The sequence below is a fragment of the Vibrio sp. L5-1 genome (assembly GCF_021728315.1).
In the GTDB taxonomy this organism is placed as follows: Bacteria; Pseudomonadota; Gammaproteobacteria; order Enterobacterales; family Vibrionaceae; genus Vibrio; species Vibrio splendidus_K.
Genome location: NZ_JAKKCQ010000007.1, coordinates 57672 through 115342, shown reverse-complemented (window position 1 = coordinate 115342; position 57671 = coordinate 57672). Strand labels below are relative to the sequence as shown.

The 57671-nt window shown below is 45.1% G+C and carries 52 protein-coding genes, 1 tRNA gene and 1 other RNA gene (2 of these 54 cut by a window edge); 33 read left to right on the top strand and 21 right to left on the bottom strand.

All coding sequences use genetic code 11. The features are described from left to right. Positions 1-950, bottom strand: the 5' portion of a protein-coding gene (pykF, locus tag L3V35_RS20650; protein ID WP_054547842.1) for a pyruvate kinase PykF. 463 nt of this gene lie to the left of the window's left edge; only the first 950 of its 1413 coding nucleotides appear in the window; the start codon lies at positions 948-950; its stop codon lies off the left edge, out of view. Positions 951-1379: 429 nt separating this feature from the next. Here pykF and L3V35_RS20645 point away from each other — a divergent pair, with 429 nt between their 5' ends. Both L3V35_RS20645 and glmS read left to right on the top strand, forming a co-directional pair. Next, the gene (locus tag L3V35_RS20645; protein ID WP_017080207.1) at positions 1380-2150 is read left to right on the top strand and encodes a DeoR family transcriptional regulator; all 771 of its coding nucleotides are present in this window, start codon (positions 1380-1382) and stop codon (positions 2148-2150) included. 107 nt (positions 2151-2257) lie between these two features. Next, positions 2258-4090, top strand: coding sequence for a glutamine--fructose-6-phosphate transaminase (isomerizing) (gene glmS, locus L3V35_RS20640; protein WP_017098929.1), 1833 nt, complete (start codon positions 2258-2260; stop codon positions 4088-4090). 118 nt (positions 4091-4208) lie between these two features. Here glmS and L3V35_RS20635 read toward each other — a convergent pair whose 3' ends face one another. The 6 genes from L3V35_RS20635 to rpsU all read right to left on the bottom strand — a co-directional run bounded on the left by L3V35_RS20635 (position 4209) and on the right by rpsU (position 10398). Continuing rightward, a complete protein-coding gene (locus L3V35_RS20635) occupies positions 4209-5477 on the bottom strand; it encodes an aminotransferase class V-fold PLP-dependent enzyme (protein WP_017080208.1) in 1269 nt (422 codons plus the stop codon). 182 nt (positions 5478-5659) lie between these two features. Further along, positions 5660-5735: transfer RNA gene (locus tag L3V35_RS20630), tRNA-Ile, on the bottom strand. 163 nt (positions 5736-5898) lie between these two features. Then, positions 5899-7743: an RNA polymerase sigma factor RpoD gene (gene rpoD / locus L3V35_RS20625; RefSeq protein ID WP_009847799.1), complete on the bottom strand. Its 1845-nt coding sequence runs from the start codon at positions 7741-7743 to the stop codon at positions 5899-5901. A gap of 99 nt (positions 7744-7842) precedes the next feature. Next, complete coding sequence (gene dnaG / locus L3V35_RS20620) at positions 7843-9594, bottom strand: DNA primase (protein ID WP_017080230.1); 1752 nt, start codon at positions 9592-9594, stop codon at positions 7843-7845. A gap of 119 nt (positions 9595-9713) precedes the next feature. After that, complete coding sequence (locus L3V35_RS20615) at positions 9714-10157, bottom strand: GatB/YqeY domain-containing protein (protein ID WP_009847797.1); 444 nt, start codon at positions 10155-10157, stop codon at positions 9714-9716. A 25-nt stretch (positions 10158-10182) separates the two neighbouring features. After that, positions 10183-10398 (bottom strand): 30S ribosomal protein S21, encoded by a 216-nt coding sequence (rpsU, locus tag L3V35_RS20610; protein ID WP_004396009.1) that lies wholly within the window; start codon positions 10396-10398, stop codon positions 10183-10185. Positions 10399-10656: 258 nt separating this feature from the next. Between rpsU and tsaD the strand changes: the two genes are divergently transcribed. Both tsaD and L3V35_RS20600 read left to right on the top strand, forming a co-directional pair. Beyond that, complete coding sequence (gene tsaD, locus L3V35_RS20605) at positions 10657-11673, top strand: tRNA (adenosine(37)-N6)-threonylcarbamoyltransferase complex transferase subunit TsaD (protein WP_054547841.1); 1017 nt, start codon at positions 10657-10659, stop codon at positions 11671-11673. 179 nt (positions 11674-11852) lie between these two features. Continuing rightward, positions 11853-12668 (top strand): alpha/beta hydrolase, encoded by an 816-nt coding sequence (locus L3V35_RS20600; RefSeq protein WP_237300557.1) that lies wholly within the window; start codon positions 11853-11855, stop codon positions 12666-12668. Positions 12669-12760: 92 nt separating this feature from the next. On the opposite strand, the gene plsY is transcribed toward L3V35_RS20600, so the two are convergent. Then, on the bottom strand, positions 12761-13357 hold the full coding sequence (plsY, locus tag L3V35_RS20595; protein ID WP_016767764.1) for a glycerol-3-phosphate 1-O-acyltransferase PlsY: 597 nt from the start codon (positions 13355-13357) through the stop codon (positions 12761-12763). Between the two features lie 139 nt (positions 13358-13496). On the opposite strand from plsY, the gene folB reads away from it, so the two are divergent. From folB to L3V35_RS20580, 3 genes are read left to right on the top strand one after another with little or no spacing between them, the layout of a single operon-like run. Next, on the top strand, positions 13497-13856 hold the full coding sequence (folB, locus tag L3V35_RS20590; RefSeq protein ID WP_004735969.1) for a dihydroneopterin aldolase: 360 nt from the start codon (positions 13497-13499) through the stop codon (positions 13854-13856). Then, on the top strand, positions 13853-14335 hold the full coding sequence (gene folK / locus L3V35_RS20585; protein ID WP_237300556.1) for a 2-amino-4-hydroxy-6-hydroxymethyldihydropteridine diphosphokinase: 483 nt from the start codon (positions 13853-13855) through the stop codon (positions 14333-14335). Before folB ends, folK begins: the two co-directional genes overlap by 4 nt. Positions 14336-14350: 15 nt before the next feature. Continuing rightward, positions 14351-15154, top strand: coding sequence for an undecaprenyl-diphosphate phosphatase (locus L3V35_RS20580; RefSeq protein ID WP_237300555.1), 804 nt, complete (start codon positions 14351-14353; stop codon positions 15152-15154). 100 nt (positions 15155-15254) lie between these two features. On the opposite strand, the gene L3V35_RS20575 is transcribed toward L3V35_RS20580, so the two are convergent. Next, positions 15255-16571, bottom strand: a complete 1317-nt coding sequence (locus L3V35_RS20575) for a multifunctional CCA addition/repair protein (protein WP_054547838.1) — start codon at positions 16569-16571, stop codon at positions 15255-15257. A 36-nt stretch (positions 16572-16607) separates the two neighbouring features. Between L3V35_RS20575 and L3V35_RS20570 the strand changes: the two genes are divergently transcribed. Together L3V35_RS20570 and L3V35_RS20565 are read left to right on the top strand one after the other, a co-directional pair. After that, the gene (locus L3V35_RS20570) at positions 16608-18278 is read left to right on the top strand and encodes an ExeA family protein (protein WP_200909010.1); all 1671 of its coding nucleotides are present in this window, start codon (positions 16608-16610) and stop codon (positions 18276-18278) included. After that, on the top strand, positions 18278-19261 hold the full coding sequence (locus L3V35_RS20565; protein WP_054547836.1) for a general secretion pathway protein GspB: 984 nt from the start codon (positions 18278-18280) through the stop codon (positions 19259-19261). Before L3V35_RS20570 ends, L3V35_RS20565 begins: the two co-directional genes overlap by 1 nt. Before the next feature lie 129 nt (positions 19262-19390). Here L3V35_RS20565 and L3V35_RS20560 read toward each other — a convergent pair whose 3' ends face one another. The 3 genes from L3V35_RS20560 to L3V35_RS20550 form a co-directional block, all read right to left on the bottom strand. Continuing rightward, complete coding sequence (locus tag L3V35_RS20560) at positions 19391-20002, bottom strand: TIGR04211 family SH3 domain-containing protein (RefSeq protein WP_054547835.1); 612 nt, start codon at positions 20000-20002, stop codon at positions 19391-19393. A 205-nt stretch (positions 20003-20207) separates the two neighbouring features. Beyond that, a complete protein-coding gene (locus L3V35_RS20555; protein ID WP_054547834.1) occupies positions 20208-21470 on the bottom strand; it encodes an inorganic phosphate transporter in 1263 nt (420 codons plus the stop codon). A gap of 128 nt (positions 21471-21598) precedes the next feature. Beyond that, complete coding sequence (locus L3V35_RS20550; protein ID WP_004735960.1) at positions 21599-22279, bottom strand: TIGR00153 family protein; 681 nt, start codon at positions 22277-22279, stop codon at positions 21599-21601. Positions 22280-22486: 207 nt separating this feature from the next. Here L3V35_RS20550 and L3V35_RS20545 point away from each other — a divergent pair, with 207 nt between their 5' ends. Beyond that, positions 22487-24004 carry an inorganic triphosphatase gene (locus L3V35_RS20545; RefSeq protein ID WP_237300554.1) on the top strand — a complete coding sequence of 506 codons (1518 nt, stop codon included), beginning with the start codon at positions 22487-22489 and terminating at the stop codon, positions 24002-24004. Positions 24005-24055: 51 nt separating this feature from the next. On the opposite strand, the gene L3V35_RS20540 is transcribed toward L3V35_RS20545, so the two are convergent. Beyond that, positions 24056-24805 carry a potassium channel family protein gene (locus L3V35_RS20540; RefSeq protein WP_237291157.1) on the bottom strand — a complete coding sequence of 250 codons (750 nt, stop codon included), beginning with the start codon at positions 24803-24805 and terminating at the stop codon, positions 24056-24058. Positions 24806-24902: 97 nt separating this feature from the next. On the opposite strand from L3V35_RS20540, the gene L3V35_RS20535 reads away from it, so the two are divergent. The 3 genes from L3V35_RS20535 to hldE all read left to right on the top strand — a co-directional run bounded on the left by L3V35_RS20535 (position 24903) and on the right by hldE (position 30815). Then, a complete protein-coding gene (locus L3V35_RS20535) occupies positions 24903-26159 on the top strand; it encodes a methyl-accepting chemotaxis protein (protein WP_017084751.1) in 1257 nt (418 codons plus the stop codon). A 253-nt stretch (positions 26160-26412) separates the two neighbouring features. Further along, entirely contained in the window at positions 26413-29262 is a 2850-nt protein-coding gene (glnE, locus tag L3V35_RS20530) for a bifunctional [glutamate--ammonia ligase]-adenylyl-L-tyrosine phosphorylase/[glutamate--ammonia-ligase] adenylyltransferase (RefSeq protein ID WP_237300553.1), read from the top strand. 122 nt (positions 29263-29384) lie between these two features. Then, positions 29385-30815, top strand: coding sequence for a bifunctional D-glycero-beta-D-manno-heptose-7-phosphate kinase/D-glycero-beta-D-manno-heptose 1-phosphate adenylyltransferase HldE (gene hldE / locus L3V35_RS20525; protein ID WP_054547829.1), 1431 nt, complete (start codon positions 29385-29387; stop codon positions 30813-30815). A gap of 129 nt (positions 30816-30944) precedes the next feature. Here the strand turns inward: hldE and tolC are convergent, their stop codons facing one another. Next, positions 30945-32255, bottom strand: a complete 1311-nt coding sequence (tolC, locus tag L3V35_RS20520; RefSeq protein ID WP_065207219.1) for an outer membrane channel protein TolC — start codon at positions 32253-32255, stop codon at positions 30945-30947. Positions 32256-32482: 227 nt separating this feature from the next. Between tolC and nudF the strand changes: the two genes are divergently transcribed. The 6 genes from nudF (at position 32483) to parC (ending at position 39431) form a co-directional block, all read left to right on the top strand. Next, entirely contained in the window at positions 32483-33112 is a 630-nt protein-coding gene (gene nudF, locus L3V35_RS20515) for an ADP-ribose diphosphatase (protein ID WP_065207220.1), read from the top strand. A gap of 4 nt (positions 33113-33116) precedes the next feature. Beyond that, positions 33117-33557, top strand: coding sequence for a DUF1249 family protein (locus tag L3V35_RS20510; RefSeq protein WP_237300552.1), 441 nt, complete (start codon positions 33117-33119; stop codon positions 33555-33557). 60 nt (positions 33558-33617) lie between these two features. After that, positions 33618-34442, top strand: coding sequence for a 3',5'-cyclic-AMP phosphodiesterase (gene cpdA, locus L3V35_RS20505; protein WP_065207221.1), 825 nt, complete (start codon positions 33618-33620; stop codon positions 34440-34442). Position 34443: 1 nt separating this feature from the next. Then, positions 34444-35049, top strand: coding sequence for an esterase YqiA (gene yqiA / locus L3V35_RS20500; RefSeq protein WP_171314917.1), 606 nt, complete (start codon positions 34444-34446; stop codon positions 35047-35049). 239 nt (positions 35050-35288) lie between these two features. After that, positions 35289-37169: a DNA topoisomerase IV subunit B gene (parE, locus tag L3V35_RS20495; RefSeq protein ID WP_017077669.1), complete on the top strand. Its 1881-nt coding sequence runs from the start codon at positions 35289-35291 to the stop codon at positions 37167-37169. Between the two features lie 3 nt (positions 37170-37172). Continuing rightward, positions 37173-39431, top strand: coding sequence for a DNA topoisomerase IV subunit A (gene parC, locus L3V35_RS20490; RefSeq protein ID WP_114632969.1), 2259 nt, complete (start codon positions 37173-37175; stop codon positions 39429-39431). Between the two features lie 126 nt (positions 39432-39557). Here the strand turns inward: parC and degS are convergent, their stop codons facing one another. The 3 genes from degS to zapG all read right to left on the bottom strand — a co-directional run bounded on the left by degS (position 39558) and on the right by zapG (position 42718). Continuing rightward, the gene (degS, locus tag L3V35_RS20485; protein WP_029224735.1) at positions 39558-40622 is read right to left on the bottom strand and encodes an outer membrane-stress sensor serine endopeptidase DegS; all 1065 of its coding nucleotides are present in this window, start codon (positions 40620-40622) and stop codon (positions 39558-39560) included. A 158-nt stretch (positions 40623-40780) separates the two neighbouring features. After that, positions 40781-42136 carry a Do family serine endopeptidase gene (locus L3V35_RS20480; protein WP_065207222.1) on the bottom strand — a complete coding sequence of 452 codons (1356 nt, stop codon included), beginning with the start codon at positions 42134-42136 and terminating at the stop codon, positions 40781-40783. 126 nt (positions 42137-42262) lie between these two features. After that, positions 42263-42718, bottom strand: coding sequence for a Z-ring associated protein ZapG (gene zapG / locus L3V35_RS20475; RefSeq protein WP_102539550.1), 456 nt, complete (start codon positions 42716-42718; stop codon positions 42263-42265). Between the two features lie 219 nt (positions 42719-42937). Here zapG and zapE point away from each other — a divergent pair, with 219 nt between their 5' ends. The 8 genes from zapE to sspB all read left to right on the top strand — a co-directional run bounded on the left by zapE (position 42938) and on the right by sspB (position 49279). Further along, positions 42938-44041 (top strand): cell division protein ZapE, encoded by a 1104-nt coding sequence (zapE, locus tag L3V35_RS20470; RefSeq protein ID WP_017077674.1) that lies wholly within the window; start codon positions 42938-42940, stop codon positions 44039-44041. A 246-nt stretch (positions 44042-44287) separates the two neighbouring features. Next, the gene (rplM, locus tag L3V35_RS20465) at positions 44288-44716 is read left to right on the top strand and encodes a 50S ribosomal protein L13 (RefSeq protein WP_010434689.1); all 429 of its coding nucleotides are present in this window, start codon (positions 44288-44290) and stop codon (positions 44714-44716) included. A gap of 15 nt (positions 44717-44731) precedes the next feature. Beyond that, positions 44732-45124 carry a 30S ribosomal protein S9 gene (gene rpsI, locus L3V35_RS20460; protein WP_004740758.1) on the top strand — a complete coding sequence of 131 codons (393 nt, stop codon included), beginning with the start codon at positions 44732-44734 and terminating at the stop codon, positions 45122-45124. A 331-nt stretch (positions 45125-45455) separates the two neighbouring features. Beyond that, positions 45456-46046 carry a ubiquinol-cytochrome c reductase iron-sulfur subunit gene (gene petA / locus L3V35_RS20455; RefSeq protein ID WP_017072804.1) on the top strand — a complete coding sequence of 197 codons (591 nt, stop codon included), beginning with the start codon at positions 45456-45458 and terminating at the stop codon, positions 46044-46046. Beyond that, complete coding sequence (locus tag L3V35_RS20450; protein ID WP_004729830.1) at positions 46046-47311, top strand: cytochrome bc complex cytochrome b subunit; 1266 nt, start codon at positions 46046-46048, stop codon at positions 47309-47311. The genes petA and L3V35_RS20450 overlap by 1 nt, the downstream gene beginning before the upstream one ends. Beyond that, positions 47308-48045 (top strand): cytochrome c1, encoded by a 738-nt coding sequence (locus L3V35_RS20445; RefSeq protein WP_054547824.1) that lies wholly within the window; start codon positions 47308-47310, stop codon positions 48043-48045. The genes L3V35_RS20450 and L3V35_RS20445 overlap by 4 nt, the downstream gene beginning before the upstream one ends. A gap of 97 nt (positions 48046-48142) precedes the next feature. Beyond that, on the top strand, positions 48143-48778 hold the full coding sequence (sspA, locus tag L3V35_RS20440) for a stringent starvation protein SspA (protein WP_010434700.1): 636 nt from the start codon (positions 48143-48145) through the stop codon (positions 48776-48778). Positions 48779-48784: 6 nt separating this feature from the next. After that, positions 48785-49279 carry a ClpXP protease specificity-enhancing factor gene (sspB, locus tag L3V35_RS20435; RefSeq protein ID WP_017087501.1) on the top strand — a complete coding sequence of 165 codons (495 nt, stop codon included), beginning with the start codon at positions 48785-48787 and terminating at the stop codon, positions 49277-49279. 91 nt (positions 49280-49370) lie between these two features. On the opposite strand, the gene L3V35_RS20430 is transcribed toward sspB, so the two are convergent. Genes L3V35_RS20430 through L3V35_RS20415 form a run of 4 tightly spaced genes read right to left on the bottom strand, consistent with a single transcriptional unit; the run spans position 49371 to position 52788 of the window. Beyond that, positions 49371-49976, bottom strand: a complete 606-nt coding sequence (locus L3V35_RS20430) for a BON domain-containing protein (protein ID WP_004729818.1) — start codon at positions 49974-49976, stop codon at positions 49371-49373. Between the two features lie 16 nt (positions 49977-49992). Beyond that, entirely contained in the window at positions 49993-50583 is a 591-nt protein-coding gene (locus tag L3V35_RS20425) for a phosphoheptose isomerase (protein ID WP_004729817.1), read from the bottom strand. 2 nt (positions 50584-50585) lie between these two features. Continuing rightward, the gene (locus tag L3V35_RS20420; protein ID WP_065207225.1) at positions 50586-50984 is read right to left on the bottom strand and encodes a YraN family protein; all 399 of its coding nucleotides are present in this window, start codon (positions 50982-50984) and stop codon (positions 50586-50588) included. Continuing rightward, a complete protein-coding gene (locus L3V35_RS20415) occupies positions 50971-52788 on the bottom strand; it encodes a penicillin-binding protein activator (RefSeq protein WP_065207226.1) in 1818 nt (605 codons plus the stop codon). The genes L3V35_RS20420 and L3V35_RS20415 overlap by 14 nt, the downstream gene beginning before the upstream one ends. Before the next feature lie 61 nt (positions 52789-52849). On the opposite strand from L3V35_RS20415, the gene rsmI reads away from it, so the two are divergent. The 6 genes from rsmI to murE form a co-directional block, all read left to right on the top strand. Beyond that, a complete protein-coding gene (gene rsmI / locus L3V35_RS20410; protein WP_004735998.1) occupies positions 52850-53716 on the top strand; it encodes a 16S rRNA (cytidine(1402)-2'-O)-methyltransferase in 867 nt (288 codons plus the stop codon). A 196-nt stretch (positions 53717-53912) separates the two neighbouring features. Further along, an RNA gene (gene rnpB, locus L3V35_RS20405) (RNase P RNA component class A) lies at positions 53913-54352 on the top strand. A 228-nt stretch (positions 54353-54580) separates the two neighbouring features. Further along, on the top strand, positions 54581-55531 hold the full coding sequence (gene rsmH / locus L3V35_RS20400) for a 16S rRNA (cytosine(1402)-N(4))-methyltransferase RsmH (protein WP_065207227.1): 951 nt from the start codon (positions 54581-54583) through the stop codon (positions 55529-55531). 3 nt (positions 55532-55534) lie between these two features. Continuing rightward, entirely contained in the window at positions 55535-55852 is a 318-nt protein-coding gene (ftsL, locus tag L3V35_RS20395; protein WP_004735995.1) for a cell division protein FtsL, read from the top strand. Continuing rightward, a complete protein-coding gene (locus L3V35_RS20390; RefSeq protein ID WP_017077679.1) occupies positions 55849-57606 on the top strand; it encodes a peptidoglycan glycosyltransferase FtsI in 1758 nt (585 codons plus the stop codon). The genes ftsL and L3V35_RS20390 overlap by 4 nt, the downstream gene beginning before the upstream one ends. Before the next feature lie 18 nt (positions 57607-57624). Next, positions 57625-57671, top strand: partial view of a UDP-N-acetylmuramoyl-L-alanyl-D-glutamate--2,6-diaminopimelate ligase gene (gene murE / locus L3V35_RS20385; protein WP_237300551.1) — the 5' portion only. Its footprint extends 1438 nt past the window's final position; 47 of the gene's 1485 nt are visible here — the first part of the coding sequence; it begins with the start codon at positions 57625-57627; its stop codon lies beyond the right edge, outside the window.

Here is a 57671-nt window from a genome sequence, read left to right as displayed (position 1 = left end):
TTAGCAGTTTCACCAGAAAGCATTACTGCATCAGTACCATCCATGATTGCGTTCGCAACGTCACCCGCTTCAGCACGAGTTGGACGTGGGTTGCTGATCATAGAGTCAAGCATTTGAGTTGCAGTGATAACCATCTTACGTGCGCGGTTACACTTCTCGATCATCATCTTCTGAGCGAAGATTACTTCTTCAGCTGGGATTTCAACACCTAGGTCACCACGAGCAACCATGATGCCGTCAGAAGCTTCAAGGATTGAATCGAAGTTATCTACACCTTCTTGGTTTTCAATCTTAGAAATGATGTGGATGTTCTCGCCGCCGTTAGCGTTTAGAAGCTCACGGATTTCTTTAACGTCGTCTTCTTTACGGATGAAAGAAGCAGCTACGAAATCAACGCCTTGCTCACAACCAAACTTAAGGTCAGCTTTGTCTTTCTCAGAAAGAGCTGGAAGTTGAACAGAAACGCCAGGAAGGTTAACACCTTTGTTTTCGCCTAGAGCACCGTTGTTAAGAACTTTACACTTAACTTCAGTTTCTGTTGTTGCGATAACTTCCATTTCGATTAGGCCGTCATCAACAAGGATAGTGTTACCAGCAGTTAGGTCTTTAGCGAAACCTAGGTAAGTTACTGCTACTACGTCTTTGTTACCAACAACTGTTGCGTCAGTTGTGAAAGTGAACTCTTGACCAGCTACTAGATCTACGTCGTTACCATCTTCAAGTTTGATAGTACGGATTTCTGGACCTTTAGTATCTAGAAGGATAGCAAGTTGCTCACCTTTTTTTTCCATTACTGTACGGAAGTTCGCGATACGAGTGCCGTGTTCTGCGAAGTCACCGTGAGAGAAGTTAAGACGCATAACGTTCATGCCAGCATCTACTAGTTCAGTTAGCTTCTCTACAGATTCAGTTTTAGGGCCAATCGTACATACGATTTTGGTCTTTTTCATGGAAGGTACTCTCCGGTAAGTATTGTTACAATTTGAAATTTATTTAAGGTCTGAAGATTGGTCCGCTACATCAACATTTTGTGCCTGTTGTGTAAAAGCGCGGGACTTCCAATATGTCCTTCAGAGTTGTAAGTCTTTCATCAATTTTAGTCATTTTATGACCAAAAGATTTTGATTCAATATCGGTTTTATGTGACTTACCCCACTATATAAGAGGTAAGTTGCAAAAAAATAACAGTCAGTTTTGTAATTTTTTTTCTTTTCGGGTGCGGATTCTACCACCTAATCAGTTCAATATCACTGCTTAACAATTGTCTTAGGACAAGGTTTTATCGCTATTTATTAATTTTTTGGATCAAAATAAATGGACTAAATAGTTTCGTTGTAACTATAATATGTTTCAAATCGAAACTTACTGGCCTTTTTTAAATGTCGAAACGAAACACCCAGCTCAGAAGACATGCTATTTCTAACCTCGTTAATGAAAAGGGGGAGGTTAGTGTTGATGAACTATCCGCTAAATTCGAAACCTCAGAGGTCACGATTAGAAAGGACTTAGCGTCTTTAGAGAAAAACGGTCAGCTTTTGCGCCGTTATGGTGGTGCGATTTCATTACCGAAAGAGGTTGTGAACGAAGAACTGGGTCCACAAGTTTCGACTCGAAAGATTTCATTAGCGAAAGCCGCTGCAGATCTAATTCGCGACCATAATCGCATTGTGATCGATAGCGGTAGCACGACAGGAGCGCTAATTCAGCAGCTCAATAGCAAACGTGGTTTGGTTGTAATGACCAACTCGTTGCATGTTGCTAATGCACTTAATGAGTTGGAAAGCGAACCAACACTGCTAATGACCGGCGGCACTTGGGATACCCATTCGGATTCTTTTCAAGGCAAAGTCGCAGAATCAGTACTTCGAGCTTACGATTTTGATCAACTATTTATCGGGGCTGATGGTATCGACCTTGATAGAGGCACAACTACGTTCAATGAATTGGTTGGCCTAAGTAAAGTAATGGCTGAAGTGTCACGAGAAGTGATCGTGATGGTTGAGTCGGAAAAGGTGGGACGAAAGATCCCGAACTTAGAGCTGGCATGGGAACACATTGACATCTTAATTACCGATACAGATTTAGGCGAAGAATCCAAAGTAAGTATCGAATCACATGATGTTCGAGTGATCCTGACCGATCCAGCGTAAAAACAAATTTAAGTATTATGCATTTACCTTCCTATAATTGATCTTAATAAAGATCTGGCCTTTGCTTGCTGCCAATAGGAATAAAACGAAATTGATGGAGTGAAACTATGTGTGGAATTGTTGGTGCAGTAGCACAGCGTGATGTAGCCGAAATTTTAGTAGAAGGCCTTCGCCGCCTAGAATATCGTGGCTACGATTCAGCGGGTGTCGCTGTAGTTGATAGCGAATCTAACCTAACTCGTGTACGCCGCCTTGGTAAAGTACAAGAGCTAGCAGACGCAGTCGATCAACAACATGTTATTGGCGGTACTGGTATCGCTCATACACGTTGGGCGACACACGGTGAGCCTTCTGAAGCAAACGCACACCCACACATGTCGGGCGATATTGCCGTTGTACACAATGGCATTATCGAAAACCACGAAGCACTGCGCGCTCTGCTGCAAGAGCGTGGCTACGTGTTTACTTCACAAACAGATACCGAAGTTATCGCTCATCTTGTTGAGTGGGAACTTCGTACGTCAGCTTCTTTGGTTGAAGCTCTGCAAAAAACAGCAAAGCAATTAGACGGTGCATACGGCACTGTGGCGGTTGATCGTAAAGATCCTAGCCGTATCGTTGTTGCTCGTTCTGGTAGCCCAATCGTTATCGGTTTTGGTGTCGGTGAGAATTTCCTAGCCTCTGACCAACTTGCACTGTTAAGCGTAACTCGTCGCTTCATGTACTTAGAAGAAGGTGATGTTGCTGAGGTGACTCGTCGTGATGTAACAGTATTTGATGTGGCGGGCGAGCGTGTTGAGCGTGAAATCGTTGAATCAAACGCAGAACACGATGCCGGTGACAAAGGTCAATACCGTCACTTTATGCAGAAAGAGATCTTTGAGCAGCCAACAGCGCTGATCAACACAATGGAAGGCCGTATTTCTGACACTTCAGTTATCACTAACGCGATTGGTGTTAAAGCGGAAGAGATTCTAAGCAAGGTTGAACACGTGCAGATCATCGCATGTGGTACGTCTTACAACTCAGGCATGGCAGCTCGTTACTGGTTTGAATCTCTAGCAGGCGTAAGCTGTGACGTAGAGATTGCTTCTGAATTCCGTTACCGTGATTTCGTTGTTCGTCCGAATAGCCTATTGGTGACTCTGTCTCAGTCTGGTGAAACGGCTGATACGCTTGCTGCACTTCGTCTTGCAAAAGAGAAGGGTTACATGTCAGCAATGACTATCTGTAACGTTGCAGGTTCTTCGCTAGTTCGTGAATCTGATTTTGCCTTTATGACTCGCGCAGGAACAGAGATCGGCGTAGCTTCAACTAAAGCCTTCACAACACAGCTAGCGGCAATGCTGATGATGGTAACTTCAATTGGTCGTCTACAAGGTCGCATCAATGAAGAGAAAGAAGCAGAGATCGTTCAAGCACTGCATCAACTGCCTGCTGATATCGAGAAAGCATTAGCGTTTGATAAAGAGATCGAAGCGCTAGCACCTGATTTTGCTGATAAGCATCACACACTGTTCTTGGGTCGTGGTGAGTTCTACCCAATCGCGATGGAAGCGTCTCTGAAACTGAAAGAGATCTCTTACATCCACGCAGAAGCATACGCGGCTGGTGAGCTTAAGCACGGTCCTTTGGCTCTTATCGATGCAGATATGCCTGTAGTCGTTATTGCACCAAGCAACGACTTATTAGAGAAGCTGAAATCAAACGTTGAAGAAGTACGTGCTCGTGGCGGTCTACTTTACGTATTCGCAGATGAAGATGCAGGCTTTGAAAGCGATGAGAACATGAAGATCATCAAGATGCCTCACGTAAGTGAAGTAACAGCACCTATCTACTACACAGTACCGATGCAGCTGTTGTCTTACCACGTAGCACTAATCAAAGGTACCGATGTTGACCAACCTCGTAACCTAGCGAAAGCGGTTACGGTTGAATAATCGTTAGCTTGTCTAAGAAAATTAGATAATAAGAAGCCCATCCTGTGATGGGCTTTTTTGTGTCTGTTAGCTAACGATCAGCGTTAGATCTAGCTTTAGCGGCATTAAGCATTAAGCATTAAGCATTAAGTGCTTGCTCTAGGTCAGCCAAGATATCGTCAATGTGTTCAATACCGACCGACAGACGAATCATCTCTGGTGACACACCTGCTTGCTTTTGTTCCGCTTCGCTTAATTGACGGTGTGTTGTAGAAGCAGGATGACAAGCGAGAGATTTTGCATCGCCAATGTTCACCAAGCGTTTGAAGATTTGCAGCGCATCATAGAAACGAACACCGGCTTCATAACCATCTTTCAAGCCAAAAGATAAAATGGCAGACGGCTTACCTTGCATGTATTTCTCAGCCAATGGGTAGAACTCAGAGGTTGGTAACCCCGCGTAGCTTACCCAACTCACGTTCTCATGTTGCTTAAGGTATTCTGCTACTTTCAGTGCATTCTCGGTGTGTCGCTCCATACGTAGCGACAACGTTTCTAGACCCTGCATCAACATGAAGGCATTCATGGGTGACAGTGCTGCGCCTGTATTACGTAATGGAACGGTTCGAGCGCGGCCAATAAATGCGGCTTCGCCAAAGGCTTCGGTATAAACCACACCGTGGTAAGAAGGTTCTGGTTGATTAAAGACCGGGAAGCGATCTTTGTGCTCTGCCCATGGGAATTTGCCTGAATCGACAATAACACCACCCAACGTCGTTCCGTGACCACCAACGTATTTGGTTAGCGAGTGCACCACAATATCGGCACCAAAATCGATAGGTTTACACAACACTGGTGTCGCCACCGTGTTATCGACAATCACAGGTACACCTTGTGCGTGAGCAAGCTCAGCAACACGTTCTAAGTCGATAATATTGCCTGCTGGGTTACCGATACTTTCACAATAAACCGCCTTGGTCTTTTCATCGATCAGTGCCGCTAAGCTTTCTGGTTTATCGTCTTTAGCAAAGCGAACTTCGATCCCTTGGTTTGGTAGCATATGAGCAAATAGGGTGTAAGTACCGCCGTAAAGCTGAGGTGTTGAAACGATGTTGTCACCGATTTGTGCCAACGTTTGAATCGCGTAGTTGATCGCCGCGCTGCCCGCACTCACCACTAAGCCTGCAATACCACCTTCTAAGGCCGCCATGCGCTTTTCTAGTACATCATTGGTTGGGTTCATTATACGAGTGTAGATATTACCTGGTACCGCAAGGTTAAACAGGTCGGCGCCGTGTTGTGCGTCATCGAATTCGTAAGCAACGGTTTGGTAAATAGGAGTCGCAACCGATTTGGTTGTTGGATCAGTGTCGTAGCCGAAGTGAATCGAGAGCGTTTCGTCTTTCATGAGTCTTCCCTGAACTATTGAATGATTTGTGTACTCTCATATTGCCGATTTTTTTATAAAAGAAAAGTATGTTTAGTCACATAGAAGAAATTGGACGAATGGGACAGAGCGTTGAGCTAGAAGATAAAGGACTAGAAAAGCAAAAAGCCAGAGCAGCGTGAACTGTTCTGGCTTTTCTAATTTGGTGGCCCCTCCCAGATTTGAACTGGGGACCGAACGATTATGAGTCGTGCGCTCTAACCACTGAGCTAAGGGGCCGTAGGGCATAGATTATAGGGGAACCAATCAATGGTGTCTAGACACTATGAGGGGCAATTCCGCTTACATCTTAGCCACTTAAATCACGTAGGCACAAAAAAGGTGAGCCAACGCTCACCTTTTTTATTTTATGCTTAAAAGCTAACCACACTAAAGCGTGTAATTACTCGTCTAGGAAGCTACGCAGAGTTTCTGAGCGGCTTGGGTGACGAAGTTTACGCAGTGCTTTTGCTTCGATCTGACGGATACGTTCACGAGTTACGTCGAACTGCTTACCAACCTCTTCAAGAGTGTGGTCAGTGTTCATGTCGATACCGAAACGCATACGCAGTACTTTCGCTTCACGAGGAGTTAGGCCTGCAAGAACGTCTTTAGTTGCGCCGCGTAGGCTGGTTGCCGTTGCAGAGTCTAAAGGCAGTTCTAGCGTTGTATCCTCGATGAAATCACCTAGGTGCGAATCTTCGTCATCACCGATTGGTGTCTCCATTGAGATAGGCTCTTTAGCGATTTTCAGTACTTTGCGGATCTTGTCTTCAGGCATTTGCATGCGCTCAGCCAACTCTTCCGGAAGCGGTTCACGACCCATCTCTTGTAGCATTTGACGAGAGATACGGTTTAGTTTGTTGATCGTTTCGATCATGTGAACAGGAATACGGATAGTACGAGCTTGGTCGGCAATCGAACGAGTGATTGCTTGACGGATCCACCAAGTAGCGTAAGTAGAGAATTTGTAACCACGACGGTATTCAAACTTATCTACCGCTTTCATCAGACCGATGTTACCTTCTTGGATCAGATCCAGGAATTGTAGGCCACGGTTTGTGTACTTCTTAGCAATCGAGATTACTAGACGTAAGTTCGCTTCAACCATCTCTTTCTTCGCACGACGAGCTTTCGCTTCACCGATAGACATACGACGGCTGATATCTTTGATGCTTTGAACAGTAAGAGACGTTTCACGTTCGATGATATCCAGCTTTTGGATAGAGCGACGGATGTCGTGTTCGTTACGTTTGATCTTTTCTGCGTATGGCTTGTCTGAAGCAAGAACTTCGTCCAACCATGCTTCGCTAGATTCATTGCCAGTAAATAGAGCAATGAAAGATTTCTTCGGCATTTTGCCGTACTCAACCGTTTGACGCATGATTAGGCGTTCTTGAGTACGTACGCGATCCATTGAAGTACGCAGTTCGTTTACTAGGTAATCAAACTGTTTTGGCGTCAGACGGAATTCTTTGAATACGTCTTGCATCATTGTTGTTGCAAGCGTTGCTTTCGGGCTTTCGTGGCCGTATTCATTGATTGCTAGTTGACGGTTTTGGTAGCTAGTGCGAAGCGCTGTGAATTTCTCAAGAGCAAGCTCAGGATCAATACCTGTATCTTCCTCTTCTTCTTCCTCGTCGTCTTCTGCTTCTTCTTTGTCTTCGTCTTCTAGATCAGTTTTAGCGAGCTCTGAACCGATGTGAGTCGCCGTTGGCGCAGCTGTGCCATCGTCGTCTGGGTCAACAAAGCCATTGATTAGATCTGTTAAGCGAATCTCTTCAGCGAGTACGCGGTCAAACTGTTCCAAGATGTATGGAATCGTGCCTGGGTACTCAGCAACAGATAATTGAACGGTATTGATACCATCTTCAATACGCTTCGCAATGTCGATTTCGCCTTCACGAGTCAGTAGTTCAACTGTACCCATTTCACGCATGTACATACGAACTGGGTCAGTTGTACGGCCAATCTCGCTTTCTACGCTTGAAAGCGCAGCAGCAGCAGCTTCAGCTGCATCTTCATCTATATTGGCATCGTCATCATTAAGAGCTAGATCATCAGCGTCAGGTGCAGTTTCTACTACCTTGATACCCATGTCATTGATCATTTGAATGATGTCTTCTACCTGTTCAGAATCCACGATTTCTGCAGGTAGGTGGTCGTTTACTTCGGCGTAGGTCAGATAGCCTTGTTCCTTGCCTTTAATAACAAGTAATTTTAGCTGTGACTGCGGATTTTGATCCATAGATGATATCCAACTTCAGGTCTGGTGAAGGACGTTGCATTCTCAAATGCAAACCAATTATGTTAACAAATTTATTAAATGCTGACTAATCAAACAGGGTTACGCTTTTAGATCTAGCATTAAAGCTAGTAGCTCCCTTTTTTCTTCGGCTGATAAACCGACACTTCTTGCTTTGGCCTGCAGGTTTTCAATTTGTTTTTCAACGCACTGGGCAAGGATATTGTCCAATGAGTCTAAAAATATGTCTTCTTGATTGTCTTCGTCGAGGGGGATTTCCCAGCTCGCGAGACGAGACAGAAGTGCCTCATGTTTGTTCTCTCGCCAATGTTCTAATAATTGGCCTGTGCTGATATGGGGGTTCACTCGGCAGATATCAAGTACTTCGACGAATAAACTTAGTCCAGGCAGCTGTAAGCCTTTGACACTTGATAAATCCGGTACCATATCAGCATAGCTCGGATTTTGGATAAGCAAAGCGATAACTTCACGCATTGGAGTGCGCTTGAGCTCTTTATGCGGTTGAGGTGTCGGGTTCTTTGTGTGAACGCGAGCACGCCTCAATTGGTTATCAAATCCAGTTCGCTCATCGAGCAATTTTTCGAGCAGTTCTTGGAAGTAACTGTCAGGAATTTTACTAATCAAGGCGCTGGCATGTGCACGCAGTGCCGATTTTCCTTCTGTTGTTCCTAAATTCAGCTTGTGTATTTCAATCAGGTTATCGAACAAATAGGTCGAAAGCGGCGTCGCATTGTGGACGAGCTGTTCGAAAGCAGCCTGACCGTGTTCTCTAATATAGCTGTCTGGGTCTTCACCGTCTGGCAAGAACAGAAACTTGAGTGTGTTACCTGTTTTCAGGTATTCAAGCGCATTTTCTAGTGCGCGCCACGCGGCCTCTTTACCTGCTCTATCACCATCGTAACAACAAACCACAGTATTGGTCTGGCGGAACAACATCTGAACGTGGTCACCGGTTGTTGAGGTACCCAGTGATGCCACTGAGTAATCGACACCGTATTGCGCTAGTGCGACAACATCCATATAACCTTCAACCACAAGTACTTGAGGCGGTTCACGGTATGCTTGTAACACTTCATAAAGGCCGTAAAGCTCTTTACCTTTATGGAAGATCGGCGTTTCTGGCGAGTTTAGATACTTTGGTGTGCCGTCTTCTAAAACACGACCACCAAACCCGATTACTCGGCCTCGACGGTCACGAATCGGGAACATCACGCGTCCACGGAATCGATCGTATCGGTTGCCTTTATCGTTTTCTATCAACATGCCGCCAGTAACGAGCATGTCTTGAGCTTCTTTTTGTTGGCCAAAGTTCTTACGAACCAAGTCCCATTCATCAGCGACGTAGCCAATCCCAAACTTCTGTACGATTTCACCAGAAAGGCCGCGATTTTTTAGGTAATCAATCGCAGGCTTGTTCGCTGAGATTTTTAGCTGAGAGCGGTAAAAATTACTGATGCCGCCCATCAAATCGTAGAGGTTACGTTTTTGTTCGCTGTTGGCTCTTGGCGCCGTGGATATTTCACCGCTGCGCTGTTCCCTAGGAACATCAAGCCCTAAAAATGAGGCCAGCTCTTCAATCGCTTCAACAAAATCGAGACGTTCGAACTCCATAATGAAGTCGATAGCATTGCCATGTACGCCACAACCAAAGCAGTGATAAAACTGTTTTTCTTGGCTTACGCTGAAAGAAGGGGTCTTTTCGTTGTGAAATGGGCAACAAGCACCATAGTTTTTGCCTTTTTTCTTAAGTTTCACGCGTGCGTCCACAATATCGACAATGTCGAGACGCGCTAGGAGATCATCGATGAAACTACGCGGGATGTGTCCTGCCATAAAACCTTAGAAAAATGCACTAACTGAGAGTGTGGATAATAATAGTTTGAATAGGTTACAGATACAAACAAGCCGTGCGTTCCGAAGGATTGCACGGCTTGTTGCAATTTGATTTGGGATTAAGCGAGTTTAGAACGAACTAAACCACTAACTTTACCCATATCTGCACGCCCTTGAATTTGTGGTTTCAAGATAGCCATTACTTTACCCATGTCTTGCATGCCCGCAGGTTGAGCTTCCGCGATTGCGCTATCAAGTAGTGCAATAACTTCTTCTTCAGTTAGCGGTTGAGGCATAAAGCCTTCAAGTACCGTAATTTCTGCTTTTTCCACGTCAGCAAGATCTTGACGATTTGCCGATTCATATTGAGCAACAGAATCGCGACGTTGCTTAACCATTTTAACTAATATAGCAATAATGTCGTCGTCGTTCAGAGTGATCCGTTCGTCAACTTCACGTTGCTTAATTGCTGAAAGAGCTAAGCGGATAGTGCCAAGGCGCGGTTTGTCCTTGGCTTTCATCGCTAATTTTTGCTCTTCTTTGAGTTGTTCAATAAGAGCCATAACTCAGTCCTTATGGATTAAGTTATTAGTACAGACGAACGCGACGTGCGTTTTCGCGAGCTAGCTTTTTAGCGTGACGCTTTTGAGCTGCTGCTTTAGCGCGTTTGCGAACTGTAGTTGGCTTTTCGTAATGCTCACGACGACGCACTTCAGAAAGGATACCTGCTTTTTCACAAGAGCGCTTGAAACGACGTAGTGCAACGTCGAACGGTTCGTTTTCACGTACTTTAACTATTGGCATATGCCTTTCACCTCAGGGGTTATTCATTATCGCTGGTTACTCAGTACCAAATCAGAGAAGTTACCCATCGAGCTAACTCTCTATTCGCGTTTGGCCATTAACCAGCTTGATCAAAAATGGTGCGGAATTTTAATCCGATCACAGTGGCTTTGTAAAGCACTTTGTCGATTATAGTCTGTACAATATTTGTTTGAAGAGCTTAGGCAGGGTAATATTGCGCTAATTTCCCATTTTAGACGAAAGCGTGCCGAGAAAATTATGCGCATTATTGGTATTGAAACCTCTTGTGATGAAACAGGAATCGCAATTTATGATGATGAGCAAGGGCTGCTTTCTCATCAGTTATACAGCCAAGTAAAACTGCACGCCGATTACGGTGGTGTGGTACCTGAGCTAGCGTCGCGTGACCACGTAAAAAAAACCATTCCACTGATTAAAGCGGCATTGGCAGAAGCGAACCTAACGTCGAAAGACATTGATGGCGTGGCTTACACTGCTGGCCCTGGTTTGGTTGGTGCATTGCTTGTGGGTGCAACGATTGGTCGCAGTATTGCTTATGCGTGGGGCGTGCCTGCTGTGCCAGTGCACCATATGGAAGGTCACCTTCTTGCGCCAATGCTAGAAGACAATCCTCCACCATTCCCATTTGTTGCTCTGCTGGTTTCTGGCGGTCATACCATGATGGTCGAAGTAAAAGGCATTGGTGAATACCGAATCCTTGGTGAATCGATTGATGATGCGGCGGGTGAAGCGTTTGATAAAACCGCGAAGCTGATGGGCTTAGATTACCCGGGTGGCCCGCTGTTATCTCGACTCGCAGAAAAAGGTACACAAGGTCGTTTCAAGTTTCCACGTCCAATGACCGATCGCCCAGGGCTAGATATGAGCTTTTCTGGTTTGAAAACGTTCGCGGCAAATACCATTCGCGCTAATGACAATGATGACCAAACTCGTGCTGATATTGCTTACGCGTTCCAAGAAGCCGTTTGTGCGACCTTGGTAATAAAATGTAAGCGTGCTTTGGTAGAGACGGGCATGAAACGTATCGTGATTGCTGGCGGTGTTAGTGCCAACAAACAGCTACGTATTGAGCTTGAAGCGCTGGCGAAGAAAATCGGTGGTGAGGTTTACTACCCACGCACTGAGTTCTGTACTGATAATGGTGCGATGATTGCTTACGCGGGTATGCAACGCCTTAAAAATGGTGAAACGGCTGATTTGTCTGTTCATGCCACGCCGCGTTGGCCAATTGACCAACTAGAGCCAATTGCTTAACCAGTAGCAATCGTTCAACGAGAAACCGTCGATCAACAAGAAACAGTCGATCAACAAAAGCTAAGCGCAGAATAAACCAGTGTGTTTCGATAAACGGTCGCCTTGTGCGGCCGTTTTTATATCCTAGCTTACCGACTATATGTCGATAAATAATTGCTAATTGAGATTAGGGAAGAACAATGAACAAGTTTACAGTAGACAATCAGTCGATGGCGTACCTAGATGAAGGTCAAGGCCCTGTTGTTGTGTTAGGTCACAGCTACCTTTGGGATAGTGCAATGTGGAAACCGCAGATCGATGCATTAAAAACTCAGTATCGCTGTATTGTTCCAGAGCTTTGGTCTCATGGTGAGTCTCAAGCTGCACCAGCTTCGATGCGTAACTTGAAAGATTACGCTCAGCACGTTTTGGCTCTGCTTGATCATTTAGAGATCGAAGAATTCTCTGTGGTTGGCTTATCGGTTGGCGGTATGTGGGGTACTGAGTTGGCGGAGTTAGCTCCTGCACGAATCAAGTCATTGGTACTTATGGATACTTTTGTTGGTCTGGAACCAGAAGTGGCTCACACTAAATACTTCAGCATGTTAGACACCATCACCCAAACAAAGATGGTGCCTCAACCGATTGTAGAAGCGGTTGTTCCATTGTTTTTTGCTAATGATGCTCAGACAAACACGCCAGCTTTAGTGGAAGGCTTTACTAAGCAGCTCTCAGTACTTAAGGGTGAGCAAGCTGAAGAAGTCGCACGAATTGGTCGAATGGTGTTTGGTCGCCGAGATATGATTGAAGCGGTAGAGAACTTTGCATTGCCTGTTTTGATTGCCGTTGGGCAAGAGGATAAGCCGCGCCCGGCATTGGAGTCATACCTAATGCATGATTGCATTACCGGAAGTGAATTGGTGGTGATTCCTGGGGCGGGTCATATTAGTTCGCTAGAGCAACCAGAGTTTGTTAACTCTATGCTGAAGACGTTTTTAGATAAACATCTGCTGTAAGCTCTTAAATACTGAATATTGCTGATCGGCTTAGACTTGTGTCGATTTGAATTTATCTCGGTTTAAAAATGATTCGGCTTAGACACGACAGTTTAAGCCGATTTTTTTTGCCCGAGTTTTGGTTCGCTGCCATCGAGTAGGCGACGGATATTCTGGTGGTGACGCAGCACAATTAAGCAACACAACATGGCTACAGGCAGTGTGTATTGGGGTTTGACTAACCAAGCGTAGAACGGCGCAAGTAATACAGTAACCAGAGCCGCTAAAGAAGAATAACGAAACAAAAACGCCACGACTAACCATGTCGCCATGATCATGCCTGTTAAATCGAATCCAATTGGGGCAATGGCTCCGAGTGCGGTGGCAACGCCTTTTCCGCCTTTGAAGTGGAAGAATATTGGGTACATATGACCAAGGCACGCTGCAATGGCGACTACGCCTAAAATGATCGAGTCGATATTGAGGTAGTAGCCAAGCCAGACTGGAATGGTGCCTTTAAGCATGTCACAAAGTAGAACGGCTGCAGCGGCACCTTTGCCGCCCAAGCGGAGTACATTCGTTGCCCCTGGATTGTTGGAGCCTACCGTTCTTGGATCAGGAAGTCTTAAGACTCGGCATATCAAGACCGCACTCGAAATTGAACCTAGTAAATAGGCTGCAATGATCATGATAAGTGCCAAAGGGGTCATGTTTTTCCTTAAACGGTTATTAAGCCTAACGATGGGAAAATAATGCTCAATCCAAGAGTAATTGATATCATATCCGGAATTACACGAATAATACGTTTTTTTCCCCAATATGGGTATCCGACCTCTAAAAGGACAAGTCATGGCACTGGATAAAGTTTTCATTGAACAGCTAGAAGTAATTACAACGATCGGTGTTTACGATTGGGAACAAGAGATTAAACAAAAACTTGTGCTTGATATTGAAATGGCTCATGACAATCGCCCTGCGGGAAAAAGTGACGATGTAGTCGATGCTTTGGACTATTCGACAGTGAGCACTGCGGTATTAGACCATATTGCTAATGGTCGCTTCCTATTGGTTGAACGTGTAGCAGAAGAAGTCGCTGAATTGATCATGACTCAGTTCTCAGTACCTTGGATTAAGATCCGTTTGGCTAAACCTGGCGCAGTGCCACAAGCGAAAGCTGTGGGTGTGATCATCGAACGAGGTCAAGCATGACAATAGCCTATGTTGGTGTTGGCACGAACATAGACCGCGACAAGCATGCAAGGGTGGCATGGACAGAGCTTCAATCGTTAGGGACTAACCTTAAATGCTCTAAAATCTATCACTGTGAGCCTGTGGGGTTTAAAAGCCACCCGTTTTATAACTTTGTGATAGAACTCGACACATCACTTTCATTGACTGAATTTTCACAGCAACTGCGTAAAATTGAGTTTAAATGGGGTCGTTCTCAAGATGCACATAAACTTGAAGACCGAAAGCTCGATCTTGATATTGTGTTGTTTGGAGAGGTGATTTCTGTGAGCGAACCAGAATTACCACGCAGTGATATCTATAAATATCCTTTTGTAACACAACCACTTTATGATCTCTGTCCTGCGAGAGTGATCCCGCAAGACGGACGAACCGTCGGTGAAATATGGCAGAAGATGCAGCAATTAGACTCGCTCTCTGTCGTAGACATAAAACTATAATTTTTAAGGTAAGTAATGAGTTATTTTGAAGCGTTTTTGTTGGCGTTGGTACAAGGCTTTACTGAATTTCTACCTATTTCCAGCTCTGCACACCTAATTCTTCCTTCTGCTGTTTTAGGTTGGGAAGATCAAGGTTTGGCTTTTGATGTCGCAGTCCATGTCGGTACTCTGGCTGCTGTGGTTATTTATTTCCGCAAAGAAGTGGTCTCTCTTTTGAGCGCGTTCTTTGGTTCGGTATTTAAAGGCGATCGTAGTAAAGAAGCTAAGTTAGCGTGGATGATCATTCTCGCGACGATTCCAGCGTGTATTTTTGGCTTGCTGATGAAAGATATTGTCGAGCTTTACTTACGCAGTGCATGGGTGATTGCCACGACCACTATCGTGTTTGGTCTGTTGTTATGGTGGGTAGATAAGAACTCAAGTCTACGTGATGATGAATACCAAGCGGGTTGGAAAAAAGCGTTGTTTATTGGTCTTGCTCAAGCAATGGCGATTATTCCAGGTACGTCTCGTTCGGGCGCGACGATTACTGCGGCGCTTTACCTTGGTTTCACACGTGAAGCCGCGGCTCGATTCTCTTTCCTGATGTCTATCCCAATCATCACTCTGGCGGGTGGTTACTTAGGTTTGAAGTTAGTGACCAGTGGTGACCCTATCCATGTTGGCACCTTGCTAACGGGTATCGTGGTTTCTTTCATCAGTGCTTATATCTGTATTCACTTCTTCTTGAAGCTGATCTCACGTATGGGTATGACACCGTTTGTTATCTACCGCCTGATTCTAGGTTTTGGTCTATTTGCTTTCTTGATGATGCAGTAGCATTTGCCTTACGTAGACAAATGTTTCGTCCTACAGATTGAAACGGAAAAACCCGCCTAGTCGCGGGTTTTTTAATGCATGGTAATCAGCGTTATAAAGCTTATTGATCAGCAAGTTCTGATAGGGCGTTTTCAATTGCGACAGCTCTACGCTTTTCTTGTTCTTCTCGAATATCTTTGCCTTGAAAACCATCAGCAATTATCGCTTTGACTTCGACTTGAAGCGCCGCTTGGTAAGCCACTTCAAAACGTGCTTTTTGAGGGTAAGGCTGAGCTTCTAACCCTTTACGGCCAGCGTGATCAGCTTGGCAGCAAAGCAGTATGTCGTTGAGTCTGTCTGGTTTACGCCAAACATCAAACTTGTTCAGAACCTTGAGAAAGGTGGTTGGCTTGAGCTCGCCTGCACGGTGGATATTAGAATGTTGCTCGCAAACTAACAGTGCGAGATCTCTGAATTCATTGGGCACTCTGACTCTTTCACACAGCTTCTTAATGATTTTTAAACCTGTATGGCAATGCATTTTGTGGCTTGGCCACTCGCTTTCTGGCGTGACGCCTTTACCTAAATCATGTACTTGAGCGGCAAAACGCACGGGTAATGATGAGCTTAATCGCGCAGCTTGTTGAGCAACCATCAGAGTGTGGATGCCCGTGTCGATCTCAGGGTGCCATTTTTCAGGTTGAGGTACACCAAACAGCGCGTCAATTTCAGGCAACACAACAGCCAATGCACCACACTCTTTCAGTACAGAAAGGAACACTTCAGGATGCGGAGTGCTAAGGGATTTATGCCACTCTTGCCAAACTCGCTCTGCCGTAAGATGTGCCAGTTCACCGGATTGAACGATTTCGCTCATCATCAGCATAGTTTCTGGTGCAACCGTGAAGTTAAGGTGATGAAGCTTCGCAGCAAAGCGAGCCACACGCAGCACACGCAGAGGATCTTCAACAAAAGCGTCTGAGACGTGTCTTAAAACTCGATCAGACAGATCTTTCTGTCCATGGTAAGGATCGTAAAGCTGGCCTTTGTCATCTTGAGCGATCGCGTTGATCGTTAAATCTCGGCGCATCAAGTCTTCTTCCAAACTCACGTCTGGAGCAAAGTAACATTCGAAGCCTGTGTAACCAGAACCTGACTTTCTCTCGGTACGAGCCAGTGCATGCTCTTCTTTGGTCTTTGGGTGTAAAAATACGGGGAAGTCTTTGCCCACTGCAGTAAAGCCAAGGTTTTCCATCTCTTGAGGGGTACTCCCTACCACGACCCAATCTCTATCATAGCTATCAATGTTGAGCAGCTTATCGCGCACTGCTCCACCGACTAGGTAGCGTTGTAGCCCATTCTCTTTTGGTAGGCTATCGTATATTTGCAACTTATCACCTCGAAATGTTTTATCACTGCTGGACTTTACTGCAAGCAATGGTACTTTCCATTAATCGTAATTATAGGGCAGCACATGTATAAGGAATATTTTGGCTTCGTTGAGATGCCATTTTCGATTGTACCAAATTCTCGCTACTTGTTTTTAAGTCAGCGCCATCAAGAAGCGATGCAGAACCTACAAGCCGGTTTAGGCGAAGGTGGGGGCTTTGCGATGCTTACTGGTGAAGTCGGTACAGGAAAAACAACGGTCGCCAAAGCGATGTTGTCATCACTCGATAATCAGACTCAAGCTGGCCTTATACTTAACCCTACGTTTTCGAATACGGATTTACTGGAAGCTATCTGTGATGAGTTTGAGGTTGAGTACCCTGAACAAGCATCGTTGAAACAGCTGAGTCAGGCCATTCATCATTTCCTGCTCGATAGTCATGCTGAAGGCATTCAAACCTTATTGGTAATTGACGAGGCCCAACATCTCGCAGCCGATGTGTTGGAGCAGCTACGCCTTCTAACCAATCTAGAAACCGACAGTCGCAAGCTGTTAAAAGTACTGTTGGTCGGCCAGCCGGAATTACAACAGCACTTACAAACCACTCAATTACGTCAGCTAGCACAGCGCATTACAGGTCGCTATCACTTACTGCCTCTTAATACTGAAGAGACAGGCAAGTACATCGCGTTTCGTTTAGAAACGGCGGGTGGCGAGCAGATGCTGTTTTCGAATCGTTCAATCAAGTTGATCGCCCAATATACTCATGGTATTCCAAGGCTCATTAACTTGGTGTGTGACAAAGCCCTGCAATTGGCTTTTCATGATGGTGAGCCATTACCGAACAATGAAACGGTTAACCGAGCGTGTCAGCAAGTTATGTCGTTTCAGGCCGATGTGTATCATGTCGAAAAGCCTCGAGCTTCTCACGTAGTACCCAAGTTATTCCAATACGCTGGGATTGCTACATTAAGTGTCGGCCTCGCAATGGCGACCTTTAATTTTGCTCCAAGCTATATCAATTCATGGCAGTCGGCTGAGACTTCAAGTGAAATGAAAACAGAAGTGTCTGCACAGACTCAGCGCTCTTTGGTGGCGAATGAACCTCAGTTGGTTGCTGAGCCAAAACCTTCCAAGTTTGCTTTACCACAAGATATTCAACAGCACTTGATGCAGGGAACCAATCGTTCTCTCGCTATTAAGGACTTGTATACGCTCTGGGGATATCAGTCTTCACTGCGTGATGGCTTGTGCTTAAGTGAGCCGCAAAGTGTATTTGTGTGCGAGCAACAACAGTCAAATTTGGATACATTGTTAGATCTTGGCGTACCCGTGGTCCTTAATCTGAATATCGTTCAAGAGCCAGTGTTTGCTGTGCTTTATGGTGCGTCTGAGGAGTCTGTCGAGCTCCTCGTTAACGAAAAGCTTTTGGTGATGCCTAAGCGTACCTTAAAGAAAATCTGGCAAGGTGATTATGTCGCGATTTGGAAACAGCCACTCAGAGAGACGCTCAAAGAGGGTTATCAAGGTGAGGCGATTGCACTACTTGATCTGCTATTGTCTGAAGTTTTGGGTGAAGACGTATCGGGCAGTGATGTATTTGACTATGAGTTAAAAATGAAAATTGAAGCGTTTCAAATGTGGCAAGGCATGTCAGTCGATGGCATTGCAGGAAAACGCACGCTGGCAAGATTACAAAGATTGGCTCAACTCGACTCGCCTAAGTTGATGTCACTCGATGGAGGCGCAAGTTAATGTCACGCATTATGCATGAGCTTAATCAGTCGTCTGCTAAGCAGCCGCCTCTTAACCAAGCGTCTCTTAAACAATCATCTTTTAATAGCCCCAGCTTCAAAGGCTACCAAAATCATCATGTGCCAAGTTCTGTTAAAGGGATTAGCAATAAACGAGGCTCATCGTTAGCCATGGGGCTACTCCTTATCTTGGTGCCTTCTTTGTTGGTGGGTGGTGTTCTGGCTTATCAATCGTATAACCAACAAAAAAATTCGGCTAGCCAAGCTACCTATGTAGCTCTACCTGAATCAAAATCTCAATCAGACCTTGAGCCTCAAATCGTTGATGCTGATATAGCCAATGTGGATGCTGTGTCAGTGGATGCAGAAGATGAAGTATTATTCGCAGTTCGCCCAGCACCAGTAAGCCAACCTTTGAAAGCACTGCCACGCCAAGAGGTGTATGCGCAGATTGGCTCTGAAAGTACGAATGTCGCTGGTGGGGCTATTGTGCCTGTGGCTAGTTCAGAGAGTCGTGCGCGAACATCAGAAGAGTCAGAGTTATCACTAGCTCAGCAAGAGGTTCAGCAAGGTGTAAGCAATGAGAATACGGCTCTGCAATCGGACAGTGATTTACTGCAAGGGCTAGATCTCAGTGAGTTACCCCCCGATTTGGCCTTAAAGCTTGAATCAATGATGGGTGAGCAACAAAGCGCACCTGAGCCAATGGACTCACGTCCAGCAGGGCAGGTAGGGTCTCAGGTCATAGAGTTAGAGTCTCACAGCAATAGTTTATCTGGGGTATTACCTAAGCTAGACCTGCAAACTCACATGTATTCGAGTAGTGAAACCAAGCGTTGGGTAAAAGTGAATGGCCAAGAAGTGGCGCAAGGAGATTGGATTGGACAAGACATTCAATTACTGGAGATTAAGCCACAATCAGTGATTATCGAGTTCAATCAACAGAAAATAGAAATCCCCGCTCTGTACGAGTGGAAAGGCTAAAAGTTAGATAGCCCCAAAGGCCTAGAGAACAGACAAATAAAAAGGAGCACCGAGGTGCTCCTTTTTGATATTCGATACTGAATTTACCCTGTTTAGCGCAAGATAAGCCAAACAGGTAAAGTGATCAGCTTACGACCAGCCGTTTGGTGACTTTCTGCGACGAGGTATAATGTGTGGCAGGACAAGGCCAAGAAGTAGACCAATACCAGCAACACCACCACCATACATAAAGTATTTCAGTAGTAGATCATCTTTTTGAGTGTCTAGCTTAGCGCGTAGCTCACGGTTCTCTGTTTGAGAACTCGTAAGTTGTTGGCTAATCTCGCTGTAGTTTTGCTCAAGTTCAGAAATTTGCTTGTTACGAGAGTCTAGAGAGCTCGCTAGGCCAGCTTTTTCGCTGTCAGCACTTTGACGAGCATTCGCTAGCTTGCCTTTAACTTCAGTCAGCTCTTTCTCTAGCTTAGGCATACGCAGAGCCATGCTTTCTTGAGTGCTTACAAACTTACTTTCTACCCAGCCTTTACGGCCGCGGCTGTCTTGAACCTGGGTGTAACCCGTGCTCTTGTTAGTTTGTAGGTAAGTAATCTTTTCACCAGCATCAACACTACCGATGATACGGAATGTGTTGTTTGGGCCAGAATGCATATAAGTAAATAGTTTGTCAGCAATATAACGGTCTTGTGCAAAGGCAGCTGGAGCCGCAAGCATTGCGAGCAAAACTAAGCTAATCAGTTTTTTCACAGTAAATCCCTTAACGATTCAAATTGGGTAGGCGTATGAGTCAGCCTCAATGAGCAAATAATATTTAGTTTCTTTATGCGGTGCAACAAAGAAGGGAGGCAAAGCCTCCCTTTCTGTGCGTTTGAGTCAATAATGACATGGTATTTACATATCATTACCGAAGCTCACCGTTTTCTGACGCTAATATTTACTAACGCCAGGGCTATTACATAGTAAACATAGCCTGAATTGCGTAGAAGAACACAACAGCAAGTAGAGCACCTGCAGGTAGCGTTACAATCCACGAAGCAACGATGTTACGCACAACGCCTAGGTTGAGTGCTGCGATACCACGAGCAAAACCGACACCTAAAACCGCACCAACCAATGTTTGCGTGGTTGAAATCGGAAGGCCAGTACCAGAAGCAAGTACAACCGTACATGCCGTTGCTAGTTGAGCGGCAAAGCCACGGCTAGGTGTTAGTTCTGTAATACCAGTACCCACGGTTGCCATTACTTTATGACCCATGGTAGCAAGACCAACAACGATACCAATACCACCTAGTGGAAGAATCCACCATGCGATAGTGCTCTTACCTGAGATTTCACCCATGTGCTCAACCGTTGAAACAACAGCAGACAGTGGACCAATCGCATTCGCAACGTCATTTGAACCGTGTGCGAATGCCATCGCACAAGCGGTGATAACCATTAGTACGCTGAAGATACCTTCAACGCCAGCAAAGCCATGGTCTTCTTCGCGATTAGCAAATTTCTTTTGAATGTATAAGTAACCGCCAACCATGACTAGAGCAGAAACACCAGCTGCCCATAACCAGGCTTCAGTACCGGTTAGGTGAAGGCCAACGTGCTTAAGACCTTTCTTGATTGTTACAAGTGCAATGACCATGGTAGTAATGAACATGTACACAGGCACAAAACGCTTAGCGTTAAACAACGGATTTTCTGTATCGAATATCAGTCGTTGGGCACTGACAAAAATAAGATAGGCGAAGATGCCGGAAATCAACGGTGTGACAATCCAACTACCCACAATACCTTGAACGCTGTTCCAGTCTACAGCTTCTGTACCTACAGACACACAAGCGAAACCGATGATTGCACCGATGATTGAGTGAGTCGTTGATACTGGCCAGCCCATGTATGATGCTAGAAGCAACCATGTACCAGCAGCCAGTAGCGCCGACATCATGCCGTACACAAGTACATCAGGTTGATGAGCGAATAGAGACGTTTCGATAACACCTTTACGGATCGTGTCTGTTACTTCGCCGCCCGCAAGATAAGCACCTGCGAATTCAAAGATCATTGCGATAATGATCGCTTGTTTTACGGTTAGAGCTTTAGAGCCTACTGAAGTGCCCATTGCATTCGCAACGTCATTTGCACCAATACCAATAGCCATCAAGAAACCGAAAGCTGCTGCAACAATAATCAGGACAGTGCCGTAGTTAGCAAGGATATCCATCGTAATACCTAGTTGTTTGATAACAAGCGGAACAAATTTAGACGCAAAAAACCGCTCAGCGAGAGGAATACTCAGCGCATAAGTGGTTTGGTTAAAAAATGCTCTTCGTTATATAGTTAGCGTATGATTTAAGATCGAGAAAGCATTACTTCAAGACGAGCGCCTACACGCTGTGCTTGATCTGCAATACCACCAACCCATTCAAGAATTTTGTATAAGAACATGATGTCAACTGGATTCATATCGTCTTCAATCGCCATTAATTGTTGGCGTAATTCGATCTGCATCGCGTCCGTGTCATCTTCAATTACATCTAACTGATGAATCATTTCAGCAACGAGTGTTACTTCACGGCCCTTAAAGCCAGTCTCAAGTAATTCGTCTAATTCATTGATTACGTTTTGTGCTTGGTTCGCTGCATCTAGACAACGTTTAACGTAAGCGATGAAGTTTTCTTGCATTGGAGCAGGAATGACAAGTTGACGACCATATACACGGCCAGCAATGTCTTTCGCTAGGTTTGCGAGTTTGTCTTGTTGAGTTAATAGCTCCAACATATCGGTGCGATCAACTGGCATAAACAAACCACGAGGAAGTTTAAGGCGAATTTCACGTTTTAGTACGTCAGCTTCTTTCTCAAGGTGAGAAATTTGAGCTCGAATTTCTGATGCTTTCTCCCAGTCACCCTTTGAAGAAACTTCAAAGAAATTAACTAGGTGAGAACAACATTCGTTCACGCATACTACGTGACGCTGCAAAGGTTTAATTGGGGACTTTGCAAATAACCCCATAATTGTATTTACTGGCATGGTCATCCAACCTAATAAATAATAACCTTAAAACAACATACACCATATTCATGGTGAAATGTTAAGCGATGGCTACAAAGTCGCGCATGTTAACCTAATCAATGTCTCATTAAAACTGTTTTAGATCATCATAAGGGCGATATTTCTGACTTGCTGAGTTTTCAAATTGGCAATATCCTGTCCCTATCTTCACAGAAAGGTATAACTATGGAAACCGAGATAGAACTGAAGTTTTTTGTTTCTCCTGATTTTTCAGAGACTTTACGCAATAAAATTGCTGAAACTAAAGTACTTCAGCACAGTTGTCGCGAGCTAGGTAACATCTACTTTGACACCCCTGACAACTGGCTACGTAAGCACGATATTGGCTTTCGTATTCGACGTTTTGATGACGTATTTGTACAAACCGTAAAGACGGCTGGTCGTGTGGTTGCTGGTCTGCATCAAAGGCCTGAATACAATGCAGAACACGATAGCAATGAACCTAAGCTAGCCCTACATCCAGAGGATATCTGGCCAGCGGGTAAAGACATCGAAACGTTGCAAGCTGAGCTGACTCCTCTGTTCTCTACCAACTTCACTCGTGAGCAGTGGTTGATTGGTATGCCAGATGGCAGCCAGGTTGAGGTTGCGTTCGACCAAGGCTTCGTTGAGTCAGGCGATCTGCAAGAACCGATTTGCGAAGTCGAATTGGAACTTAAATCGGGTCAAACGGATGCTCTATTTACATTGTCTCGTCAATTCTGCGAACAAGGTGGCATGCGTTTGGGGAATCTCAGCAAAGCTGCTAAAGGTTACCGCCTTGCTCAAGGTTATCAAGGAGATGAAGTCACTCCTTTGACCTTAGTTGATACTGACAAAAGTGATACTGTTGAATCGTGTTTCATTCAATCTTTAGAGCATGCTCTCGCTCATTGGCACTCTCACGAGCAGATTTTTACTGAGCGTCAATCGATTGAAGCGTTACATGAGATAAGCCATTCGTTAAGTTTTATTCGTCAAACCTTCACTATCTATGGTGATATTGTTCCAAGACGCGCGAGTGCTATTTTACGCCAAGAACTGAAGTGGCTTGAGCAAGAACTTGATTGGCTAAAAAGTTATGACCACTTCGAAGATTTGCTCGAAGATAAAGGCCACGTGCTGCGTAAGCTAGATGCACGTAAGTTCTTGGTCGCTGAGCTTAAAGAGATGCAAGAGCAACTGCCAGATCGTGAAGACCTGCTGACCTTGTTGAGTTCTGCTCGATACACCGGGTTATTATTAGATCTTAGCCGTTGGATCTTGTCTCGTGGCTGGCAACCTTTCTTAGATGAAAAAGCACGTGAGCAAATGGCTCGTGGTATCGAATGGTTTTCCGTGCAGCAACTCGATCGTACATGGGCCGATTTGATGGAAGCTTTCCCGCCAGAGCGAGTGATGACCAGCCAAGCGTATATTGATCAGCAATACCGTTTGATGCGTAATTTGTATTCTGGCGTTGGTTTCGCGAGTTTGTATAATGACGATGAACGAAACAGCTTCCGCTTGCCATGGGCCGATATGGTGCAAGGCATTGATGACTTGCTGGCACTCAAAACATTGGAGCCTTTGACTGAGAAGTTGGAAGGCGATGAGAAAGTTCAGCTAGAGCGTTGGTTGGCTCGCCAAGAAGTGTCTATTCTGCATGCGATGGAGCAGACACGACAAATCAGCGTTGAGGTTGAGCCATACTGGCAAGACTAAACTCAATACCGATATCAGTATAAGTATGAATTTGAAAATAGGGCTTCGGCCCTATTTTTTTGTTTGTTGCTCGAGCTTTTCTAGTCGCTCTAGTATTTTTTGTTGTTGCTCTATGATCTTTTCAAGATGCTTCTCTTTGTTTTCTGCTCGTTGATTCTCATGGTGAGTGGGGGAGGTGATCAGAGAAGTAATCAAGCCTGAAATCATACCAAAAACACCCACACCGCAAATGATCACCAGAGAGGCGACTAATTTCCCTGAGTTCGTCACGGGGTAATGATCGCCGTACCCTACGGTACTGATGGTAACGAAAGCCCACCACAAAGCATCTTGGCCAGTGGTAATGTTGGCATTGGGATCTTTGTGTTCTAACAGCAGGATTGTTCCTGCTCCTATGGTTAGGAGAATAACCAGCAGCAGAATAATTGAGGCGAGGGTAGTTTCTTTGCGATTACGAAACAGCTCTCTAAAAACACGTTTACCCGAGCGGAGCACAAGAATGACACGCAGGATCTGAAAAATGCGAGCGAAACGAAGTGGTTCGATCATTGGGATACTTGCTAAGAAATCGATCCAGTGTACTTTTAGATATTCTTTCTTATTTTGTGATCTCAATAGATCAATCGTGAGCTGAAAAAGAAAAACACTACAGATTATAAAATCGAGGCCGATAAGAACTTGTTTTGATTCTTTATCAATCGGTGCAAACAATAAGCCTGAGATCACAAATAACGCTAAGAAAGAGAGAATCAGTGATAATAAGCTCATCGGCTTGGTTGTGTCTTTGATACTATTTAACATTCATACGAGGCTCAAAATAAATCGCGAACTTTGACTGAAATAGCCACCTCGCGGATATAGAAGCCATCAATATATAAGAATTAATGGAGAACTGACAATGACTAAACTGTCATTCAAGCCGTGGGAAAGGATAATCTCTGACGTTCGTCTCGTTCCAAAAATGGTCATGCTGATGATATTCAGCACTATCTTGATCATTTCGAAGCAGTTATGGGACGCAAGTACGTTTTACGATTCATTACTTGCTGTAACCAATAATGCGCAAGTTGCGCAGCAGCATTATGAGACTTACCTAGTTCAAGTGGCTTGGCAAACAGCCTTGATGATCATTGTGTTTGTGGTTCTTCTATTAGCGGCGGCGCGCGTTATGCTTCGCCAAACTCAGTACCTTAATGACGCCATTAAAACCATGGCCGATAAGAATCTATCAGTGCCGATTGAAATGGACTGTAAAGATGAATACGGCGATGTGGCACGCGAGCTTGAAAAAACTCGCGTCCAACTGAACGACATGATCAAAACTCAAGTGGCTTCTTCTGACGAGCTATTCGCTCTGACAGAAGTGATGACCATTAGCATGTCAGAAACCAAAGATTCGGCTCAAGAAGAGTTCAACGAGATCGATCAGCTAGCGACAGCTATGAGTGAGATGACGTCTACCGTGCAAACTGTCGCTGAGCATGCGCAAAGTGCTTCTTCATTGACTGAACAGGCATCAGGCCAAGCATTGACCGGTCAGAAGTTCGTTCAAGGCTCAGTTTCTAAGATGAGTGAGTTATCTTCAGATATCGCAGCATCTGCAGCAGCGGTAAACCAAGTAGAAGAGCGCGTTGACTCAATTGGTAGCGTTGTGGGTACTATCCAAGGTATTTCAGAACAAACGAACCTGTTAGCACTGAACGCAGCGATTGAAGCCGCGCGTGCAGGTGAAGCGGGACGTGGTTTTGCGGTTGTTGCCGATGAGGTTCGTAACCTTGCGCAGCGTACTCAACAAGCGACAGTAGAAATTCAAGATATGATCAGTCACCTACAAAGCAGCGCTAACTCTGCCGTAGAGCTGATGGAGAAGAGTGTTGTAGAAGCGGCTGAAGGCGTTGATCTGGTAACCAATGCTGGTTCAGAGCTAGATGGCATCGTAAGCCAAGTCAACCAAATCAATGATATGAACTTCCAGATAGCGACCGCTGCAGGCCAACAGAGCAGTGTTGCTGAAGAGATGAGTGTTAACCTAACGAATGTTCGTGAGCTTGTTGAAGCGTCTGTAGTGGTCGTTGGTGAACTGTTAGAGACTTCTCAGCTCATGGAAACCAACGCGCAAGAACTGGACGGTAAGATTAAACAATTTAAGGTTTAATCATGGGGTCTTGGCTTTTATTCCTCAGAGGTACTTCTAGTATTCGATAGCTAGGAAAGACCCGATTCGATAAGTTAACCGATAAAACGCCCACATTGCTAATGTGGGCGTTTTTTATTGGCGTAACTTTGGTATAACTTATCCTTAGATATTAAAACAGGTTCTCAAAGCTCGTTGTTAAACTTGCCTGTTAAAACTATTTACTAAAGAACAGAACCAATTGTTCGGCGCGCAGCTTACACAAGGAAGAAACATGCCATTGCCTTCTCAACTCACCACGCATTCCCAGTCTGCTTTTGAGCAATTATTAGAGCATCAAAGTGAAGCCATCAATGCTTGGCCAGAGCCAATGATTAAAGATCTTAAACGTGTACTCGGTTTAAGTTGTTTTGTTGCTGATTGCTTACAGCGTGATACGGTTTTATCCAACTCTCTACCTGATATGCTGGCATGTGAAGAGCGTGCTGAAGGGTATCGTCAGCGATTAGCCGAGTTACTTTCAGGTTGTGCCGATGAAATGAGTGGCCAGCGTGTGCTGCGTCAATTCCGTAATCGAGAAATGACCTACATTGCTTGGCGTGATTTTTTGGGCGAGTGGGATCTAGAGCAGAGCTTAAGCCATCTATCGATGTTGGCAGAGGCGATGATCTTCGAGACCTATCAGTGGCAGTACGATATTTGCTGTAAAGAGTGGGGCACACCTTGTAATGATCAGGGTGAAGCGCAGCCGATGTTGATCATCGGTATGGGCAAGCTCGGTGGCGGTGAGCTTAATTTCTCTTCTGATATCGATCTGATTTTTACTTACCCTGAAAATGGTGAAACCCAAGGGGCACGACGAAGTATCGCCAACGCCCAATTTTTCACGCGTTTAGGGCAACGGATTATCAAGGCGCTTGATCAGCAAACCTTTGATGGATTCTGTTATCGAGTAGACATGCGTCTGCGTCCATTCGGTGAGAGTGGTCCACTGGTCATGAGTTACGCTGCGCTAGAAGATTACTATCAAGAACAAGGCCGAGATTGGGAACGCTACGCGATGGTTAAGGCACGAGTGATGGGTAGTGAAATGTACCCTGAATATCAAGAGCTTCGCCAGATGCTGCGCCCGTTTGTGTTTCGTCGTTATATCGATTTCAGTGCCATTCAATCTCTGCGTCGAATGAAGTCGATGATCAGCAGTGAAGTTCGCCGTCGTGGCCTCTCCAATAACATCAAGCTTGGTTCTGGTGGTATTCGTGAAGTTGAATTTATTGCGCAAGTTTTTCAATTGATTCGTGGTGGGCGCGAGCCTAGTCTGCGTGGTCGAGGGTTACTAGAAACGTTAAGTGCTATTGAGTCTCTCAATTTATTAGAGACCAAAGAAGTCGGTCATTTACGTGAGGCCTACCTGTTTTTACGTCGCCTTGAAAACTTATTGCAAGCGATGTCTGACAAGCAAACTCAAACCTTACCAGATGGTGAGATCGAGCAACTTCAGCTCGCTGTCGCAATGCAATTTTCTGATTGGGATAGTTTGATTACGGCAACTCGTGTTCATATGGCGAATGTACATACTGTGTTCGAAGATCTGATTGGTGTCGATGAAGATGACGCCAATCCAATCGCGAGTCACTTTAGTGAACTGTGGGATATGGCCCATAAACAAGACGTGATTGAGCAGGTTCTTGAGCATGACATCGCGATTGCTAACCCGCTGGAAGCGGCGAAAACCATTATCCAGTTTAAAGCGGATTTAGCGAAGAAAACCCTTGGACCACGTGGGCGAGAGGTTTTAAATCGCTTGATGCCTAAAGTGTTCCAGGCGTTGTACACCGCCAAGGATGCCGAGTTTGGTTTGTCTCGAGTGTTGCACCTTCTCCATAAAATAGTCACGCGTACCACTTACCTTGAGCTATTGGATGAGCACCCAGCCGCGTTAACTCAGTTAGTTCGTTTATGTACTGCGAGCCCGATGATTTCGGAGCAGCTTGGCCGTTATCCAATTCTATTAGATGAACTTATTGACCCTCAACAACTCTATAATCCAGTACCTTTAGAGTCTTACAAGACTGAGCTGAGAGATTACCTAGCTCGAATTCCTGAAGATGATATGGAGCAACAGATGGAAGGTCTGCGTCAGTTTAAGCAGACTTGTATCCTGAGAATTGCTGCCGCGGATATTGCGGGCGCATTACCTGTTATGAAGGTCAGTGATCACCTGACCTATTTAGCCGAAGCGATTGTTGAGGCGGGTATTAACCAAGCTTGGTTACAAGTATCGGCCAAGTTTGGTGAACCGACTCATGTCAAAGATCGTGAAGGCCGCGGCTTTGCGGTTGTTGGTTATGGCAAAGTTGGCGGCTGGGAGCTGGGCTATAACTCCGATCTCGATATTGTGTTCATGCACGATTGCCCGGTACACATCTATACTGACGGTAAGAAAGAGATTGATGGACGCCAGTTTTATTTAAGGTTGGCACAACGAATTATTCATATTTTCTCAACGAGAACCGCTTCAGGTATTTTGTATGAGGTCGATACTCGTCTACGCCCTTCTGGTGCCTCTGGTCTATTGGTTAGTCCAACGGATGCCTTTGACGAGTATCAGCACAATGATGCGTGGACTTGGGAGCACCAAGCTCTAACTCGCGCTCGCATGATTTACGGCGATGACTTATTGGCTTCGGCATTCAACAAAACTCGCCATGAGGTCCTGTGCTTGGCTCGTGATGAGGCAACACTCAAAAAGTCCGTTGTGGATATGCGTGAAAAAATGCGCGGTCATTTAGGCGGTAAAAAAGCCGATCGATTCATGTTGAAACAAGATGCGGGCGGTATTACTGATATTGAGTTTTTGGCGCAATACTTAGTGCTGAGATACAGCAACGAAAAACCTAAGCTCACCCGTTGGTGTGACAATGTACGAATCTTTGAAAGCCTGTTGTCACAGGGGATTATGGACGAGCAGCAAGGCATGGCATTAACCAACGTCTATACGACGTTAAGAGATGAAATCCATCACCGTAATCTACTCAACCTTGATGCGGATGTGGCGATTGAGAAGTTTGAGATGGAAAGAGAACATGTTGTTCAAGCATGGAAGCAGTGGATGGAAGCTTAACCCTAGTTATGGCTTGTATGACACAGCCCTTATTTCGGTAAGCGTTTGCTAATTTTTCTATGGTTTAGCCTCTGTAATCAGTGTGCTAGACTCTAGCCAGATTTGATTTTTGGAGATCAATAATGAAACCAATTCTACCTGACTACAGCCAATCAGGTGTTCTTATTGTCGGTGATGTAATGCTTGATCGTTACTGGTATGGTCCAACTGGCCGTATTTCACCAGAAGCACCTGTACCCGTTGTGAAAGTAGAAAATAACGAGGAGCGCCCTGGTGGTGCTGCCAACGTAGCAATGAATATTGCTTCTCTTGGTGGTCATGCTCATGTCGTTGGTTTAACTGGTAAAGATGAACCCGCTGAGGTGTTAAAAAACACCTTAGGAGCGCTCAATGTTAAGTGCGACTTTGTTGAGTTGGACGATTACCCAACTATCACTAAACTGCGAGTAATGAGCCGAGGTCAACAGCTGATCCGTCTTGATTTTGAAGACAAATTCGAGAACACGGATCCTGAGTTAGTTCTGTCTCGCATGGAACAAGCGCTTCCTAATGTACGTTCGGTGATCCTATCTGATTACGCAAAAGGTGCCTTGGAGCATGTGCAAAGTTTTATTCAAAAAGCACGCGCAGCAAAGGTTCCGGTATTTATCGATCCGAAAGGTGCTGATTTAGAGCGATACCGTGGTGCAACTTTGCTTACGCCAAATATGGCTGAGTTCGAGCTGGTTGCAGGTAAGGTCAAATCAGAAGAAGATCTTATCGAGAAAGGCATCGCCTTGATCGAAAAATACGACTTTGAAGCTTTGTTAGTGACTCGCAGCGAGCATGGTATGACGCTACTTCGTAAAGATCAGGCGCCATTCCACTTGCCGACTCAAGCGAAAGAAGTGTATGACGTGACAGGCGCGGGTGATACGGTGATCTCGGTACTCGCGGCTTCTGTTGCTGCTGGTAAGCCACTGGATGAAGCGTGTGCATTAGCGAACGCTGCTGCAGGTGTGGTAGTTGGCAAACTTGGTACATCGACGTTGTCTACGATTGAATTAGCGGAAGCGATTCATGGTAGCCAAGACACTGACTACGGCGTGATCTCTGAAGCGGCACTGGTTGAAGCGGTGAAGCGTGCTCGTGCGAAAGGCGAGACAGTGGTTATGACCAATGGCTGCTTTGATATTCTGCATGCCGGCCATGTTTCTTACATGAACCACGCGGCTGAGCTGGGTGATCGTTTGATCGTTGCAGTGAATACCGATGAATCAGTCAAACGTTTGAAAGGTCCAGGTCGCCCTGTGAACCCAACTGATCGTCGTATGGCGGTATTGGCTGGCTTAGGCGCTGTTGATTGGGTGGTTCCGTTTTCTGAAGATACACCTCAACGTTTGATCTCTGAGGTTCTACCAAGCATTCTAGTGAAAGGTGGTGATTACAAACCTGAAGAGATTGCTGGTGGTGAAGAAGTGATCGCGGCTGGTGGTGAAGTGAAAGTACTTAACTTTGAAGATGGTTGCTCTACGACTGAAATCATTAAAGCGATTAAAGGTGGTCGAGGCTAACTTTTAGCCTTCTCGTTTTCTAGTCTCAAGGCTTAACCTTTGAGTTAGGCTGAGAATTAGCTTTCAATAGATAATAAAAATGCCGCTCAATGAGCGGCATTTTTGTAACGGTAACTGAGTAATTAAGAATTACTTACTTGCTACTTTTAGACCTGCGTTTACATCAACGATGTCTTGTTCGCTTAGCGTACCGACGGCTTGACGAAGCTGAAGCACACTTAGGATGTAGTTGTAACGAGCATCTGAAAGGTTTTTGTTCGCATCGTATAGACGACGAGTCGAATCTAGTACGTCAACGATAGTACGAGTACCGACATCAAAACCTGCTTCTGTTGCTTCTAGAGCAGACTGAGCAGAGACAACAGACTGTTCGTAAGCGCGTAGAGCGCCGATCGAAGCTGTGATGTTGTTATTGAATGCACGAACGTCTTTTACAACGCTACGATAAGTGGCTTCTAGATCTTCACTTGCTGCAACGTAGTTGTATTCAGCCTGTTTAGTCAAAGAAGTTGTATTACCACCCGTATATAGAGGTACAACTAAGTTCAAACCTAGGTTTAGGTTATCTTGGTCGTAATTATTTGAGCTATTTGATTGATCCGCAAGAGAGTAACTACCATCTAACGTCAAGCTTGGTAGGTGACCAGAACTTGCTAGTGTGATGTTATCTTTCGCTACATCTTGAGAAATACGAGATGCTAAAAGGCTCAGGTTCTTTTGCTCTGCTTGTTCAACAAGTGCTGCTGCAGATTCAGAAGATTTGCTTGCTGAGAAACGATCAGTGTCTAGGATGCTTAGGTTAGAGTGTTCCTGACCTGTAATCTCACGTAGACCTTCGTAGTTATTAATCAGAGTGTTCTCTGCTAAAACTTCATCAGCTAAAACGCCATCGTACTGAGCTTGCGCATCATGTACATCGGTGATTGCTGAAAGACCTACTTCAAAGCGCTGCTTTGTTTGTTCTAGTTGACGAGCAACAGCGGCTTTTTCTGCACGAACAAATTCTAGGTTATCTTGAGCTCGAAGTACTTCAAAGTATGCCGTTGCTACACGTAGGATCAAAGCTTGTTGCTCTGCCGCGTACGCTGAATCAGATTGGCGAGCAGTTTTCTCTGCCGTATCTAGCGTGATCCATGAAGAGCGTTGGTAGAGCTCTTGAGAAAAGTAAATCCCAGCTCCCCATTGGTTATTGTCATTGTTTTTATCGCTTAAATCACCACGGTTGATATCGTAGTTAGCTCTTAAATCAATTTGTGGTAGCAAATCACTACGGCTTGACGTTACTGCTTCAAAAGCGGCATCGCGCTGCGCTGCGGAACGAAGAAGTTGTGGATCGTTCTGTTTTGCTTGGTCGTAAACTTCAGCTAGCGTATCAGCAAAAGCTGATGAACTCAGGCTGCCGATTGCTGCACTGATAAATAGTGGAAGCAGTTTTTTCATTTTCCTATTCCTGCCTTTAATGGAATTTTCTTCAAAAGAGTTTAACCCAGTTTGGTGGTAATTTACTCGAAACTTTGCACTTTTTTACATTTAACTATCCACTTGTGCAATATTTATTTTTTAAAACTTAACTTTAATTATAAATTTTATATAAAAAGTTGAACCTTATCCTTGGTAGTTAACTCGGACAATGAGTAAACTATAAAGATCACTTAGTGAGGTACCAAATGCAACAGTATGACAATCAACGACATGAGTTTACTCCTCAAGATGTGGAAATAGTCTCAAAAGAGACGCTGTTTCGTGGTTTTTTCAAAATGGTTAAATACACATTTAAACATAAGCTGTTTGAGGGGGGCTGGAGCCAACCAATAGAGCGCGAGATGTTTGAACGTGGACATGCTGCCGCTTTGTTACCTTATGATCCTATTCGTGATGAAGTGGTGATCGTTGAACAGATCCGTGTTGGTGCTCTAGAGCATGAGAACCCATGGCAATACGAAATTGTTGCTGGGATTATTGATACCGATGAATCACCACAAGATGTCGCCCGACGTGAAGCGATGGAAGAAGCGGGCGTTGAAGTCGGATCTGTATTGCCTATCACTTCGTATTACCCTTCATCTGGCGGTTGTTCAGAAAAGCTCGACGTATTTGTTGGCTGTGTTGATGCAACGACAGCCAAAGGGGTACACGGATTGGACTACGAAGGTGAGGACATTCGTGTACAAGTTATGAGTCGCGAAGCGGCTTATCAGTTGGTAAAAGACGGTGTGTTTGAAAATGGTGCCACGATCATTGCGCTACAGTGGCTACAATTGAACTACCAAGAATTACAGTCAGAGTGGATAGATTAACGTCATGCCAGATATAGCAGTCAAAAAACCGTATCACGTTGATCTTGCTGAATTGATGCGAGTTTACGAGACTAACTATGCCAAACTTAACGCTCTGTTACCGGTTGGGCATGAGGTTGGTGACGTTCGCTGTTACCAAGCCGTTAATATGGTGTATCAATTGACAGTGAATGAGGTCACAAAATACACCACTTTAATAGATATATGTCAGAGTGACGCGATGCCAGTGTTTCCTTTGCCAAAAATGTCTGTCAGGCTATATCACGACGCTCGAGTTGCAGAAGTGTGCGCTAGCGGGGATTTTTCGCGAGTCAAAGCGAAATATGACTACCCCAACACTAAGCTTTTGCAAAAGGACGAGAAATTTCAATTGAATAAATTTCTTGGGGAATGGTTAACGTTTTGTTTAAAAACGGGTATCAGCCGAACCCCAATTGCCTTTTAATTGAACCTACTTAAACAACACTTTTAAAGTCTAAACAGTAACGTATCTGGATTTGTTATTTTGGAATTATCACACACTTCAAAATTTGATGAGAGCACTATTAAGCTTGTGCAGCTAACGGACACGCATTTATTTGCGCCGAGCAATGGCAGCTTATTAAGCATCAACACTCAAGATAGCTTTCGTGCTGTAGTCGATGGTATTGTTAGTCAGGGCTTTGACTATCAAGCGGTTCTAGCAACTGGTGATATCTCTCAAGATCACAGTGCTGAGTCGTACCAGAAATTTGAGTCAGGGATAAAGCCTTTGGAAAAGCCATGTTACTGGCTACCCGGGAACCATGACTTCAAGCCTAATATGGGCAGTGTTTTACCATCACCACAAATACAGTGTGTTGAGCATGTCTTGCTAGGCGATAACTGGCAGATGGTTATGCTGGACTCGCAAGTGGTGGGTGTACCTCACGGGCGCCTTAGTGATCAACAGATTGACCTACTAGAACAAAAGCTGACTGAATTCCCTGAGCGTAACACCTTGGTTTTGCTGCACCACCACCCTTTACTGGTCGGTAGTGCGTGGCTTGATCAACATAACCTGAAAGATGCTGAGCAGTTTTGGGATGTGGTTCAACAGCACACCAATGTGAAAGCGGTACTTTGTGGTCACGTTCATCAAGATATGAATCGCAATCATCATGGTGTACAAGTCATGGCAACTCCATCGACTTGTGTTCAATTCAAACCAAACTCGAACGACTTTGCGGTTGATACTTTATCTCCAGGCTGGCGAGAGATTGAATTGCACCAAGATGGAACGGTAACTACGCAGGTTCGCCGCTTGCCTAATGGGCAGTTCTCGCCAGACTTTGATGCAGGTGGTTACTAATATGCCGGACCTTAATCAGCAAACCGCTAAGCCATCGCTGCTTCTTTATATTCACGGTTTTAACAGTTCATCACGTTCTCACAAAGCGAATGTGATGGCGGATTACTGTGTGGAGCATCGCGCTGATATTAAAGTCGTAACGCCTCAACTACCGAGCTTCCCTCAGCAAGCAGCTCTGCATTTACAGCAGCTGGTGGAGCAATATAAAGATCAATATCAGATCGCGTTAGTCGGTAGCTCGTTGGGTGGCTATCTTTCAACATGGTTAAATAGCCACTATGGTTTCAAGGCGGTGGTTGTAAATCCAGCCGTGAAGCCGTATGAGCTTCTGGCTGATTATTTAGGTGAGCAAGTAAACCCATACACAGATGAACGATATGTACTGGAAACAAAGCATATCGATGAACTGAAGGCGTTAGAGGTTCCGGCTATCGCTAAGCCGAGTGACTTCTGGTTACTTCAGCAAACGGAAGACGAAGTTCTGGATTACCGACAAGCGGTAGAGAAGTACCAAGGTGCGACACAGACAGTAGAAGAGGGCGGGGATCATAGCTTTGTTGATTTTGAACGTTACCCACAACAAATCGTCACTTTTCTAAACCTCTAATCTGTTTCATCAACAGAGTGATTTTCTCTTGTTTGCCTGTTATTTCATCTATCAATGGTGAAATATCATAGTTTGATGTCTTAGTTTTTGAACTAGCTTGACATCATTACTCAGCTTCCAGACTATATTCCCCAATACTTCGCTCGTTCGCTCTACTATGAAGGTTCATAGTAATGATTCTGCTTTAGTGAAACTAGAGCCAGCGAACAGACGCAAACTTTTTGAGTAAACTCCGTATTATGACTGAACAATATAATGCAAAAGACCTCGAGGTACTTGAAGGTCTCGATCCCGTGCGACACCGCCCGGGAATGTATACAGAGACAGAAAGACCAAACCACCTTGCCCAAGAAGTCATTGATAACTCGGTCGATGAAGCACTAGCGGGACACGCTAAGAAAATTAAAGTTGTGCTTCATGCTGACCAATCGTTAGAAGTTACCGATGATGGCCGTGGTATGCCGGTTGATATCCACCCTGAAAAAGGCATCTCGGGTGTTGAGCTGATTTTAACTAAGCTCCACTCAGGCGGTAAATTCTCAAACAACAACTATAAGTTTTCAGGTGGTTTGCACGGGGTAGGTATCTCGGTGGTAAACGCGCTGTCAAAACGTGTTGAAGTAACGGTTCGCCGTGACGGTCAGGTACATGAAATCGCCCTTGAGGGTGGTCATGCCGTAACTGACCTTACGGTTACGGGCACTTGTGGTCACCGCAATACCGGTACTACCGTGCATTTCTGGCCAGATCCAAAATACTTCGATAGCTCTAAGTTCTCTGTTTTACGCCTTATTAATAACTTGCGAGCTAAAGCCGTACTTTGCCCTGGTTTAGAAATCACCTTTATCGACAAGGTTGGTGGTGAAGAGCATAAATGGTTCTATGAAGATGGTCTAAAAGACTACCTTGCTGAAGGTGTGAAAGGTTATACCTTATTGCCTGAAGAACCTTATGTTGGCGAATTCGTTGCTGAAACGGAAATGGCGAACTGGGCGATCATTTGGCAGCCTGAAGGCGGTGATATGATCACCGAGAGTTACGTGAACTTAGTACCAACTAAGCAAGGTGGTACGCACGTAAACGGTCTTCGCCAAGGTCTGCTTGATGCGATGCGTGAGTTCTGTGAATTCCGTAACCTGTTGCCTCGTGGCGTTAAGCTAACGGGTGATGACATCTTTGACCGTTGTTCTTACGTTCTATCGGTGAAGATGCAAGATCCACAATTTGCAGGTCAAACAAAAGAGCGCTTATCTTCTCGTCAAACTGCTGCGTTTGTTTCTGGTGTAGTGAAGGATGCTTTCAGCTTGTGGCTGAATGAAAAGCCTCAGCTAGCAGAATTACTTGCAGAAGCTTGTATTGCTAACGCACATCGTCGTATGCGCGCAAGCAAAAAGGTTGTACGTAAAAAGATTGCTTCTGGTCCAGCACTGCCGGGTAAGCTAACCGACTGTTCGGTTCAAGATTTAAGCCGTACCGAAATCTTCTTCGTGGAAGGGGACTCGGCAGGTGGTTCTGCTAAACAAGCACGTGATCGTGAGTTCCAAGCGGTTATGCCACTTCGCGGTAAGATCCTAAATACGTGGGAAGTGTCAGCAGACCAAGTATTGGCTTCACAAGAAGTACATGATATTTCAGTTGCTCTGGGTATCGACCCAGATAACGATGATTTGTCGGGCCTGCGTTACGGTAAGATCTGTATCCTTGCCGATGCGGACTCGGATGGTCTTCATATCGCGACACTGCTATGTGCACTATTTACTCGCCATTTCCATGCTTTGGTTGAAGCGGGTCATATCTATGTGGCAATGCCTCCTCTGTATCGTATCGATTGCGGTAAAGAAGTGTTCTACGCACTCGATGACTCAGAGAAAGATGGGGTACTTGAGCGACTATCGCAGAAGAAAGCCAAAATCAACGTGCAACGATTTAAAGGTCTGGGTGAAATGAACCCACTTCAGTTACGTGAAACCACTATGGATCCAAATACTCGTCGCCTTGTTCAATTAACGATTGATGACAACGACGCGACCAACGAGATGATGGACATGCTGCTTGGTAAGAAACGTGCAGATGATCGCCGTACATGGCTACAGACTAACGGTGATATGGCCGAGGTATAATGGATGTCTAACGAAATTACATATGATGGCGTTGAACAGTTGCCAATGCGCAAGTTCACCGAAGATGCCTATTTAAATTACTCAATGTACGTGATCATGGATCGTGCATTGCCGTATATCGGTGATGGCTTGAAGCCAGTACAGCGTCGTATTATCTATGCGATGTCTGAGCTAGGCCTATCCGCGGCATCGAAATATAAAAAATCAGCTCGTACCGTTGGTGACGTTCTAGGTAAGTACCACCCACACGGTGACTCTGCTTGTTACGAAGCGATGGTACTGATGGCGCAACCCTTCTCTTACCGCTACCCATTGGTGGATGGTCAAGGTAACTGGGGTGCACCGGATGACCCGAAATCGTTCGCTGCGATGCGTTATACCGAAGCAAAACTGTCAAAGTTTGCGGAAGTTCTGCTCGGTGAATTAGGTCAGGGAACCGTTGATTGGCAACCCAACTTTGATGGCACGATGAAAGAGCCTCAGATGTTGCCTGCACGCCTTCCTCATATCTTGCTTAACGGCATCACAGGTATTGCGGTTGGTATGGCGACCGACATCCCGCCTCACAATGTACGTGAAGTGGCGAACGCGGCGATTCATTTGATTGATACGCCGAAAGCTGAACTTCCAGATGTGATGGGTTTCATTCAAGGCCCAGATTACCCGACAGAAGCTGAAATTATTTCGCCTAAGTCGGACATCGAAAAGATCTACCGTACAGGCCGTGGCAGCATCAAGATGCGCGCGGTGTGGCACAAGGAAGGCTCTGATATTGTTATCACGTCTTTACCTCATCAAGTGTCAGGTGCGAAGTTACTTGAGCAAATCGCTAACCAGATGCGAGCTAAGAAGCTGCCTATGGTTGACGATCTGCGTGATGAATCTGATCACGAGAACCCAACGCGTATCGTCGTAGTTCCTCGCTCGAACCGTATCGACTGTGACCAACTGATGAGTCACCTATTCGCTTCGACTGATCTCGAGAAAAACTTCCGCGTTAACTTGAACATGATTGGCTTAGACAATCGCCCTCAAGTGAAAGGCTTAGTTCAAATCCTGAAAGAGTGGATTGAGTTCCGTCGTACAACGGTTCGCCGTCGTTTGCAGTACCGTTTAGATAAAGTACTGGCACGTTTGCACATCTTAGAAGGCTTACTTGCCGCTTATCTAAATATTGATGAAGTGATTGAAATCATTAGAACAGAAGATGAACCATGTCCTGTTTTGATGAACCGTTTCAACATTTCTGAAATTCAAGCCAATGCGATTCTCGATATTAAACTTCGTAACTTAGCTAAGTTAGAAGAATTTAAAATTCGAGCTGAGCAAGAAGAGCTTGAAGCTGAACGTGAAAAGCTTGAAAAACTACTAGGTTCAGAGCGTCGCTTGAATACGCTGATCAAAAAAGAAATCCAAGCAGATGCAGATAAATATGGCGATGATCGCCGCTCACCGTTGATTGAACGTGCTGAAGCAAAAGCGCTAACAGAACGTGACTTAGTTCCAAGCGAACCAATTACGGTTGTGCTTTCTGAGAAAGGTTGGATTCGTCATGCTAAAGGGCATGAAGTTGACGCTGAAGGCTTGAACTACAAATCAGGTGATAAATTCTTAGCAAGCACTAAGGGTAAGAGTAACCAACAAGCGGTGTTCCTCGGCAGTGATGGCCGAAGCTACTCCCTTGAATCTCACTCACTGCCATCGGCGCGAAGCCAAGGTGAGCCAATTACAGGTCGCTTGAACGTCAGCCCTGGTACGTCTATTCGCCAAGTGGTGATGGGAGAGAATGAACAGCTGTGGTTAGTCGGTTCTGATGCGGGTTATGGTTTTGTTTGTAAAGGTAGTGATTTACTGTCTAAGAATAAGAGCGGTAAAGCGTTAGTTAACTTGCCTCAAGCTTCAGAAGTGATGTTGCCAAGCCCGATTGCTGACTTGGACACTAACCAGATTCTGGCGATTACTAACCAAGGTCGTATGTTGTTGTTCCCGATTAAAGACCTACCTCAGTTGAGCAAAGGTAAGGGTAACAAGATCATCAATATTCCTTCTGCGAAAGCAAAAGAGCGTGAAGAGTTTGTCTCGCATCTAATGGCTATCCCTGAGAATGCAACGCTGACTATCTACGCGGGTAAACGCAAGCTTGGCTTGAAACCTGCGGATCTTGAAAACTTCCGTGGTGAACGTGGTCGTCGTGGTGGTTTACTGCCTAGAGGGTTGCAGCGAGTTACTCGCATTGATATCGATGAGCCAAGTGAATCATAGGCGACTATGTTAGTTTGATGCCATGATCGGATAAAAGAAAACCCAGCCTGAGAGCTGGGTTTTTTGTATTTGTATTTTACAGTTTGAGTTCAAGTCACCGCGTTATATGGAACTATAAATATATAATTACAGGCGAGTATCTTCAGCAATCGTAACCTCAAGAGTTTTACTCTCTCCTTGGCGCAATATGCCAACATCAATGACAGTGCCTGGTCGCAAATCAGTAACGATGTCCATCACGCTTTGTCGACCGTTAATTTGGGTGTTGTTGATGCTGACAATGATGTCTTGTGCTTCAAAGCCTGCATCCGCAGCAGGGCCGTTAGGATCAATACCCAGTACGACAATGCCGCCAATGTTCTTGTTTCCAAGCAAGCGCGACGTTACTGAATTGATATCTTGCCCGTCAATACCAATATATCCACGAATCACACGACCATCTGCGATGATCTTCTCCATGATTTTATTAGCAAGTGGGTAGGGGATAGCAAACGAAATACCGTAGGTTTCCATATCGGTTGCTTGTTGGAAAGAAGCCGTATTAATGCCGACCAGTTCGCCTTGTGAGTTGACGAGTGCACCACCAGAGTTACCTTCATTGATTGCCGCGTCTGTCTGGATAAAGGCTTGATGACCATCGGCACTAATTGAAGAGCGACCGGTCGCCGAAATAATACCAAAGGTTGTGGTTTGGCCTAGATTGTATGGGTTACCGATAGCCAGTACTACGTCGCCTACGTTTGCTTTGTAATCTTGGTTCAGTGGAATCACAGGTAAGTTGTCACCGCTGACTCTGAGTATCGCGATATCGGTGCGCTTGTCTGAACCGACAAGCTGCGCTGCGGCTACTCGTCCGTCTTGAAGTGCCACGACGATTTGGTCAGCTTGAGCAACAACGTGGAAGTTGGTAATGATGTAGCCTTTTTCGCTGACAATGACTCCGGACCCCAAGCCTTGAGTCAGCAGCTTGTTACGATCGCTTTCTGCGTATTTACGGCTATAAATATTTACCACAGCAGGTGCCGCTCGGCGTACCGCTTGGTTAAATGAAATCTGAAGAGAGGCGATATTATCCACTTTAGGGATAGTGACGTCTGAAACAATGCCTGATCTTAAGCTCGGAAATGCGAGAAGAATAAGCGCCGCTGAAACAAGTCCAAGGGAAATAGAACGAAATAGAAAGGACAGCATGTTTCCCTCTTCAACAAGTAAGGTATGGAGCATCCGTCAATGGATGACTGACTTGATTACGAGTGAAGCATAGCATTTTGATTGATCTAAAGAAAAGGGAGACTGAGTAAGTTTAAAGCAAACTTACTGAGCCTCCCTGTAATTGCGCTGACGTATGACTATCGAATAACTAGATAGATAGTCCTGTCGCCTCTTTGGATATTAAGCGCCAACACGCCAGGTTGTTTTTCAAGAATCTTTCTAAATTCAGCAAGGTTCTTAACGGATTGGCGGTTTACCCCGATGATGATGTCATCTTTAAGGAGTTGATAGGCTTCTGCTGGCGAACCTTGAGCGACACTTGATACCTTGACGCCTGTCGTTGAGTCGCTGTCGGTTGTGTTGGTGAGCTCTGCACCGGCAAGTCCTTCATGGAGCTTTTCAGCTTGTGTCTTACTATTGGTGGATTCACCCAGAGTTACATCAAAGGTCTTATTCTTTCCGTCACGAACGACACCAAGTTCGATCTGTTTACCTGCGCCGAGGGTTGCGACTTTGGCTCTTAACTCGCTAAAAGTATCAATGCGCTTACCATTTATAGAGACAATGACATCGCCCGCTTTCAGTCCGGCTTTGTCCGCAGCACTGTCGGGTACAATTTGGCTAACAAAAGCACCTTTGCTGGACTCATAACCAAGCGCTTCCGCCAATTCAGAGGTCACCTCTCCGCCTTGAACACCCAGCATACCGCGTTTTACTTCACCGAAATCGAGAATTTGTTCTGTCAGGTTTTTCATCATATTGGATGGGATTGCAAAGCCGATACCGACATTGCCTCCGTTAGGGCCAAGGATAGCCGTGTTGATACCAATCAGCTCACCGTTGAGATTCACTAACGCACCTCCAGAGTTACCACTGTTGATAGCTGCATCGGTTTGAATGAAGTTTTCAAAGTTCTCTAGATTTAGGCCGCTACGACCGAGAGCAGAAACGATCCCGGATGTCACGGTTTGACCGAGTCCAAATGGGTTGCCGATAGCGACACTGAAATCACCGACTCTTAACTTGTCGGAGTCTGCAACTTTTATCTGGGTAAGGTTCTTGGCTGTTTCGAGTTTTAATAGCGCGATATCCGACATCTGGTCGCCGCCGATGAGCTCGGCATCGTACTCTCGACCATCATGAAGTTTTACTTTGATATCGTCGGCACCATTGATGACATGGTAATTGGTAACAATATGGCCTTTCTTGGCATCAATGATCACACCAGAACCTAGCCCGCGGAATGGGCGTTCTCGTGTTTGTTCTGGACCAAAAAAGAATTGAAATTGTTCAGGGATTTGCTGACGTTGTACCTGTTTGCCTTCTACGGCAATACTAACCACAGCGGGGGTCACTTGTTCAAGCATAGGTGCAAGGCTTGGTAATTGTTCATTACCCACACTTAATGGCAGTGCGGCCGTTGCTTGAATGGGGGTGATGATTGAACTTAAGCTTAAAGTCAGTACCGATAAAGCAAGCAAAGGTTTTTTCATCATAAACTCCTCTCTAGTTTAGGTCTTAACCCTCTTATACGTTTAATAAGTATGAGAAGTTTCAAATGACCTGAGTGAAAGTTATGACTCAAAAACCTTTGTAAAGTTCACAGAAGTGTTAAATGTTTACGATGCTTTTGCTGTTACAACATCGGGAGCATCCATGATTTCTTTCTTCTGCTCTGTAAATAAACCCGTTGCGCCATTAGCGTAATCTTTCGGTTGTTCTTCAAGTGTCGCCTCTTTAACTGAAGGCTTGTCTTGTGATTTGTCCGAATGGGCTGCGGCTGTTTTCACAAATGGATTATCTTGCTCTGGCAAATTAGGGATCAGCTCTGAGCTTGTTTTTTCCATGTGTTGGTACAGTTTTGTGTAGTCCTTACCTAAGGTGTCCAACATTTCTGCTGATTTCGCAAAGTGGTCAGCTAGCTCTTGTCGCTGCTGTTCAAGGGCAAACTTTGCGCTATCTAATTCTTTCTGTACGTTCTTTTGTTTTTTGTATTCAGGTGTCATGAGACGAGAAACAGCGACCCCTAAAATAACTCCGACTAGTAAACCGGCAACGGCATACATCCAAGGCATAACAGCTCCTTATTATTGTTTTTTAACATGTTTGTTACTGCTTAGTTACACGTGATACGGCTCCATGGTACTATGAGAAAGCCGCAGTATAAAGAGAAATGCGTGTGCGCTAGTTAGCAGTTTGATGCTGCATTTTTCACCGCATAGCGACATATCTCGTACTGTTTGGGCTCATTTTTATTTGCTGTCTGATATTGCTTTCATTGTGGAAATGTCGTCATGAATCCCATTAAAAAATACGAACAAGATATAAAAGAACATGGATTTCAAAGAGATCCAGCACAAGAGCAAGCCGTTAAATCTTTAGATGAACTCTTTCATCAATTCCAAGATTACATGAATACGCCTATTCCTCAACTGACTCGATTCCAGAAATTAATGGGCAAAAAGCCAGAACTGCCAGAGCCACCAAAAGGCCTCTATTTTTGGGGTGGCGTCGGGCGCGGTAAAACGTACTTAATGGATACGTTCTACGATGCCTTACCGACCACAAAAAAAATGCGTGTTCATTTTCACCGCTTTATGTATCGAGTCCATGATGAGCTAAGGGCGCTAGGTAATGTTAGCGACCCGTTGCCTTTAGTCGCAGATAAGTTGAAAGAAGAAGCGGATATTATCTGTTTTGATGAATTCTTTGTTTCAGACATCACGGATGCCATGATCTTAGGCACTTTGTTCCAAGAGTTATTCGCTCGCAACGTTATCTTAGTCGCGACCTCTAATATTCCACCTGCGGATTTGTATCGTAATGGGTTGCAGCGAGCTCGCTTCTTACCCGCTATTAAGCTTATTCAAGGCAATTGCCATATTCTTAATGTCGATAGCGGAATCGATTATCGTCTTCGTACGTTAGAACAGGCTGAGATCTATCATTACCCGCTGGATAGCCAAGCGAACATCAACCTCGAAACATATTACGCGCAGCTCGTTGGTGAAGATAAAGAGAAACTCAAACAGATTGAGGTCAATCACCGTCAACTTGATGTAGTCGAAGCAAGCGATGGTGTATTACACGGCACGTTTGCTCAGCTTTGTCAGTCGGCTCGCAGCCAGAATGACTATATTGAACTGTCTAGGGTTTATCACACGGTTCTGCTGGCTGATGTGTTGCAAATGGGCGCGACTTCAGATGACGCAGCAAGACGCTTTATTGCTTTAGTTGATGAGTTCTATGAGCGTAACGTGAAATTGATTATTTCAGCGGAAGTGGAGCTAGAAAAGCTGTATACCCATGGTCAGTTAGAATTTGAGTTTAAACGTTGTCAGTCGCGTTTAATCGAAATGCAGAGCCATGAATATTTGGCAAAAGAACACTTAAGTTAGCTTTGATTATCTCGAATAAGAAAGAGAATTAAAAAAATCGTGATTTTGTTCAAAAAGAGGTGATTTTTTCTTCGCTCTTCTCTATAATCCTGCGACCTACCGTTACTGCGGGCCTCTAGCGATGAGTAAAATCACGTTATGCCAAGAGTTTTCCAACACTCGAAGGGGTGATGATGGTAACTCTTAGACAGTGGGAATACGCGAGTATTCCTTAAGTGTAAATTTTTTAAATAGGTAATTATTAGCATGAAAACTTTCGTTGCTAAACCAGAAACTGTAAAACGCGACTGGTATGTTGTAGACGCTGAAGGCAAAACTCTTGGCCGTCTAGCAAGTGAAATCGCTTCTCGCCTACGCGGCAAGCACAAAGCAGAATACACTCCTCACGTAGACACTGGTGATTACATCATCGTTGTTAACGCTGAGAAAGTAGCTGTGACTGGTAACAAAGCTAAGGGTAAGGTTTACTACCGTCACTCTGAGTTCCCAGGTGGTCTTAAGACTATCACTTTTGAAAAGCTAATTGCTAAGAAACCAGAAATGGTTCTTGAACTAGCAGTTAAAGGTATGCTTCCACGTGGTCCTCTAGGCCGCGCGATGTACCGTAAGCTTAAAGTATACGCTGGTACTGAGCACAACCATGTTGCTCAACAACCACAAGTACTAGACATCTAATTGGGGATTAAGACAATGGCAGAGAATCAATACTACGGCACTGGTCGTCGCAAAAGCTCAGCAGCTCGTGTTTTCATCAAACCAGGCTCTGGTGAGATCGTAATCAACAAGCGTAGCCTTGATGTTTACTTCGGTCGTCCAACTTCTCGTATGGTTGTTAAACAACCTCTTGAGCTAGTTGAACTAACTGAGAAACTTGACCTTTACATCACTGTTTCTGGTGGTGGTATTTCAGGTCAAGCTGGCGCAATCCGCCACGGTATCACTCGTGCTCTTATGGAATACGATGAAACTCTACGTCCTGCTCTACGTGCAGCTGGCTATGTTACGCGTGACGCTCGTTGCGTTGAACGTAAGAAAGTTGGTCTACGTAAAGCACGTCGTAAACCTCAATTCTCTAAGCGTTAATTTTTCCTTACCGAAAAATACACGCGACCAGTTTTATTACTGGAATTGTGGTTCAAAGCTCGGCTATATGCCGGGCTTTTTGTCTTTCTGGCTCCCGCTAAACGCTTCCCCCTCCTCGTTTTATTCCTAAATTCTTATATTTTGAAAGCTTTTGTAACCCAATGTGCGCTTTGCCTCATGATTGTTACAAAAAGGTAGCTTTATCTTGTCAAAAAGTAGGGTTTTATTTATCATTTGCCGTCAATAAATAGAACTAAATACATATTTTGTTAGCCATGCTCTTTAATCGGAATTATTTCAATCCATAAGGAGCAAATGGGAGAATGTTTGGATGAGCAACGCGCCTTTAAATAACGGTCGCAGGCGTTTCTTAACCGCAACAACAGCCGTTGTTGGTGGTTTGGGAGCAGCTGCTGTAGCCGTGCCTTTTATTAAATCATGGAACCCGAGTGCCAAAGCGAAAGCTGCGGGCGCGCCGGTGGAAGTGGAAGTCAGTAAGTTAGAACCGGGACAAATGGTTCGTGTCGAGTGGCAAGGTAAACCTGTATGGGTTGTACGCCGTGCTGAGTCGGTACTAGAGAACCTAAAAGCGATCGGTGGTCAACTTCGTGACCCTCAATCTGAAACTGAACAACAACCAGACTACGCACAGAACGAGTTTCGTTCAATTAAGCCGGAGTTCTTCATTGCTGTTGGTTTCTGTACGCACTTAGGTTGTTCTCCAACTTACCTGCCAGATTCTTTTGCAGAACAAGTTCAGGGCGTTAAGTCTGGTTTCTTCTGTCCTTGTCATGGTTCAAAGTTTGATATGGCAGGTCGAGTATTCCAAGGCGTACCAGCCCCATTGAACCTTGTAGTGCCAAAGCATATGTATTTGAGTGACACTAAGATCATGATCGGTGTGGACGAGGGAGACGCATAATGCAAGGATTGCTTGATTGGGTAGAAAAACGTCTACCCGCAATGAATGCTTATAAAAAGCATTTATCTGAATACCCAATGCCTAAGAACTTTAACTTTTGGTACCTTTTCGGTTCTTTGGCAATGTTGGTACTGGTTAACCAAATCCTTACAGGTATTTGGCTAACAATGAACTACGTTCCGTCTGGTGATGGCGCATTTGCATCTGTTGAATACATCATGCGTGATGTGGAATACGGCTGGTTACTGCGTTACATGCACTCGACAGGTGCTTCGGCATTCTTCGTGGTTATCTACCTGCATATGTTCCGTGGTCTAATCTACGGTTCTTACCAAAAGCCTCGTGAGCTACTTTGGCTCTTCGGTATGTTGATCTTCTTAGTGCTTATGGCTGAGGCTTTCATGGGTTACTTACTACCATGGGGTCAAATGTCTTACTGGGGTGCTCAGGTAATCATTTCTCTGTTTGGGGCGATTCCTGTTATTGGTGATGACCTAACGCTTTGGATCCGTGGTGATTACATCATCTCAGGTGCAACGCTGAACCGTTTCTTCGCACTGCACGTTATTGCTCTACCAATTGTACTTCTGCTGCTTATCGTACTTCACGTACTAGCACTGCACGAAGTGGGTTCGAATAACCCAGACGGTATCGAGACTAAGCTTCCTAAAGGCACTATGGGCGACGACTACAAAACTCAGTTCCCATTCCACAAGGATTACACTAAGAAATACGACATCATTGACTCTGTTCCTTTCCACCCATACGGGACGGTGAAAGATATGGTCGGTGTTGCTGGTTTCCTATTCTTGTTCTGTTACGTGCTGTTCTTTAACCCAGAGATGGGTGGGTACTTCCTTGAGCCGCCTAACTTTGAAGCTGCTAACCCACTGAAAACACCTGAGCATATTGCTCCAGTTTGGTACTTCACGCCGTTCTACGCTGTACTTCGTGCTGTTCCTGATAAGCTGATAGGTGTAGTTGCAATGGGTGCATCTATTGTTGTGCTATTCCTACTGCCATGGTTCGACCGTTGTAAAGTGCGTTCTTACCGTTACCGTAGCAAACTGCATTTGATTAACATCATCCAATTCACAATAAGCTTTATTGCGCTTGGTGTACTTGGTGCGCTTCCAGCAACGCCAACGTATACGCTACTGGCTCAGATCTTTAGCTTAGGTTATTTCATGTTCTTCGTTCTACTGTGGTTCTACAGTAAAAATGAAGCAACGAAACCATTACCAGAAAGGGTGACATTCAAATGAAAAAGTGGATTGTAATTTTATTTGCTATGTTGCCGTCACTGGCGATGGCAGCGGGTGCAAGCGTACCATTAGACAAAGCAAACAATGATTTAACAGATAAAGCCTCATTGCAAAATGGCGCTAAGATGTTCATGAACTACTGTTTTGCTTGTCACTCAACGCAGTACCAGCGTTATGAACGTGTTGCGAATGATTTAGAGATCCCTGTAGATCTAATGAAGGAAAACCTGATTTTCGACCCTGAAGCGAAAATCGGTAGCTTGATGGTTAATGCTATGCCCTCTGATCAAGCGGCAAGTTGGTTTGGTGCTCCGCCGCCAGATCTAACTTTGGTTGCTCGTGTTCGTGGCGCAGATTGGCTATACACGTACCTTCGTACCTTCTATGAAGACCCATCTCGTCCGTTTGGCGTGAACAACATTGTTTTCCCAAGTGTCGGTATGCCGCACGTTCTTGAAGAGCTGCAAGGTATTCCAACACCAATCTACGATACTCATATGGTAGATGGCGAGGAAGTGACTACTGTTGTTGGCACTGAAACTGACGGTTCTGGTGAATTAAGTGCTGGTGAATACGACGAAGCAGTTCGTGACCTTGTTAACTTTTTGGTTTACTCGGGCGACCCAGTTCAACTTGAGCGTCATGCAATGGGTTGGTGGGTAATGGCCTTCTTAGTAATCTTCACTATCATCGTGATTTTGCTGAAGAAAGAGTATTGGCGTGATGTGCACTAATTATGCTATAATACCGTGCTAATTCCCAAATTATGTTAATGTTCAATGGAGGCTTTAGGCCTCCATTGTTTTTATTTAAAGTGTACTGGAGGGCTCCATGGCTGTAGCTGCCAATAAACGTTCTGTAATGACTCTTTTCTCAAGTGCTTCTGATATGTATAGCCATCAGGTGCGCATTGTTCTTGCTGAAAAAGGCGTAAGTGTTGAAGTTGAGTTGGTTGATGAAAAAAATCTACCAGCAGAGCTTGTTGAACTGAACCCGTACAAATCAGTACCTACTCTTATTGATCGTGAGCTTGCTTTATATGACTCAAAGATCATTATGGAGTACTTAGATGAGCGTTTCCCTCATCCACCGTTGATGCCTGTATACCCGGTTGCTCGTGGTAATAGTCGTCTAATGATGTACCGCATTGAGCGTAACTGGTATTCAGTTGCAGAGAAGATCGTTAAAGGCAACGCTGAAGAGTCTGAAGCAGCTCGCGTTAAACTGCGCAACGACCTACTGACTCTTGCTCCTATCTTCGCTGAGTATGAATACTTCATGAGCGAAGAATTTAGCCTAATTGATTGTTACCTAGCTCCGCTACTATGGCGTTTACCTGAGCTTGGTATCGAATTAATTGGCCCTGGTTCTAAAGAGCTTAAGATTTACATGAACCGCGTATTCGAACGTGATTCATTCCTAGCTTCTCTAACTGAAGCTGAGCGTGAGATGCGACTCGTTCGCTAAGCGTTTATGGATATTTCAAATATGACTCCACGCCGACCATATATGCTTCGTGCATTTTATGAATGGCTGGTTGATAACGAATTAACTCCACACCTTGTTGTTGAAGCAACATTACCGGGTGTAAGAGTTCCAGAAGAGTTTGTTCAAGATGGTCAGATCATTCTGAACATCGCGCCTCGTGCGGTTGGACAACTTGAACTGGGTAACGAAGCTGTGACGTTTAGTGCTCGCTTTAGTGGTCGTCCACACTCTGTGATCGTGCCGCTTTACGCAGTACAAGCGATTTATGCTCGTGAGAATGGTGCTGGTACCATGTTTGAACCTGAAGAGGCTTACATGGAATCTTTTGAAGAAGGGATTGAAGAAAGTCCTTTTGAAGAACAAGAGAAAGGCCCATCTTTGAGCGTAGCAACGGCAGACGTAGATGCTGAAGAGCCTGACTCAGATCCTGAGCCTCCTCGTCCAGCAAAAGGTCGCCCAAGCCTTCGTGTTATCAAATAACGTTAGCTAAATAACGACTCAAATAAAAAAGCAGCGACTCGTCGCTGCTTTTTCTTTTCTGCTAAATAGCATTTAATTGGTTGGCTTAAGGCTAGTTAACGGCCGTCTCTTCTTCGCCATATTCAAACGCTCGAATCACCTGCTTTACGCCTGAAACATTACGCGCAACTTCTGTCGCGATATCAGCATGCTCTCGAGAGACTAACCCAAGTAAAAACACCTCTGAATCTTCAGTGATGACTTTAACCTTGATACCGTTGAGATCAGCGTTTGCTAGAAGGGCTGACTTCACCTTGGTAGTAATCCAGCTGTCATTACTAATGGCACTGATGGTCAATGGCTCTTTTACTCGCACCTGATTATGGATGCTTTCTACACCTGCCACTTCTTTGGCTTGGTTTTCAAACGCGCGACGCTCTGAGTCAGTGGTTGCTTGCCCCATCAATACAACCGAACCTCGGTAAGAGCTCGCTGTGATACGAACGTTGCCACGATATGGCTGCTTGTTGGTGATGGCTGCGACTTCAAATTCGATATTGTTATCGTTCCAGATTTGTTTGGTGGTTCGTGTGTCAGTGACTAAGTTCGCTGTGGTTGCAGCACCAGCAATGAAAATGCCAGCACAACCAGACAGGGACAGTGTAAGTAGCGAAACACTAATCAGCTTAAACAGCCTCATAGAGGTTAATGATTTCATTGTGATGCTCCGTATATCACTCTTCGTGAGCAGGGAAGAGTACTTGATCGATTAGGTCACATAGGCAATGCAGTGTCACCATGTGTACTTCATGAATGCGTGCTGTACGGTGTGAAGGGATACGAATTTCTACATCGTGTTCGCCAAGTAAGCCTGCCATCTCACCACCATCTTTACCCGTAAAGGCGATGATCGTCATGTCACGTGTTACCGCTGCTTCCATCGCTTTGATGATGTTTTTGCTGTTACCGCTAGTAGAGATAGCCAGTAAAATATCGCCAGTTTGACCAAACGCACGTACCTGCTTAGAGAAGATCTCTTCGTAGTGATAGTCGTTGGCTACTGCCGTTAGCGTGGTGTTGTCTGCTGTGAGAGCCATTGCTGGGAGGCTAGGGCGCTCTGTTTCAAAGCGATTAAGTAGGCACGATACAAATTGCTGAGCATTCGACGCCGAACCACCATTACCACAACAAAGAATTTTGTTTCCGTTAAGCAAGGTCGCAACCATTGCTTGAGCGGCATGCGTGATTGCGTCTGGCAGTGCTTCTGCAGCCGCAATTTGGATCTGAATACTTTCTGTAAAACTTTCTTTAATGCTGTCTAGCATGTTTATCCTTGGGTAATCGCGTTTTGAATCCAGTCGATATTGTCATTCGGCCCTTCTATGGCAACGATATCAAACCTGAAATCTGTAGAGTGCACCGACAAGCCTTGCTGCATAAGCCAAACATTGGCTGTTTTGAGCAGCTTCTGTGACTTCTTTGCTGTCACCATTTCGGCGGCATGTCCGTAGCGGGTTTGCTTGCGGTATTTTACCTCAGCAAACACAACCGTGTTGTTATGGCGCATTATAAGATCAATCTCGCCACATTTAGCTATGAAGTTTTCTTGAATTAACGATAATCCGTGGCCAACTAAAAAATTTTTAGCCACGGTCTCGTATTTATCACCCACTTGTTTGTGGGTGATTGTTGGTTTGGACAGGAACTTTCGGCTAAAAAGCCCCATGCTCTGCCCAGCTGATTTCACGTTGAACAACACAGTTGTTGTCGATGGTTAACACGCCGGTTTCACCTGGAATGCTGTAACCCTGTACGGCTTTCATCTGTGGCAATGCATCCATAAGGTAGTAGGCATCCATCCCCAGTGCTTGCAGACGTTTTTGGCCGTTTGAATGTGCAGGCCATAGGTCGTTTAGCTCTTTGTTAAGTTCGTTCTTGCTCTCAACCAATAGTGGGATGTCACTGTAGAACACACCCGTTAGATCTTCGTACTGCTTGTCACCGCTGTTGCTGCGTGAGTTTGAGAACAAGGCTGGTTGGTCAGCATCTGGATTAATCGCGACTTCAATGAAAGGCTTAATCAACGTAAGCTCTGAGTTCTTCGCCACAATGTAAACAGAGTCGATATCACGACGGCTGCGCGGTTCAGTTTCTAGGTCTAGGTTAAGTAGCCCGTCCATTTGAGCGATACGTTGTTGGCTCTCTTGTAAGCCGAATACCTGATTCACGTTGCGCTGAAGTTGGCGCTTGTCAGAGAATAAGGTAATCGCGACTTCGTTGTTGCTGTATTTTTTCCACTCTTTCTCAAACGCTTGCTTAACGCGGTCACCTAAACGCCCTTTTGGCGCAAGAATAAGCGGGTACTTGTAGCCTTGAGCAAAAAGGTGTTTCGCTGCCTGAGCGACTTCTTGCTCTGGCGATAGAGCGAGATAGCAAATATTGGTATCAGGTTCTAGCTGCGTCGGAATATTTAGAGCTAAAGCTGGAATCGAATTTTCGTGGTTTTTCTGCGCTTGCTGAAGCTTGGTAATATTGCTCTTAATCAGCGGGCCAACGATGAAATCTACCTTGTTCTCTTCCAGTGTCGCTTTAATTTCAGCAGCACTTTGTACGTTGGTGTCCATAACCGTTAGCGTTGCGTTTTCTTCGCGCTCTTTGTCATTCATCATCGCAAAGATGAAACCATCACGCACAAGCTGTGCTTGCTTGCCGTACTTCCCCGTGAGCGGCAGTAATAGCGCAGTGCTGGTTGGTTTGCTGATCTCTAGCGCCAATATGTCAGTGATCGCCTGAGGTGTGTAGGTTGCTGCAGGATGACGAGGGTTCTCAGCCAGCCAATCAGACAGGGTTTTCTGTAGGTCTGGAAGGTTAGAGTTCAGCGTCTTCATATAAATAGCCAGTTGTAACCAACCTGCTAGAACGTCTTCTGTCGGAGAAGTCTTAAGTTCTAGAATCTCATATTGAGAGTAGCTATTCAGGTTCTGCCAAATACGGTCGGCAGTTATCTGTTGGCTTTCGTCATCAGCGTCTACGTATTCTGAATAAAGGACTAACTCACGGCTTGCTTCGAAATACTCGTTTTGCATTTCAGAAATGTTAGCGCGTAGCTCGTGATAATCTTTCCACTGCTCGTTCGGAAGCTTCCACCAAGGCTGAAAGTTCAGCTGGCTGTACGCTTGCTGTGGTTGCGAGTTATTCACCAGCAGTTGAGCGCGAGCTAATTGCCATTCTGCTTGTTGAATTTCACTCAGCTCTTGTTTGGCTAAGCGCTTGATAAGCAGAGTCGCTTGATCGGTTTTTCCAGCTTGCACAGAAGCCTTAAGTGCCATGATTAACCAGTCGTTTTGTAGACTTCCTTTGCTACTATCCGCCTGCATCATGTAACTTTCAGTTGATTGCGCTGGATCTAGTGTAATATCAACACGCGTTGGTGCTTGAGGACCTGAAGAACAAGCCGCCAATGTAATTGCTAATGCAATTGGAGTTAGTAAGCGTGGTACACTGAGTCTCTTATGGTTCATCGTTGCCATGAGTTCTTTAAATTCCGTATAAATTTGTATCTATATTAATCGTTGAAGTGATGGTAAACAAATGACAGATAACAAAACCTTGCTCACAGAGAGCCCAACTCTCTACATTGTGCCAACCCCAATCGGAAATTTGGGAGATATCACTCAAAGAGCAATTGAAATTTTATCAAGTGTCGATGTTATTGCAGCCGAAGACACACGCCACACGGGTAAGCTGCTTGCTCACTTCAATATATCAACCAGAACGTTCGCTTTACATGATCATAATGAACAAACTAAAGCACAAGTTCTAGTCGAAAGGTTATTAGAAGGTCAGTCTATCGCATTAGTCTCTGATGCGGGTACTCCTTTAATCAGTGATCCAGGTTACCATCTTGTCTCACAATGTCGTCAAGCGGGTGTGAGAGTTGTGCCACTTCCTGGTGCTTGTGCTGTGATTACCGCACTAAGTGCGTCAGGTTTACCGTCGGATCGTTTCAGCTTTGAAGGCTTCTTGCCACCAAAGAGTAAGGGGCGCAAAGATAAGTTCTTAGAGATTGCAAAAGCAGAGCGCACATGTATTTTCTACGAATCACCGCACCGTATTACGGATTCTCTGCAGGACATGCTAGAGATCTTAGGACCAGACCGTGAGGTCGTGTTGGCTCGTGAGCTAACCAAGACATTTGAAACCATTCAAGGTTTACCATTAGGTGAGTTGATTGAATGGATAGAAGAAGACTCGAACCGCAAACGTGGTGAGATGGTGTTGCTGATCCATGGTCACCGTGAAGAGGCGAGCACCGATCTGCCAGACGAAGCAACTCGCACCCTTGGTATTCTAACCAAAGAGTTACCCCTTAAAAAAGCGGCGGCGATGACAGCAGAAATCTACAATCTGAAAAAGAACGCTTTATACAAATGGGGCTTAGAGCATCTAGACAACTAGATACCTCTTTATAGAGTAGATATCTATTTATAGACTAGATAACCTTTATTGAAAAAGCTTCTGAGGAATAATGGTATTACCGTTATTCCTCTTTTTTTGTCTAGATTGTGTAAAAATCATGCATTCGATTAGAGGTTTGCAGCATATTTGTGATCTCGCTAGACACTGCTCACTAATCTCTATACAATCCGCCCTCGGAGTTGAACGGGTAATCGCTGCTTTGCTGATGTCCTTCGGGAGACTGACGTTGAGGTCCTTCGGGAAACTGACGTTGAAGTCCTTCGGGAGACTGGTAGAGGGGAGGAACGTCCGGGCTCCATAGAGCAGGGTGCCAGATAACGTCTGGGGGGCGCGAGCCCACGACAAGTGCAGCAGAGAGAAGACCGCCGATGGCCTCATTTCTTCGGAAGAGGCACAGGTAAGGCTGAAAGGGTGCGGTAAGAGCGCACCGTGCGGCTGGCAACAGTTCGTAGCAAGGTAAACTCCACCCGGAGCAAGATCAAATAGGCCCTCGCATTGCGCTGCTCGCGTATGGGGGCGGGTAGATTGCTTGAGCCTGTGAGCGATTGCAGGCCTAGACGAATGGTTACCGCCGCGCAAGCGGAACAGAACCCGGCGTATGTGTCAACTCCACCTATATAAAGAACCCATCATTACTTAACAGTAGTGATGGGTTTTTTGCTTTATATTGACGTAAATTATTTAGATTTCCTTAGAATCCTTCACCCTGATATAAGCTTGGGTCAAAAATTCCCAAAGCCTATACACAATATGGTGGAGATACAGCGCGAAATCAGTACACTAAAACGTTAATAGAACAAATTATTGCCTAACTAACGGCTCAATCCACTCACTGAGAAGACTATGACAGAAGCATTCAAACATATTTCAGTATTGCTTAACGAATCTATTGACGGACTTGCGATCAAACCTGACGGTACCTACATCGATGGTACTTTTGGCCGTGGTGGTCACAGCCGTACAATCCTGTCTAAACTGGGCGAGAATGGACGACTCTTTAGTATCGACCGCGATCCACAAGCGATTGCAGAAGCTCAGAAGATTGATGACCCTCGTTTTACGATTATTCACGGCCCATTCTCAGGTATGGCTGAATATGCAGAGCGTTATGACTTAGTCGGTCAAGTGGATGGTGTTTTACTGGATTTAGGTGTTTCTTCACCACAGCTAGATGATGCTGAGCGTGGCTTTAGCTTCATGAAAGATGGGCCGCTAGACATGCGTATGGATCCAACAACGGGTATTCCGGTTTCTCAGTGGCTAGTTGATGCGGATCTTGATGACATTACATGGGTTATTCGTGAGTTCGGTGAAGACAAACACGCTCGTCGTATCGCGAAAGGCATCATCGCTTATCAAGAGAATGAAGAGAACGAACCGCTAACGCGTACTGGTCAACTGGCTAAGCTTATCTCTGACGTCGCTCCAAAGAGCTTCAAAGAGAAAAAGCACCCAGCGACACGTGCTTTCCAAGCATTCCGTATCTACATCAACAGCGAACTTGAAGAGATCGATACCGCACTGAAAGGCGCAGCAAGCATTCTTGCTCCTCAAGGTCGTATTTCTGTTATCAGTTTTCACTCTCTTGAAGACCGTATGGTTAAGCGTTTCATCCGTAAAGAGAGCCAAGGACCACAAGTTCCTCACGGTTTGCCATTAACAGAAGATCAAATTAAAGCTTTAGGCAGTGCCGATCTAAAACCAGTAGGTAAAGCGATTAAGCCTTCTAAAGATGAAGTGGATGAGAATACTCGTTCGCGTAGCTCAGTACTACGAATCGCAGAAAAGCTATAGTCAATGAAGACCTCCAAGCCTAACTTAGCCAAGATAATATTTTTTGATTTGATCTCCGTGGGCAAGGTTCCATTGGTACTTCTTATCTGTATCTTTGCGAGTGCGATGGGGGTCGTTCTTACAACACATAATTCACGTCAGGCGATCACGAAAAAAGACATGGCATTAGTGGAACGAGAACAGCTTGATGATGAGTGGCGAAATTTAATGCTTGAAGAGACGGCTTTGGCTGAACATAGCCGCGTTCAAGCATCGGCAAAACGAGAGCTAGACATGAAACGTCCAGACTCTGACAAAGAAGTTGTGATCACACTGAAATGACCGGTAAAAAGGAAAAAGCACCCGCCAAACCCGTTAAGAAATCAACGAAAGAGCGAGTGAAGAGCGAAAAGGATTCGGATCCAATTCTTATTAAATGGCGTTTCAACGTCGTTATTGCTTTCGTGTTTCTTGCCTTTGCTGCACTCGTTGGTCGTGTGGCTTACATCCAAATTATTGAACCAGATAACTTAATCCGTCAGGGCGATCTTCGCTCGGTACGTGTTAAGGCTATTCCTTCCGCCCGCGGCATTATCTCAGACCGCAATGGCGAACCGCTTGCTGTGAGTGTTCCAGTTGAGGCGGTATGGGCCGACCCGAAAACGATTTTCGATAAAAATGGCATGGCCCAGATTGATCGTTGGTATGCGTTAGCTGATGTACTTGGCTTAGAACGACAATCGATGATCGACAAGATCTCTAGCAACAAATCCCGCCGATTTGTTTACCTACAAAGACAAGTTAGCCCAGCGATGGCTAAGTATATTCGTGAACTAAAGCTGGTGGGTGTTGGCCTGAAAGCGGAATCTCGACGTTACTACCCCGCAGGCGAAGTCAGTGCACACCTTATCGGTGTGACCGGCATTGACGGGCATGGATTAGAAGGCGTTGAACGCAGCTATGACAAATGGCTCACGGGTGAAGCGGGTAAGCGGACGATTCGTAAAGATCGCTATGGACGCGTTGTTGAAAACATTGCTTTAGAAGAGCGTGAAGAAGGCAAACCACTCGAATTAACGATTGATCAACGATTACAAGCCATTGCTTATCGCGCTATTAAGCAAGCCGTGGCCGATCACAAGGCGACTTCAGGCTCTGCGGTACTACTCGATGTAAAAACGGGTGCCGTGTTAGCCATGGTTAATGCCCCTTCTTATAATCCGAACAATCGTGCTGATTTACAAAGCTTCAAAATGCGTAACCGCGTTCTGACCGATGCTATGGAACCTGGCTCGACCGTGAAACCTTTTGTGGTTTTGGCGGCGCTAGAGAACGGCACTGCAGACCCAGATATTGTGATTGATACTGGCAATGGCATTATGCAGATCGGTGGTAGTCGCGTACGAGATTCTTCTAAAGTTGGCAAGGCTGACTTAGCGCTGATCCTCAAGAAGTCGAGTAACATCGGCGTAGCGAAATTGGCACTTAATATGCCACTTGAAGCTTTGCTTGGTATGTACAGTTCAGTTGGTCTAGGCGAGATGTCTGGGCTCAATTTGGTTGGTGAAACGAGCGGTATTTTCCCGAATCGCCGTCGTTGGTCAAAGTTTGAAATTGCGACCTTAGCGTTCGGTTATGGCTTGTCTGTTACGCCGATGCAGTTGGCACATGCCTATGCGACGTTAGCTAACAAAGGTTTGTATGAGCCGATTCATATTATTAAGAGTAACGACCAAGATTTTTCTAAGCAAATCATCAAGCGCGAGAACGCTGAACTGGTTTTGAATATGCTAGAAGGGGTGACTCAAAAAGGCGGTACGGCGACAAGAGCTGCCGTTCCGGGTTACCGCGTTGCAGCCAAAACGGGTACATCACGTAAGGCTGAAGCGGGCGGCTACAGTGATGAATACATCGCGGTTACCGCAGGCTTTGCTCCAGTTAGTGATCCAAGAGTAGCATTGGTTGTTGTGGTCAATGAGCCTCAAGGAGACCTTTACTATGGTGGTTCAGTCGCAGCCCCCGTCTTTTCTGAAATCATGAAGGGCGCACTGCAAATAATGAACGTCCCTGCTGATGAAAATAAGTTTCAAGAATAGAGTTAATCAGGATTCAATATGAGTAATAGCCTCACGCTGTCATCTTTACTTTCTCCTTGGGGAGA

Coding starts and splice junctions, on each gene's coding strand:
- folK (WP_237300556.1), top strand. CDS start 13,853: ATGACAATAGCCTATGTTGGTGTTGGCACGAACATAGACCGCGACAAG.
- hldE (WP_054547829.1), top strand. CDS start 29,385: ATGAAACCAATTCTACCTGACTACAGCCAATCAGGTGTTCTTATTGTC.
- zapG (WP_102539550.1), bottom strand. CDS start 42,718: ATGCCTTGGATGTATGCCGTTGCCGGTTTACTAGTCGGAGTTATTTTA.
- L3V35_RS20555 (WP_054547834.1), bottom strand. CDS start 21,470: ATGGATATCCTTGCTAACTACGGCACTGTCCTGATTATTGTTGCAGCA.
- sspB (WP_017087501.1), top strand. CDS start 48,785: ATGGATATTTCAAATATGACTCCACGCCGACCATATATGCTTCGTGCA.
- folB (WP_004735969.1), top strand. CDS start 13,497: ATGGCACTGGATAAAGTTTTCATTGAACAGCTAGAAGTAATTACAACG.
- parE (WP_017077669.1), top strand. CDS start 35,289: ATGACTGAACAATATAATGCAAAAGACCTCGAGGTACTTGAAGGTCTC.
- degS (WP_029224735.1), bottom strand. CDS start 40,622: ATGCTGTCCTTTCTATTTCGTTCTATTTCCCTTGGACTTGTTTCAGCG.
- rpsU (WP_004396009.1), bottom strand. CDS start 10,398: ATGCCAATAGTTAAAGTACGTGAAAACGAACCGTTCGACGTTGCACTA.
- dnaG (WP_017080230.1), bottom strand. CDS start 9,594: ATGGCAGGACACATCCCGCGTAGTTTCATCGATGATCTCCTAGCGCGT.
- L3V35_RS20540 (WP_237291157.1), bottom strand. CDS start 24,805: ATGTTAAATAGTATCAAAGACACAACCAAGCCGATGAGCTTATTATCA.
- petA (WP_017072804.1), top strand. CDS start 45,456: ATGAGCAACGCGCCTTTAAATAACGGTCGCAGGCGTTTCTTAACCGCA.
- rsmI (WP_004735998.1), top strand. CDS start 52,850: ATGACAGATAACAAAACCTTGCTCACAGAGAGCCCAACTCTCTACATT.
- rpoD (WP_009847799.1), bottom strand. CDS start 7,743: ATGGATCAAAATCCGCAGTCACAGCTAAAATTACTTGTTATTAAAGGC.
- L3V35_RS20390 (WP_017077679.1), top strand. CDS start 55,849: ATGACCGGTAAAAAGGAAAAAGCACCCGCCAAACCCGTTAAGAAATCA.
- glmS (WP_017098929.1), top strand. CDS start 2,258: ATGTGTGGAATTGTTGGTGCAGTAGCACAGCGTGATGTAGCCGAAATT.
- rpsI (WP_004740758.1), top strand. CDS start 44,732: ATGGCAGAGAATCAATACTACGGCACTGGTCGTCGCAAAAGCTCAGCA.
- plsY (WP_016767764.1), bottom strand. CDS start 13,357: ATGACCCCTTTGGCACTTATCATGATCATTGCAGCCTATTTACTAGGT.
- L3V35_RS20415 (WP_065207226.1), bottom strand. CDS start 52,788: ATGGCAACGATGAACCATAAGAGACTCAGTGTACCACGCTTACTAACT.
- L3V35_RS20600 (WP_237300557.1), top strand. CDS start 11,853: ATGAACAAGTTTACAGTAGACAATCAGTCGATGGCGTACCTAGATGAA.
- L3V35_RS20450 (WP_004729830.1), top strand. CDS start 46,046: ATGCAAGGATTGCTTGATTGGGTAGAAAAACGTCTACCCGCAATGAAT.
- L3V35_RS20480 (WP_065207222.1), bottom strand. CDS start 42,136: ATGAAAAAACCTTTGCTTGCTTTATCGGTACTGACTTTAAGCTTAAGT.
- L3V35_RS20580 (WP_237300555.1), top strand. CDS start 14,351: ATGAGTTATTTTGAAGCGTTTTTGTTGGCGTTGGTACAAGGCTTTACT.
- sspA (WP_010434700.1), top strand. CDS start 48,143: ATGGCTGTAGCTGCCAATAAACGTTCTGTAATGACTCTTTTCTCAAGT.
- glnE (WP_237300553.1), top strand. CDS start 26,413: ATGCCATTGCCTTCTCAACTCACCACGCATTCCCAGTCTGCTTTTGAG.
- L3V35_RS20545 (WP_237300554.1), top strand. CDS start 22,487: ATGGAAACCGAGATAGAACTGAAGTTTTTTGTTTCTCCTGATTTTTCA.
- L3V35_RS20570 (WP_200909010.1), top strand. CDS start 16,608: ATGTATAAGGAATATTTTGGCTTCGTTGAGATGCCATTTTCGATTGTA.
- L3V35_RS20430 (WP_004729818.1), bottom strand. CDS start 49,976: ATGAAATCATTAACCTCTATGAGGCTGTTTAAGCTGATTAGTGTTTCG.
- tolC (WP_065207219.1), bottom strand. CDS start 32,255: ATGAAAAAACTGCTTCCACTATTTATCAGTGCAGCAATCGGCAGCCTG.
- parC (WP_114632969.1), top strand. CDS start 37,173: ATGTCTAACGAAATTACATATGATGGCGTTGAACAGTTGCCAATGCGC.
- L3V35_RS20510 (WP_237300552.1), top strand. CDS start 33,117: ATGCCAGATATAGCAGTCAAAAAACCGTATCACGTTGATCTTGCTGAA.
- zapE (WP_017077674.1), top strand. CDS start 42,938: ATGAATCCCATTAAAAAATACGAACAAGATATAAAAGAACATGGATTT.
- yqiA (WP_171314917.1), top strand. CDS start 34,444: ATGCCGGACCTTAATCAGCAAACCGCTAAGCCATCGCTGCTTCTTTAT.
- L3V35_RS20645 (WP_017080207.1), top strand. CDS start 1,380: ATGTCGAAACGAAACACCCAGCTCAGAAGACATGCTATTTCTAACCTC.
- L3V35_RS20550 (WP_004735960.1), bottom strand. CDS start 22,279: ATGCCAGTAAATACAATTATGGGGTTATTTGCAAAGTCCCCAATTAAA.
- L3V35_RS20535 (WP_017084751.1), top strand. CDS start 24,903: ATGACTAAACTGTCATTCAAGCCGTGGGAAAGGATAATCTCTGACGTT.
- L3V35_RS20565 (WP_054547836.1), top strand. CDS start 18,278: ATGTCACGCATTATGCATGAGCTTAATCAGTCGTCTGCTAAGCAGCCG.
- L3V35_RS20420 (WP_065207225.1), bottom strand. CDS start 50,984: ATGGGGCTTTTTAGCCGAAAGTTCCTGTCCAAACCAACAATCACCCAC.
- L3V35_RS20635 (WP_017080208.1), bottom strand. CDS start 5,477: ATGAAAGACGAAACGCTCTCGATTCACTTCGGCTACGACACTGATCCA.
- L3V35_RS20615 (WP_009847797.1), bottom strand. CDS start 10,157: ATGGCTCTTATTGAACAACTCAAAGAAGAGCAAAAATTAGCGATGAAA.
- rplM (WP_010434689.1), top strand. CDS start 44,288: ATGAAAACTTTCGTTGCTAAACCAGAAACTGTAAAACGCGACTGGTAT.
- rsmH (WP_065207227.1), top strand. CDS start 54,581: ATGACAGAAGCATTCAAACATATTTCAGTATTGCTTAACGAATCTATT.
- ftsL (WP_004735995.1), top strand. CDS start 55,535: ATGAAGACCTCCAAGCCTAACTTAGCCAAGATAATATTTTTTGATTTG.
- L3V35_RS20425 (WP_004729817.1), bottom strand. CDS start 50,583: ATGCTAGACAGCATTAAAGAAAGTTTTACAGAAAGTATTCAGATCCAA.
- tsaD (WP_054547841.1), top strand. CDS start 10,657: ATGCGCATTATTGGTATTGAAACCTCTTGTGATGAAACAGGAATCGCA.
- L3V35_RS20445 (WP_054547824.1), top strand. CDS start 47,308: ATGAAAAAGTGGATTGTAATTTTATTTGCTATGTTGCCGTCACTGGCG.
- nudF (WP_065207220.1), top strand. CDS start 32,483: ATGCAACAGTATGACAATCAACGACATGAGTTTACTCCTCAAGATGTG.